This window comes from Azospirillum sp. ST 5-10, assembly GCF_051225715.1.
GTDB lineage: Bacteria > Pseudomonadota > Alphaproteobacteria > Azospirillales > Azospirillaceae > Azospirillum.
The window spans coordinates 110,105-155,366 of record NZ_JBPJSP010000013.1; the positions used below are offsets into that span (position 1 = coordinate 110,105).

The following is a 45,262-nucleotide window of genomic DNA, read 5'->3' on the forward strand; positions in this document are numbered from 1 at the left end:
ACCGGGTGTGGATGGGCGGCGACAGCGCCGGGGTGTCGGGTCTCGACATCACCGTGCGGGCCGACACCAAGGTCTTCCGCAACGGCGACATGCTGATCGGCTTCACCAACTCCTTCCGCATGGGACAGCTGCTCGCCTACAAGCTGACGCCGCCGGCCCACGAGGAGGGGCAGGACGTCTTCCGCTACCTCGTCGTCGACTTCGTCGACGCCGTGCGCGCCTGCCTCAAGGACGGCGGCTACGCCCAGCGCTCCAACGACGTCGAGAGCGGCGGCACCTTCCTGGTGGCGTACGCCGGCCGGCTGTTCTCGGTGCAGAGCGACTATCAGGTCGGCGAGGCGGTGCGCGGCTACCACGCCATCGGCTGCGGCGCCGACTACGCGCTGGGCTCACTCGCCTCGACCGTCGGCCTGCCGGCGGAGGAGCGCGTGCGCAAGGCCCTGGAATGCGCCGAGCTGTTCAGCGGCGGCGTGCGCAGCCCCTTCACCATCCAGTCCCTGGCCGGCCGGCCCCGGCTCGCCCTCACCGAGGCGGCGTGAACCGGCGCCCCGCCGGCGGCCGTCACGCCAGGCTGGGCAGGAGGCCGTTTCCGGCCAAGTCGTGGAAGGCACCGGCGGCGATCAGCGCCTTCGCTGCGGCGATGTCGGGGGCGAGCCGGCGGTCCTGGTCGTAGGCGGGCACGCGGGCGCGCAGCCGCGCCATCGCGTCGCCGAGGAGCGGCGCGGTGGCGAGCGGCGCGCGCAGGTCGATCCCCTGGGCGGCCGCCAGCAGCTCGACGGCGACGATGCCGGCGAGGTTGTCGCCCATGTCGAGCAGGCGCCGCGCCGCATGGGTCGCCATCGACACGTGGTCCTCCTGATTGGCCGAGGTCGGCAGGCTGTCGACGCTGGCGGGATGGGCCAGCTGCTTGTTCTCGCTGGCGAGCGCGGCGGCGGTGACCTGGGCGATCATGAAGCCGCTGTTCAGCCCCGGCTCCTTGATCAGGAAGGCGGGCAGGCCGGAGAGGTGGACGTCCATCAGGAGGGCGGTGCGCCGCTCCGACAGGGACCCGGTCTCGGCCGTCGCCAGCGCCAGCACGTCGGCGGCCATGGCGACCGGTTCGGCGTGGAAGTTGCCGCCGGACAGGATCTCGGCGCCGCCGGACGGGTCGGGGAACACCAGCGGGTTGTCGGAGACGGCGTTGGCCTCGCGCTCCAGCACCGCCGCGGCGAAGCGCAGATGGTCCAGCACGGCGCCCATCACCTGCGGCTGGCAGCGCAGGGAGTAGGGGTCCTGCACCGCGCCGTGGTCGCCGCGGTGGGAGTCGCGGATGCCGCTCCCCGCCAGCAGGCGGCGGAACGCCGCCGCCACGTCGGCCTGGCCGGGCTGGCCGCGCACGGCGTGGATGCGCGCGTCGAACGGGCCGTCGCTGCCCAGCGCCGCGTCGACGCTGAGGGCGCCGGCCACCAGGGCGGCGGCGAAGGCGTCCTCCAGCGCGAACAGCCCGAGCAGGGCCAGCGCCGTCGACACCTGGGTGCCGTTCAGCAGCGCCAGCCCCTCCTTGGCCTCCAGCTCCAGCGGCCGCAGGCCGGCGCGGGCGAGGGCCTCCTCCGCCGGCAGCCGCTCGCCGGCGACGTCGGCCTCGCCCAGCCCGATCAGGACGCCCGACAGATGGGCCAGCGGCGCCAGGTCGCCCGAGGCGCCGACCGAACCCTTGGCCGGCACCGCCGGCAGCACGTCGTGATCGTACAGCGCAGCCAGCGCCTCGATCACCGCCGGGCGCACGCCGGAGTGGCCGCGCGCCAGCGCGTTGACCTTGAGCGCCAGCACCAGCCGGACGGCCGCGGCCGGCAGGTCGGGGCCGGTGCCGGCGCTGTGCGAGAGCACGAGGCGGCGCTGCAGTTCGCGCACTTGGTCGGCGGCGATGCGCTGGCGGGCCAGCAGGCCGAAGCCGGTGTTGATTCCGTAGACCGCGGCGTCCCCCTGGGCCGCCCGGGCGACCGCGCGCGCCGCCGCCTCGATGGCGGCGCGGCACCCGGGATCGAGGCGCAGCGCCGTTCCCGGCCGCGCGAGGCGTCGCAGGTCGGGCAGCGTCAGGGTTCCGGGGGCGAGGAGGAAGGGCGTGCTCATCGGGTCGGGTCTCCGGCAGGGCTGACGCTGTCCGTCCTCACATGAGCACGGCCGGGGTGGGACGCAAATGGGCAAGTTCCGGTGGCAAGCCTGTGACGTCCCAGGAATTTAAGATCTCATTTACCACGACGACGCCCAATCGGCTCATCCGCGTTCGCCGGCCTCGGCGATGCGGCGCCAATTGGAGGAACCTTGATGCCACCCAAGACCCGGCCGTCGGCCAACCCCGGTGATGAGCGTCCCGTCTTCGGCAGCCGCCACTTTGTCCGGATCCTGGTCGCGACGTTCGTCTTCAGTGCGGCCATCAACATTCTCATGCTCGGCGTGCCCCTGTACTCGCTGCAGGTCTTCAGCCGGGCCATCCCCTCGGGGAACGTCGACACGCTGGCGATGCTGACGCTGATCACCGTGCTGGTGCTGTCGATGATCGCGCTGCTGGAGGTGGTCCGCTCGCGCCTGCTGAGCCGCGCCGCCAACGCGCTGGAGATGGCCTGGCGCCGCCGGCTCGGTGCCGACGTGCTGGAAGCCGCCGGCCGCGGCCGGCCGGAGCCGCAGCCGATGGCCGACCTGGCGGAGGTCAAGGGCGCGCTGACCCGCCCGACCTTGACCGCCGTGATGGACCTGCCGTGGACGCCGCTCTACGTCGTCGGCATCTGGCTGATCCATCCCATGCTCGGCGGCGTCATGCTGACCGCCATGGTGATCCTCTGCGCGCTCGGCTGGATCGGCCACCTCGCCGGCAAGGAGCTGGCCGAGGACGCCCGTCCGCCGGCCACCCGCTCGCAGCGCCTGTTCGAGGCCGTCCAGACCCGCGCCGGCACGGTGCGCGCCATGCGCATGGGCCCGGCCGTGCTCGACGCGGTGCTGCGCGACAGCCTGACCACGGCGGCGCTGACCGGCCGCGCCGGCGAGCGCGCCGCCACCGTCGCCGCCGCCACCAAGTGGGTGCGCTATCTGCTGCAGATCGCCGTCACCGGCGTCGGCGCCTGGCTGGTCATCGACAACCACCTGACCTTCGGCGGCATGGTCGCCACCTCGCTGCTGGTCGCCCGCGGCATGGGCCCGGTGGAGCAGACCGCCGGCGCCTGGGGGCAGACCCTGAAGTCGCTGCAGGCGTGGCGCCGCCTGGCGCCGGTGCTCAAGCGCCTGTCGCGCGAGCCGGAGCGGGTCGCCATCCCCGTCGGCCCGGAGCGGCTGACCCTGGAGAACGTCCTCTACGTCTCGCCGCGCGACCAGAAGCCGATCCTGCGCGCCGTGTCGCTGACCGCCGAGGCGGGGGAGACCGTCTGCATCGTCGGCGCCAACCGCTCGGGCAAGTCGGTGCTGGCCCGCCTGCTGGCCGGCGCCCAGGTGCCGTCCGCCGGCACCCTGCGCCTGGGCGGCCTCGCGGTCGCCGCGCTCAACCCCAAGGACCCGCGCACGGCCGTCGGCTTCCTGCCGCAGCAGATCGACCTGCTGCCCGGCACCATCGGCGACAACATCGCCCGCTTCCTCGGCGACGCCGAGCCGGAGGAGGTCGTCGAGGCGGCGCGGCGCGCCGGCATCCACGGCTGGATCGAGGGGCTGGCCCAGGGCTACGACACCCCGGTCGACGACGGCGTGATGCCGCTCGGCGGCGCCGTCGCCCGGCTGATCGGGCTGGCCCGCGCCGGCTTCGGCCAGCCGGCGATGATCGTCCTCGACGAGCCGGCCGCCGGCCTCGACGAGGAGGGTCTGGCCGCGGTGCGCGGCTTCGTCTCCGCCGCCAAGGCGCGCGGCGTCACCACCATCGTCCTCAGTCACCAGCCCGCCTTCGTCGATCTGGCCGACAAGGTCTTCGTGCTGAAGAACGGCATGGCGATGGACGTGACGCCGCGCCGCGCCGAGGCGGCGAACCCGGCGGCCGTCGGCCGTCTCCACCCGGTGGACGGCGGGCGGCGCGTCGTCCCGGCGGCCGGCTGACCCTCTAGACCAGGCAGGAGCTATCCATGACCACGCTGAGCAAGATGCGCGGCCTCGTCCCCGACACCGGTGTCCGCGGCCTGCTGCTGGGCGGCTGTGCGGTGCTGGTGATCGGCTTCGGCGGGATGACCGCCTGGGCCTCCCTGGCGCCGCTGCACAGCGCCGTGGCGGCGGCCGGCTCGCTGGCCCCGGAGACCGGCCGCAAGGTCGTCCGCCACCCCGAGGGCGGCGAGATCGCCGAGGTGCTGGTGCGCGAGGGCGACCGGGTGAAGGCCGGCGACGTCCTGGTTCGTCTCGACTCCACCGAGGCGGCGACCCGCCTGGAGATGCTGGTGGCGAGCTGGCGCGACGCGCTCGCCCTGAAGGCCCGCCTCACCGCCGAATTGCTGGATCACGACCGCATCGAGTGGCCGCAGGAGCTGCGGGACGTCCGCGACGGCGACGCCACCGTGGCGAAGGCGGTTGACAACCAGCAGACCCTGTTCGAGGTGCGCCGCACCCAGCTGCGCACCGAGGAGGAGCTGATCAAGGAGCGCATCGCCACGCTCGCCCAGGAGGCCAAGAGCCTGGAGGAGCAGCGCGCCTACCTCGCCCGCGAGATCGAGCTGAACGCCGACGATCTGGCGATCACCGAGGACCTGCTGAAGCGCGGCAACGCCACCCGCACCAAGCTGGTCGAGCAGCAGAAGGAGCAGGCCCGCCAGAAGGGCCGGGACCACGAGCTGCAGGCCGACATCGCGAGGATCCGCCAGGAGTCGGTCGAGGCCCAGGCCGAGGTGGTGAAGCGCCGCAACGACTTCCGCGAGAAGGTGCTGGTCGACCTGGAGAAGGCGCGCGCCGACGCCGCCCGCCTCGCCGAGCAGATCCGCGACGCCCGCAACCGCCTGGCCAACCGCGACATCAAGGCGCCCGACGCCGGCACCGTGGTGATGCACGCCAACCCGGTGGCCGGCGGCATGGTGGCGGCCAACGAGCCGATCCTCGACGTCGTCCCCGACAGCCGCGACCTGCTGGCCGAGGTGCGGGTGGCGCCCAAGGACATCAAGTCGGTCGCCCTCGACCTGCCGGTCAAGGTCAAGCTGACGTCCTACGACAGCCGCGTCGTCGGCTCGCTCGACGGCACCGTGGAATACGTCTCGGCCGACCGCGTCACCGACCCGGCCCTGCGCCAGGACTACTACCTCGTGCGCATCCGCCTCGACGGCTCCGATCCCCACTCGGTCCACAACCTGACCATCAAGCCCGGCATGCCGGTGGAGGCCAGCATCATCCTCGGCGACCGCACGCCGCTGGACTACATCCTCACGCCGCTGGCGAACTCCTACAACAAGGCGTTCATCCAGGAGTGAGGCCGGGTCTTCAGGGGCGCGGCTGCGGCGGGGGCGCATCGGCGCCCCCGTTCCGCGCTTCCGGACGGCGCGGGTCCGCCGCCTCGGCGAGCAGCCAGTCCCGGAAGGCGGCGATCGCCGGGCGATCCCCGCTCCCCTCGGGATGGACGAACCAATAGCCGCCGGACGTCGCCTCGACGTCGGGAAAGGGCACCGCCAGCCGGCCGGCGGCGATGTCCTCGGCGGCCAGCGCCCGGTCGGCGACCGTCGCTCCCAGCCCCGTCGCCGCCGCCTGGATGGCCGGGTCCATGGCGTCGAACACCGGGCCGTGCCACAGGGCGTCGAACACGGGCAGCCCGGCGGCGGCCAGCCAGAGCTGCCAGTCCTGCCCGTCCGAGCAGCCGTGCAGCAGGGGAACCCGCCGGAGGTCGGCGGGCTGGCGCAGCCGGTCCGCCAGGGCCGGCGCGCAGACGACGGTCAGCCGCTCGGCCAGCACCTCGACCGCGCCGGTTCCCCGGGGACGCTCCCGGCAGAAGGCGATCGCCGCGTCGAACTCCTGCGCATCGAAATCGGGGCCGTGGTTCCAGGCGACGGTGACCCGCACCCGCATCTCCGGGTTGCGGAGCTGGAAGCGCTGCAGCCTCGGCATCAGCCAGCGGATGCCGAAGGAGAACGCCACCTTGATGCGCAGATCCCGCCCGCGCTCGATCATCCGCGCCGCCGTGCCGGCGATCTGGTCGAACGACTCCGACAGCACGGGCAGCAGGGTCGATCCCTCGTCGGTCAGCTCGACACGCCGCGTCAGCCGCCGGAACAGCGGCACGCCGAACCAGTCCTCCAGCGCCTGCACCTGCCGGCTGACCGCCCCCTGGGTGACGCACAGCTCGTCCGCCGCCTTGGAGAAGCTGAGATGCCGCGCCGCCGCCTCGAAGGCGCGCAGGGCGTGGAGCGGGGGAAGGGAGCGCCGCATGCCGTGCCCGTGCCCATGGATGATCCACGGTCATCCATAGCATGAGAAGCAATGGGTTGTCGCCGCCCGGTGTCGCGCCGATGGTATCCGCCGGACAGCCGTCTTCGAGGGGCGGGGTGGGTGATGGTGGGCATGAGCGAGACGCATGGGGGTGCCTGGTGCACGGGCCGCCGGCCGGGGCTGCGGCCGCTGCTGCGCCTGCTGCTGACGTGGTGCGAACGGCGGGCCTTCCGGCGGGACCTGGCGCGGATGGACGCCCATCTCTGGGACGACCTCGGCCTCGACGCGGACGCGGCGCGGAGCGAGATCGCCAAGCCGTTCTGGGAGCCCTGAGCACGACTTTGTGGAAATCGCTGTGGTCGCGGCAGGGATGTCCCGGTTGCGTCGGTCGGTCCGTGCCCCGTTTGCCCCCACCCCGACTCTCCCCCGCTGCGCAGGGGAGGGAAGGGGGCCGCGGCGAAGCCGCGGGACGAGTGGGTGCAAACATGGCGCGGCCAGCGCCACCTTGCTAATCTCGCGTGATCCAGCTTGACGATCGGAGCGAGGCGATGCGGGAGATCGGCGCCTTCGAGGCGAAGAACACGCTCGGTTCACTGCTCGACCGGGTCGAACAGGGTGAGGAGATCGTGATCACGCGGCACGGCAGGGCCGTCGCCCGACTGGTTCCCGCCCGCGGGGGGATCGATCGGGACCAGGCGCACGCCGCTCTCGAGCGCATCCGTGCTCGTGCTGCGCGTGGCGCATCGGGGGGGGTGGCCTGGGGAACGTTGAAGGCCGAGCGGGACGCCGGACGGCCGTGAGCCTTGTTCTCGACTGCTCGGTCACCATGGCGTGGGTGTACGGCGACGAAACCACCGCTGCCGTCCGTGCCGTGTTCGACCGCGTCGGCGACCGCGGCGCTTGGGTGCCGGCGTTGTGGCGACTGGAGGTCGCCAACGTCCTGGAAATGGGTGTCCGGCGCGGTCGACACGACGCGGCGTTCCGTGACGATACCCTGACCGACCTTGCCCTCCTGTCGATCACCGTCGATTCCGAAACCGACCGCCATGCGTGGCATGCCACGATGCGGCTGGCGGAGCGGCATCGGCTGACACTCTATGACGCGGCGTACCTCGAGTTGGCCATGCGCCGCGCTTTGCCTCTGGCGACGCTCGACGACGACCTGTCCGTGGCGGCTGCGGCCGAGGGCGTCGCCCGCCTCGGCGGGGAGCCCGTCGGCCGTTCGTCCTGACGTGATGCTGCATCCGCCACGCCAATTCGGCCGTTGCGCGTTGCAGCGCAGGGGGGCATAAAACCCGGCGCGTTCCTCCCCCGCGCACGGGGTGGGCTTCCGGCAACACCAGCACAAGAACGGCGAAGGGAATGCCCCATGGCTGAGAGCACTTACGACGTCGTCGTCATCGGCGGCGGTCCCGGCGGTTACGTCTGCGCCATCCGCGCCGCCCAGCTCGGGTTCAAGGTGGCGTGCGTGGAGAAGCGCGGCGCGCTCGGCGGCACCTGCCTGAACGTCGGCTGCATCCCGTCGAAGGCGCTGCTCTCGGCCTCGGAGAAGTTCGAGGAGGCCAAGCACGGCCTCGCCCGCTTCGGCGTCAAGGTGGCCGGGGTCGAGCTCGACCTGCCCGGCATGATGAAGCACAAGGACGACGTCGTTAAGTCGAACACCGGCGGCATCGAGTTCCTGTTCAAGAAGCACAAGATCGCCTGGATCAAGGGCGCCGGCCGCCTCGTCGACGCCAAGACCGTCGCCGTCGAGGGCGAGGGGGCGGGCACCCTGACCGCCGCCAAGGCGATCGTCATCGCCACGGGCTCGGAAGTGACGCCGCTGCCGGGCCTGACCATCGACGAGAAGACCATCGTCTCCTCGACCGGCGCGCTGGCCCTGCCCGAGGTGCCGAAGCGGCTCGTCGTCATCGGCGGCGGCGTCATCGGCCTCGAGCTGGGATCGGTGTGGGGCCGCCTCGGCGCCCAGGTCACCGTGGTGGAGTTCCTCGACCGCATCCTGCCGACCATGGACGGCGAGGTGTCGAAGCAGATGCAGCGCATCCTCGCCAAGCAGGGCATGACCTTCAAGCTGGGCGCCAAGGTGACCGCGGCGACGCCCGGCGCTTCGGGCGTCGCCCTGACGGTGGAACCGGCCGCCGGCGGCGCGGCCGAGACGCTGGAGGCCGACGTCGTGCTGGTCGCCATCGGCCGCCGCCCCCACACCGAGGGGCTGGGCCTCGACGCCGCCGGCGTCGAGACGGACAACCGCGGCCGGGTCAAGATCGACGGCCACTTCCGCACCAACGTGCCGGGCGTCTACGCCATCGGCGACGTGGTCGAGGGGCCGATGCTCGCCCACAAGGCCGAGGAGGAGGGCGTGGCGCTCGCCGAGACGCTGGCCGGCCAGCACGGGCACGTGAACTACGACGTCATCCCCGGCGTCGTCTACACCTGGCCGGAGGTGGCGGCGGTCGGCCGCACCGAGGAGGAGCTGAAGGCCGCCGGCGTGCAGTACAAGGCGGGCAAGTTCCCCTTCACCGCCAACGGCCGCGCCCGCGCCATCAACGCCACCGACGGCTTCGTGAAGATCCTGGCGGACGCCCGCACCGACAAGGTCCTCGGTGTCCACCTCGTCGGCCCGAACGTCTCGGAGATGGTGGCGGAGCTGGCGCTCGCCATGGAGTTCGGGGCCGCCGCCGAGGACGTCGCCCGCACCTGCCACGCCCACCCGACGCTCACCGAGGCGGTCAAGGAGGCAGCGCTCGCCGTCGACGGCCGGCCGCTGCACATGTAGGTCCGGCCGCGGGACGTTGTCGCGCCGGCCCCCCACCCGACCTCCCCCCACTGACGCGGGGGGAGGTCGGGTGGGGGGCCGACGCGGCCACCCTCCGGATCCGCAAGGCCCGTGCCTGACCGTTCCCTCTCCCCCGGCGCCCTGACCCTCGTCCTCTGCCTGGCCGAGGCGCTGGGCATGGCCGGCACCATGACGGTGCCGACCCTGCTGCCGGTGTTCCTCGAGGAATGGCGCCTGACGACCGCCGAGGCGGGCTGGCTGACCGGCGTCGCCCATCTCGGCTACGTGCTGGCGGTGCCGGTGCTGCTGGCGCTCACCGACCGCGTCGACAGCCGGCGCATCTACGTCCTGTGCACCGCCCTGACGGTGGCGAGCTGCGCCGGCTTCGCGCTGTTCGTCGAGGGCTTCTGGACGGCGATGCTGTTCCGGGCGCTGGGCGGGGTCGGGCTGGCCGGCACCTACATGCCGGGGCTGCGCATCCTGTCCGACCACATCGCCGGGCCGCGCCAGGCCCGCTGCATGTCCTTCTACACCGCGACCTACGGGGTGGGCGCCGCCCTGTCGGCGCTGATCGCCGGCACGGCGGTGCAGGCCGGCGGCTGGCCGCTCGCCTTCTGGCTCTCCACGGCGGCGGTGGCCGGCGCCCTGGCGCTGGCGCTCGCCCTGGTGCCGGCGACCCCGCCGCCGCCCGAGCAGGGGACGGGCGGGGCGGCCCTGTTCGATTTCCGCCCGGTGCTGCGCAACCCGCCGGCCATGGGCTACATCCTCGCCTATGCCGCCCATTGCTGGGAGCTGTTCGGCTACCGCTCCTGGATCGCCGCCTTCCTCGCCTTCGCCGCCGGCGCGGGAACGGGCGAGGTGCCGGGGACGGTGACGGCCCTGGTCACCGCGGCGCTGCTGCTCGGCGTGCCGTCGTCGATCCTCGGCAACGAGGCGGCGCTGCGCTGGGGGCGCAACCGCTTCCTCACCGTCATCATGCTGGCCTCGGCGGTGCTGGCGGCGCTGCTCGGCTTCGCCGCGGTGCTGCCCTTCTGGATGCTGGCCGTGCTGTCGCTGGTCTATGTGGTGACGGTGACCGCCGACAGCGCCTCGCTGACCGTCGGCATGGTCGGCGCCTCCTCGGCCGGGCGGCGGGGGGCGGCCATGGCCATGCATTCGCTGTTCGGCTTCGGCGCGGCGTTCGTCGCCCCCATCGCCTTCGGCCTGGTGCTGGAGGCGGCGGGCGGGCGCGGCGCGGTGCCGGCCTGGGGGCTGGCCTTCGCCTCGCTCGGCGTCGTCGTGGCGCTGGGGCCGCTGGCGCTCAGGGTGCTGGGGCGGCGCTAGAGCGGGATCACTCCAAATTCAAATGTTTAGAGCAAGATTCACGCCTTTGGCCGGATCGGCCAAAAGCGAACTTGCCTAGACGGTCCCCGGCGACAGCAGCCGGTCGACCAGGTGCCGGCAGTAGGCCGGCGTCACCGGGTCGCTGCCGAACAGGATGCGGAACATCACCGGCGCCACCGTGGCGTCCAGGACGTCGTCGGCGTCGGGGGCCGCCTCGCCGCGGCGGGCGGCCCGTTCGGCCATCACCAGCAGTTGGTCGCGCGTGAACGCGAGGCACCGGCAGGCGCGGGACGCCTCGGGCGCGCTGGCGAGCACGTCGCGGATCATCGCCCGGCCCGGCGCCGAGGACATCTCGTCGGCGTACTGCTCCAGCCAGGCCAGGAGGTCGTCGCGGTAGCTCCCGCGGTCCGGCGGCGGCGCGTCCGGCCGCAGCCGCTCCACGGCGACGTCGCCCAGCAGGTCCTGGAGATCGCCCCAGCGGCGGTAGATCGTCGACGGCGTCACGCCGGCCCGCGCGGCGACCATGGGGATCGTCAGCGCCTCCCGGCCCATCTCGGCCAGCAGGTCCTGCACCGCGGCGTGCACCGCCGCCTGCACGCGGGCACTGCGGCCGCCGGGCCGCGACACCGCTTCCCGTCCGTCCATTCCCATCCTCCTCGCCGCCGCCGCGCACGGCGGCACGCACCATGGCACCCATGATGGCACGGTGCCGCTAAAGCAAAAAATTTGCTTTTAGTGGCGCTGTGCCCTATGTCCCTAACGCACAAGGTTTGCTTTAAGGGATCTGACGACCCATGTCGACGGCAATCGAATCCACCGGTCCCGGGCGGGGCGCGACCATCGTCCAGGCGGCGACCTTGACGACCCTGCTGGCCGCGGCGGCGGCGCCGACCCCGCTCTATGGGCTCTACCAGCAGCAGTGGGGCTTCTCGCCGGTGGTCCTGACCCTGGTGTTCGCGGTCTACGCTTTCAGCCTGCTGGCGGCCCTGCTGACGGTGGGATCGCTGTCCGACCATCTCGGCCGGCGCCCGCTGATCGTCGCCGCCCTGGCGCTGCAGTCGGTGGCGCTGGCGCTGTTCCTCGCCGCCGACGCGGTGCCGACCCTGCTGGCGGCGCGCGTCGTGCAGGGGTTCGCCAACGGCATCGCCACCACCGCCCTGGGCGCCGCCCTGGTCGACGCCAGCCCGACGCGGGGGCCGCTGGTCAACAGCGTGGCGCCGCTGTTCGGCATGGCGGCGGGCATCCTCGGGACCTCGGCGCTGGTGGCGTTCGGGCCGGCGCCGACGCGGCTGGTCTATCTGCTGCTGCTGGCGGCCATGGCGGTCCAGGCGGCGCTGGTCTGGCGGATGCCGGAGACGGCGCCCCTGCGTCCCGGCGCCTGGGCCTCGCTGCGCCCGGTGGTGCGGGTGCCGGCGCAGGCGCGCGGCGCCCTGCTGCGGGTCACGCCGATCAACGTGGCGGTGTGGGGGCTCGGCGGGTTCTTCCTGTCCCTGGTGCCCACGCTGGTGCGGACGGTGACCGGGTCCACCTCGCCGCTCGTCGGCGGCATCGTGGTGTCGACCCTGACCCTGAGCGGTGCCGCGTCGATCCTGTGGTTCCGGCAGGCGCCGGCGCGGGCGCTCCTGGGCCGCGGGCCGGTGGCCCTCGGGCTCGGCGTCGCCAGCCTTCTCGCCGGGGTGCACGCCGGGGAGGCGGTCTTCCTGATCGGTGGCACGGCGGTCGCCGGCGCCGGGTTCGGCGCCAGCTTCCTCGGCTCGCTGCGCACCATCATGCCGCTGGCCTCGCCGGACGAGCGGGCGGGCCTGCTCGCCGCCTTCTACATCGAGAGCTACCTGGCCTTCAGCGTGCCGGCCATCCTGCTCGGGGCGCTGACCCACAGCCTGGGGCTGGTCGCCGCCACCGACGCCTACGGGGCGCTGCTGCTGGCGCTGGTCGTCGTCGGCGCCGTGGCGGTGCGCCGCGCCCCCGCCCGCGTGCCGTGCCCGGCCGCCTGAGCGCCGGGGGAAAGACCGCCGCGGCGCTCAGCCGTCCGTGCGCGCCCGCGGGTGGGCGCTGGCGTAGACGGCGAAGAGCTGCTCGTTCTCGACGTCGGTGTAGCGCTGGGTGGTGGAGAGCGAGGCGTGGCCCAGCAGGTCCTGGATGGCGCGCAGGTCGCCGCCGCCGGCCAGCAGGTGGGTGGCGAAGCTGTGGCGGAGCGCATGCGGGGTGGCGCTGTCGGGCAGGCCGAGCAGGCGGCGCAGGCGCTGCATCTGGCGCTGGGCGACGGCCGGGTTCAGGGGGCCGCCGCGCACGCCGACGAACAGCGGTCCGTCGGGCCCGGGACGGTGCGGGCACGCCTCCAGGTAGGCGCGCACCGCCGCGTTGACCGCCGGCAGGACGGGGACGATCCGTTCCTTGCGGCCCTTGCCGAGGACGCGCAGGGTGTCGCCCAGCGGGGCGGCGGCGCGGGTCAGCGCCAGCGCCTCGGCGATGCGCAGGCCGCAGCCGTAGAGCACCGTGAACAGCGCCCGGTCGCGCGCGCCGACCCACGGCGCCTCGGGCTCGTCGCCGGCGGCGTCGAGCAGGGTGGCGGCGTCGGGCGGGCTCAGGGGACGCGGCATCGGCCGCTTGGCGCGCGGCGTCTTGAGGATGCCGATGATCGGGTTGTGCAGCCGGCCGGAGCGGTCGAGCCAGCGGAACAGGTTGCGCACCGCCGCCATCTCGCGTGCCCGGCTGGCGGCTCCCAGGCCGTCGCCGGCCCGCTTCGCCAGCCAGGCCCGGAAGTCCATGGCCTTGAGGTCGCCCAGCGCGTTCAGCGACGGCGGTGCGCCGTGGTAGCCCGTCAGGAAGGACAGGAACTCGGCCACGTCGTGGAGATAGGCCTCCAGCGTGTGCGGCGACACGCCCTTCTCGCTCTCCAGCCAGCGCCGCCACTGGGCCAGCGCCTCCTGGACGTCGGGCCGGGCGGAGAATCCCAGGACGGCGGCCGGCTCCGTCACGCCGGCAGGTCGAGCCAGGAGCGGATCACCCGCTCCACCACCCGGGCGAGGAAGCCGACCAGCTCGGTCGCCTGGCCGTCGTGGAACATGTCGGGCTCGCGCGAGCCGAAGGCGAGGATGCCTTCCGGCGTCTCGTGCGACACCTGCAGGCGGATCAGCGCCTGCGAGCGCACCAGCCCGGCGGCCGGGCCGAAGATCTCCTCCGCGCCGCGGACGTCGGCGTGCAGCGCCACGTCGCGGGCGCCCAGCCAGCGGTCCACCGTGCCGGGCTCGACCACCCGCACGCCGCTGCGGTGGACGTGGGGCAGGTCCTGCCCGTTCGATTCGACCACCAGGCAGGCGACGTCGAGGTCGAGCAGCACCGCCAGGTCGGTGGTGATGGTCTGGACCAGATGCTCCAGGCTCTGCGCGTCCAGCAGGAACAGCACCGCGGCGTGGATGCGGTTCTGGCTGTTCAGGTTGGCGCGGGTCGTCACCACCAGCTCGCGCTGCTGGTCCTTGAGGCGGCGCACCTCGCCGCGCAGCCGGTCCACCATGAACGCCTGCAGGTCCACCACGCCGCGCCCGCGGTCGAGCGACGGCGGGGTCAGGTGGTGGACCAGGTCGGCGTGCTGGACCAGGAAGTCCGGATGCTCGCGCAGGTAGGCGCTGACGTCCTCGGCGGTGAGGGTGTCCGGCATCTTGCGGGTGGTTCCGGGCTCCGGGGCCATGGGCGTCGCGCTCCTTTCGCGCGGGTTCGAGAGGCGCCGATCAGAGGATCGTCTGACCGGTCTTCTTCCAGTCCTCGACGAACTGGGCGAGACCCTTGTCGGTCAGCGGATGGTTGAACAGCTGCTTCAGCACGGCCGGGGGCGCGGTCACCACGTGGGCGCCGAGACGCGCCGCCTTGACGATGTGCATCGGGTTGCGGATCGAGGCCACCAGCACCTCGGTGCGGAAACGGTCGTAGTTGCGGTAGATCTCGCAGATGTCGGCGATGATCCCCATGCCGTCCTGGCCGACGTCGTCGAGTCGGCCGACGAAGGGCGACACGAAGGTGGCGCCGGCCTTGGCCGCCAGGATCGCCTGCGCCGGCGAGAAGCACAGGGTGACGTTGACCATGTGGCCTTCGCTCGTCAGGATCTTGCAGACCTTGAGGCCGGCCGGGGTCAGGGGCACCTTGACGGCGATGCGCTGCGAGATCTTGGAGATGTGGCGGCCTTCCGCCAGCATGGTCTCGAAATCGGTGGCCGCCACCTCGGCGCTGACCGGGCCGTTGACGACCTCGCAGATTTCGGCGACGAGGTCGAGGAACTTGCGGCCGGACTTGGCGACCAGGGAGGGGTTGGTGGTAACACCGTCGAGCAGGCCGGTGTCGGCGAGGTCGCGGATCTCCGCGATGTCGGCGGTGTCGACGAAGAACTTCATGATGACGAGTCCATGTCCATGCTGTGCGGTGCGTCGCAGTCGGCCGGCTGGCCCGGCCCTGTGGGACGGCGGTCCGGCCGCCATCCGGTCGCAGTCTAGCGTATGACGGCGCGGCTTGCCAGTTCCGCCCCGGCCGGCGCCGGCGGCGGCGCGTCCGGCCCGGTGCGGCGGGTGGCGGTGCTGCTGCCCCTGCCGCTGCGCGAGGCCTACGATTACCGGGTGCCGCCGGGCCTCGAGCTGGCCGCCGGCGACTACGTCGAGGTGCCGCTGGGGCCCCGCCGGATGATCGGCGTGGTGTGGGGGGAGGGCGGCGGGACGGTCGACTCCGGCCGCCTGAAGACGGTGATCCGCCGCTTCGACCTGCCGCCGATGCCCGAGGTGGAGCGCCGCTTCGTCGAGTGGGTCGCCGCCTACACCATGACCCTGCCGGGCATGGTGCTGAAGATGGCGCTGAGCGTCCCGGCCGCCCTGGAGCCGCCGCGCCCGCTCGTCGCCTACCGCCGCGGCGCCGCCGAGCCGCCGGCCGCCTTCAAGATGACCGAGCCGCGCCGCCGCGTGCTGGCGCTGCTGGAGGACGGGCCGCCGCGCCCGGCGGCGGAGCTGGCGCAGGAGGCCGGCTGCGGCGTCACCGTGGTGCGCGGCCTCGCCGAGGCCGGGCTGCTGGAGGCGGAGCTGCTGCCGCCGGCGGGACCGCGGCGGCATCCCGACTGGCAGCGCCCCGGCCCCGCCCTGTCGGGGGCCCAGGCGGAGGCGGCCACCGTCCTGCGCCAGGCGGTGGAGGCGCACCGCTACGCCGCCGTGCTGCTGGACGGGGTCACCGGGTCGGGCAAGACGGAGGTCTATTACGAGGCGATCGCCGCCTGCCTGCAGGCGGGACGCCAGGTGCTGGTGCTGCTGCCGGAGATCGCCCTGTCGGCGCAGTGGCTCGACCGCTTCGCCCGGCGCTTCGGGGCGCCGCCGGCGGAGTGGCATTCCGACCTCACCGGCGCGGCGCGGCGCGACACCTGGCGGGCGGTGGCGCTGGGCGAGGTGCCGGTGGTGGTGGGCGCGCGCTCCGCCCTGTTCCTGCCCTACCGCGACCTCGGCCTGATCGTCGTCGACGAGGAGCACGACAGCGCCTACAAGCAGGAGGACGGCGCCATCTACCACGCCCGCGACATGGCGGTGACGCGGGCCCATCTCGGCCAGATCCCGGTGGCGCTGGTCTCGGCGACGCCGGCCCTGGAGACCAAGGTCAACGCCGACAGCGGCCGCTACGCCCGCATCGTCCTGCCGGCCCGCCACGGCGGCGCCGTGCTGCCCGAGGTGAAGCTGATCGACCTGCGGGCCGACCGCCCGCCGCCGCGCCAGTGGCTGGCGCCGACCCTGCGCCAGGCGCTGACCGACACCCTGGCGGAGGGGGAGCAGGCCATGCTCTTCCTCAACCGGCGGGGCTACGCGCCGCTGACCCTGTGCCGCACCTGCGGGCACCGCCTGCGCTGCCCCAACTGCACGGCCTGGCTGGTCGAGCACCGGCTGGCGCGCAAGCTGCAGTGCCACCATTGCGGCCTGTCGCAGCCGCTGCCGGAAACCTGCCCGGAGTGCGGCGACGCCGGCTCCTTCGCCGCCTGCGGCCCCGGCGTCGAGCGCATCGCCGAGGAGGTGGCCCACCTCTTCCCCGAGGCGCGGGCGGCCATCATGGCCTCCGACACGCTGTTCGGGCCGCGCGCCGTGCAGGAGATGATCGGCCGCATCGCCGCCCACGAGCTGGACATCGTCATCGGCACCCAGGTGATGGCCAAGGGCCACCATTTCCCGATGCTGACCCTGGTGGGCGTGGTCGACGCCGACCTCGGCCTGGCCGGCGGCGACCTGCGGGCGGCCGAGCGCACCTACCAGCTGCTGCACCAGGTGGCGGGGCGCGCCGGGCGCGGCGAGCGGCCGGGCACCGTCTACCTCCAGACCTTCATGCCGGAGCATCCGGTGATGCAGGCGCTGGCCGCCGGCGACCGCGACGGCTTCTACGCGCTGGAGGCGGAGATGCGGCTGGAGGCGGCGATGCCGCCGTTCGGCCGGCTGGCCGCGCTGATCGTGTCCGGCGAGGACGAGAGCGTCGTCGACCGCACCGCCATGGCGCTCGGCCGCGCCGCGCCGCGCAGCGACACGGTGGCCGTGCTGGGGCCGGCGCCGGCGCCGCTCGCCCTGCTGCGCGGCCGCCACCGCCGCCGGCTGCTGCTGAAGACGCCGCGCGGCGTCGCCGTGCAGCCGCTCATCGCCGACTGGCTGGAGCGGGTCGAGGTGCCCAACGCCGTGCGGGTGCAGGTCGACGTGGATCCTTATAGTTTCCTGTAGGGCCGTGCCCTGCGGGGCGGCCGCGCCGAATCGCGGCTCCTCACACCACCCGCAGCGCCCGGTCCGGCACCCGGCGCGGCCGCCAGATCGCCAGGCACTCGCTGGCGGTGGCGCCGCTGCCGATGCCGTACCAGCCGGAGCGGTCGTTGAAGTGCAGGTGGTAGGCGCCCGTGCGGTCGCGCTCGAACCGGAACACCGGCCGCTCGACCCCCGGCAGCAGCACCAGCAGCCGGTCGAAGTCGCGGCCCGATTCCCGGATCACCCCGGCCCAGTGCCCCTGGCGCAGCTTCGGGTCGGCCACCCGGTCGAACTCGGCGAGATCGGCCGGGGTGAGGCGGGCGGAGGTGAAGGCGACGACGGTCATGGGCGCTCGGGATTCCGGGTTGCGCGCGCCGGCAGAAGCACGCCTCCCGAACCTGCGCCGCAATGGTTAATCCCCCCTTAAGCGCGCCCCCTTCGCCGTCCGAAGTTACAGCCCGCCGGCGGCCGCGGGCACCGCCCGCCGGTTGCCGAACCGACCGTCGCGGGCGTCCGGAGGAAAAGCCGAAGGCCTTGCACCGGCAGCGCAATTCGGAAAGGCTGGGGAAAGGCTGCAGGCAAAATGTCCGGAGCCGGTTGCGCCTCCGCTTATCCTGTGATATTGGACCGCTCGCTTTCGCGGCAGGGGCCGCCGCGGCCGGGGTAACCCGCTTCCTAAGGTCCTGAAAATTCACCGTCTACCGAACTCACGTCGAGGGACCAGGTGGCATCCGAAGGCACAGGCGTATCCGAACTCGCAGCCCGCTACTCGACGGCGCTGTTCGAGCTGGCGGATGAAAGCAAGGCGTTGGATCAGGTTGCGAGCGATCTGACCAACCTGAAACAGATCCTGGCCGAGAGCGCCGACCTTCGCCGCCTCGTCCAGAGCCCGGTGATCAGTCGCGCCGACCAGGGCCGTGCCATGGCGGCGGTCCTGGAACGCGCCGGCGTGTCGGACCTGACCAAGCGCTTCGTCGGGCTGGTGGCCAAGAGCCGCCGGCTGTTCGCGCTGTCCGCGATGATCGACGCCTTCCTCGCCGAGCTGGCGCGCCGCCGCGGCGAGACCACCGCCCAGGTGACCGCCGCGCGTCCCCTGTCGGATGCCCAGGTGCAGGCGGTGACCGACGCGCTGCGCAAGACCGTCGGCGCCAAGGTGGCGGTGGACGTCACGGTCGATCCGGCGCTGATCGGCGGCATGATCGTCCGCTTCGGGTCGCGCATGGTCGACACCTCGGTGCGCACGAAGCTCGACAAGTTGCAACTCGCCATGAAGGCCTCAGGGGGAACAGTCTGATGGATATCCGCGCCGCAGAGATCTCTGCGATCCTCAAGCAGCAGATCGCGAATTTCGGGACCGAGGCGGACGTTGCCGAGGTCGGCCAGGTTCTCTCGGTCGGTGACGGCGTGGCCCGCGTCCACGGTCTCGACAACGTGCGCGCCGGCGAGATGGTCGAGTTCCCCGGTGGCCTGAAGGGCATGGCGCTGAACCTCGAGACCGACAACGTCGGCGTCGTGATCTTCGGCGACGACCGCGGCATCAAGGAAGGCGACACCGTCAAGCGCACCGGCGCCATCGTCGACGTCCCCGTCGGCCGCGGCCTGCTGGGCCGCGTGGTCGACGGCCTCGGCAACCCGATCGACGGCAAGGGGCCGCTGGTCGACGTCGAGCGCAAGCGCGTCGAGGTGAAGGCCCCCGGCATCATCCCGCGCAAGTCGGTGCACGAGCCGATGCAGACCGGCCTGAAGGCCATCGACAGCCTGGTCCCCGTGGGTCGCGGCCAGCGCGAGCTGATCATCGGCGACCGCCAGACCGGCAAGACCGCCGTGGTGCTCGACACCTTCATCAACCAGAAGCCGATCAACCAGGGCGACGACGAGAGCAAGAAGCTCTACTGCATCTACGTCGCCGTCGGTCAGAAGCGCTCCACCGTCGCCCAGATCGTCAAGTCCCTGGAAGACGCTGGCGCCATGGAGTACTCGATCGTCGTCGCCGCGACGGCGTCGGAGCCGGCCCCGCTGCAGTTCCTGGCGCCCTACACCGGCTGCACCATGGGCGAGTACTTCCGCGACAACGGCATGCACGCCCTGATCGTCTACGACGATCTGTCCAAGCAAGCCGTCGCCTACCGCCAGATGTCGCTGCTGCTGCGCCGCCCGCCGGGGCGCGAGGCCTACCCCGGCGACGTGTTCTACCTGCACTCGCGCCTGCTCGAGCGCGCGGCGAAGATGAACGACGAGAACGGCGCCGGCTCGCTGACCGCGCTGCCGGTCATCGAGACGCAGGCCGGCGACGTCTCGGCCTACATCCCGACCAACGTGATCTCGATCACCGACGGCCAGATCTTCCTCGAGACGGCGCTGTTCTACAAGGGCATCCGCCCCGCCATCAACGTCGGCCTGTCGGTCAGCCGCGTCGGCTCCGCCGCCCAGATCAAGGCGATGAAGCAGGTCGCCGGCTCGATCAAGCTGGAGCTCGCCCAGTACCGCGAGATGGCCGCCTTCGCGCAGTTCGCCTCGGACCTCGACGCCTCGACCCAGCGCCTGCTGGCCCGCGGCGCCCGCCTGACCGAGCTGCTGAAGCAGGGCCAGTACCAGCCGCTGCCGGTCGAGGAGCAGGTGGTCGCCATCTTCGCCGGCGTGAAGGGCTACCTCGACAAGGTCCGCGTCGAGGACGTCACCCGCTTCGAGAAGAAGCTGCTCGACGAGGTCCGCGCCAAGGGCGCCGACATCCTGTCGACCATCCGCACCGAGAAGCAGATCACCCCGGCGACCGAGGAGCGCCTGAAGGCCTTCCTCGACGGCTTCGCCAAGGTGTTCGTCTGATCGGCAGTCGCCGACGCCCGGGGCCGCGCGCCCCGGCCGTCGGGTGATGGACCTCCTGCGGAAATGAAGGGCCGGCATGCCTAGCCTCAAGGACCTCAAGAACCGGATCGCCAGCGTCAAGTCGACGCAGAAGATCACGTCGGCCATGAAGATGGTGGCCGCCTCCAAGCTGCGCCGCGCCCAGGAGCAGGCCGAGGCGGCCCGGCCCTTCGCCGAGCGCATGGGCCGCATGCTGGCCTCGCTCGCCGGCAACGTGCAGGGCGGCGGCAACGGCCCGAAGATGATGACGGGCACCGGCTCCGACCAGGTGCAGCTCCTTCTCGTCATCACCTCCGACCGCGGCCTGTGCGGCGCCTTCAACGGCTCCATCGTCCGCGAGGCGCGGCGCACCATCCAGCGCCTGCAGGCCGAGGGCAAGACGGTCAAGGTGATGACGGTCGGCCGCAAGGGCCGCGACCAGCTGCGCCGCGACTACGCCTCGCTGATCGTCGAGACCTACGAGGACGTCGGCCGGCGCCGCCTGTCGTTCGCCGACGCCGACGGCATCGCCAAGAAGATCAACGAGATGTACGAGGCCGGCGAGTTCGACGTCTGCACCGTCGTCTACAACAAGTTCAAGTCGGCGATCTCGCAGGTCGTCACCCTGCAGCAGCTCGTGCCCTTCGCCGTCGAGGCCCAGCCGGGCGCCGCGGCCGCCGATGCCGCGGGCGAGGCCAAGGCCATCTACGAGTTCGAGCCGGACGAGGAGCAGATCCTCGCCGAGCTGCTGCCGCGCAACCTGTCGATCCAGGTCTACCGTGCCCTGCTGGAGAGCGCCGCCAGCGAGCAGGGCGCGCGGATGACGGCGATGGACAACGCGACCCGCAACGCCGGCGACATGATCAACCGCCTGACGCTGACCTACAACCGCACCCGCCAGGCGTACATCACCAAGGAGCTGATCGAGATCATCTCCGGCGCCGAGGCGCTCTGACGTACGTACGGCCGACCGACCGGTTCGTTTGACATTTTCGAGTTCCGAGGGAGCTTTACCCCATGGCTAAGAAGACCGAAGCCCCGGCTTCCACCAACGCCGTCGGCCGCATCACCCAGGTTCTGGGCGCCGTCGTCGACGTGCAGTTCGAGGGCGACCTGCCGGCGATCCTCAACGCGCTCCACACCCAGAACGAGGGCAAGGTCCTGGTGCTCGAAGTCGCCCAGCATCTGGGCGAGAACACGGTGCGCACCATCGCCATGGACTCCACCGACGGCCTCGTCCGCGGCCAGGAGGTGACCGACACCGGCGCCCCCATCTCGATCCCGGTCGGTCCGGAGACGCTGGGCCGCATCATCAACGTCATCGGCGAGCCGATCGACGAGCGCGGCCCCATCGGCAACAAGGCGGTCGCGCCGATCCACAAGCCGGCCCCCGAGTTCGTCGACCAGTCGACGGAAGCCCAGGTGCTGGTCACCGGCATCAAGGTCGTCGACCTGCTGGCGCCCTACGCCAAGGGCGGCAAGATCGGCCTGTTCGGCGGTGCGGGCGTCGGCAAGACCGTGCTGATCATGGAGCTCATCAACAACGTCGCCAAGGCGCACGGCGGTTACTCCGTGTTCGCCGGCGTCGGTGAGCGCACCCGCGAGGGCAACGACCTCTACCACGAGATGATCGAGTCGGGCGTCATCAAGCTCGACGGCCCGGGCTCCAAGGTGGCCCTGGTGTACGGCCAGATGAACGAGCCGCCGGGTGCGCGCGCCCGCGTCGCCCTGTCGGGCCTGTCGGTCGCGGAGTACTTCCGCGACGAGGAAGGCCAGGACGTGCTGTTCTTCGTGGACAACATCTTCCGCTTCACCCAGGCGGGCTCCGAGGTGTCGGCGCTGCTCGGCCGCATCCCCTCGGCGGTGGGCTACCAGCCGACCTTGGCCACCGACATGGGTGCCCTGCAGGAGCGCATCACCACCACGAAGAAGGGCTCGATCACCTCGGTGCAGGCCATCTACGTGCCCGCCGACGACCTGACCGACCCGGCCCCGGCCACCTCCTTCGCCCACCTCGACGCGACGACGGTGCTGTCGCGCCAGATCGCCGAGCTCGGCATCTACCCCGCCGTGGACCCGCTCGACTCCACCTCGCGCATCCTCGACCCGCGCGTCGTCGGCGAGGAGCACTACCAGGTGGCCCGCGACGTGCAGCGCGTCCTGCAGACCTACAAGTCGCTGCAGGACATCATCGCGATCCTGGGCATGGACGAGCTGTCGGAGGACGACAAGCTGGTCGTCTCCCGCGCCCGCAAGATCCAGCGCTTCCTGTCGCAGCCGTTCCACGTCGCCGAGGTGTTCACCGGCACCCCGGGCGTGCTGGTGCCGCTGGAGGAGACCATCAAGGGCTTCAAGGGCATCGTCGCCGGCGACTACGACCACCTGCCGGAAGCCGCCTTCTACATGGTCGGCACCATCGACGAGGCCGTCGCCAAGGCCAAGAAGATGGCGAACGAGGCCGCCTGATCCGCCGGCGCGCCCCGGTCCGGGGCGCGCCGCTCGTCAGACGCCCGTGGGCAAGCGTACACGCCGTCCCCCGCCCCGCCCGGGCGGGGGATCGGCTGAAGGGGCAGGACAGCGATGGCCGATAAAGTCGAATTCGAACTGGTTTCCCCGGAGAAGCTGCTGAACGCGCAGCCCGTGGACATGGTGGTGGTGCCCGGCAGCGAGGGCGACTTCGGCGTGCTGGCCGGCCATGCGCCGATGATCTCGATGGTGCGGCCGGGCGTCATCGACATCTACGAGGGCGACCGGGTGATCGACCGCGTGTTCGTCGCCGGCGGCTTCGCCGAGGTGACCGAGACCCGCTGCACCGTGCTGGCCGAGCAGGCCATGCCGGTGGCCGAGATCGACCGCGCCAAGGCGGAGAAGGAGATCGCCGACCTCTCCGAGGACCTCGACGACGCCAAATCCGACGCCGAGCGTGCGGAGGTCGAGGCCCGGCTGGCGATCGCCCGGGCCAAGGTCGACGCGGTGGGAGCCGGCGCGGCGGCGCACTGAACGTTGTTGCAACGCAGCCACGGCGGTCCGGGAGACGGCCACCGCATGGCTGGGGAACGAGCTTCGACGTTGCATCACCGAATCCCGGCCATACATTGAGTGTCGCAGTGCGCGCCCCCATCGTGGGGCGCGCCGTCGATTCCGACAAGGAGTGCGGCAGGGACATGGCGCAGTTGCATTGGAACTACCAGGACCTTCCCTGGGATCGCCTCGACCGCAGCAAGATCGATCCCGACCTCGTGCCGCTGATCAAGGCGGCCGCCCTGGTGGAGTTCAACGCGGACGACTACACCGCCTACCTCTGCAACGTGTTCCACGACGACCCGGAGTTCCAGCAGGTGGCCCGGGAGTGGGCGGTGGAGGAGGTCCAGCACGGCCGGGCCCTGGGCAAATGGGCCGAGCTGGTCGATCCGGAGTTCGATTTCGAGCGGGCGGTGCAGCGTTTCCGCGCCGGCTACCAGGTGCCGATCGACCTCACCAAGTCGGTGCGCGGGTCGCGCAGCGGCGAGCTGATCGCCCGCTGCATGGTGGAGACCGGCACCAGCTCCTACTACGCCGCCATCGGCGATCTTACCGACGAGCCGGTCCTCAAGGAGGTCTGCCGGCACATCGCCGCCGACGAGCTGCGCCACTACAAGATCTTCTACGTGCACGCCAAGCGCTACCTCGACAAGGAGCAGCTTTCGAAGGCGCGCCGCCTCTGGGTGGCGATGTCGCGGATCGGCGAGACGGAAGACGACGAGCTGGCCTACGCCTACTATGCCGCCAACGCGCCGGAGGAGGCGCCGTACGAGCGCAAGGCCTACAACGCCGCCTACAAGCGGCGCGCCTACGGCTGCTACCGGCCCAAGCACCTCGACCGCGGCATCGCCATGATCTTCAAGGCCTGCGGCCTGAAACCGCATTCCATGATGTTCAACGTCGCCACCAAGGCCGCGTGGTGGTTCCTCGACAGCCGCGCCAAGCGCCTGGCCCGCGCGGGGGCGTGAGGCGGGGCCGGCGCCTCCGCGCCGGGCGGCGCCGGCCCCCCCGTCAGCCGGCCCGCAGCCGCTCCAGGACCGGGGCGAATTCCTCCAGGACGGCGCGGTAGACCTCGCGCTTGAAGGGCACGATGAGGGCGACGAGGCGCTCGGGGTCCACCCATTGCCAGGCGTCGAACTCGGGATGCTCGGTGGCGAGGTCGATGTCGGCGTCGCTGCCGGTGAAGCGGGCGACCACCCAGACCTGCTCCTGGCCGCGCCACCGCCCCTTCCAGACCTTGCCCAGGAGGTGGTCCGGCAGGTCGTAGCAGAGGGTTCCCCTGGTCTGCGCGACGATCTCGGCACGGTCGCTGCCGATCTCCTCCTTCAGCTCGCGCAAGGCGGCCTGCGGCACGGTCTCGCCGTCGTCGATGCCGCCCTGGGGCATCTGCCAGGCGTCCCGGGTGTCGAGGCGCCGGGCGACGAAGACCTGGCCCCGGGCGTTCAGCAGCATGATGCCGACGCAGGGCCGGTAGGGCAGCGACTCCCGGTCGATCGTCCGGCCGTCCTTGGTTCTCCTGCCGTCCTTCATCCGCCGAGGCCCTTCTGCATGTTGACGACCGCCGAGACCGGCGCCAGGACGATCCCGCGGTCCTGCAGCCCGGTCGCCCAGAGCTTGATCCGCTCGATGGTGCTGGGGTAGGGGAAGCCGATGCCGATGGCGGCGCCCTGGGCCTTGGCGATGCGCTCCAGCTCCTTGAGCTGGTCGTCGATGGCGCCGCGCGACAGGTCGCGGTCGATCACCCGGTCGATGCGGGCCCGCGGCACGCCCGCCTCGGCGGCGAGCTCGGGGCCCTTGCTGCGCGGCGCGGTGCCGGGGTCGACGTAGAGCAGGCCGCGCGCCTTGAGGGTGTCGACCAGCGGCCGCATGGCGTCGGCGCTGGCGGTGAACTTGCCGCCGCTGCTGCTGGTCACGCCGACGTAGCCGACCGCCTTGGCCAGCGACCACAGCAGGCGCTCCTGGTTGCGGTCGGCCGAGAGGCCGGTCAGCAGGGCGTTGGGACCGGGGTCGTTGCGCGGGAAGCCCTCCGGTTCCATGGGCAGCGACAGCATGACCTCGTGCCCGTCGCCGCGGGCCTTCTCGATCCAGGTGTCCAGGCGTTCCCCGAAGGGGACGAAGGCCAGGGTCACGGCGCCCGGCAGGTTCTGCAGGGCGTTTCCGGTGGTCACCCCGGACAGCCCCATGTCGGACAGGATGAGGGCGATGCGCGGCCGCGGATCGTCGGCGGGAAAGGGGCGGGCGTAGACCTGCCAGGGCCTGCGCCCGTTGCCGGCGATGCGCGGGAGCGGTCCGGCCCGCGTCTCCTCGACGAGGCCGGACGCCGGAGCCGGCGCCATCGTCACCCGGGCGTCCGGCGCGGTGGCCGCAATGGCCGCCGCGGCCGGCGCCGGCGCCGGCGCCACGGGGGCGGCGGCCGCCTCCCGGTGTCCGGACGCGTCGTGTCCGGACGTGTCGGCGCCGGCGGCGTGGGGGGCGGGAGCCGGCGGAGGGGCGGCGTGGTCCGGCGCGGCGTGGGCCGCCGCCGCGGGCGTCGGGGCGGCGGCCGGGGCGGCACCGCCGTCGACGGCGACGGTGATGTGGGGGATGGCCGACCGCCACGCCTCCGCCGCGCCGTCGCCGCGCACGGCGAGCCAGCCGGCGCCGCCCGCCAGGGCCAGCAGCAGGGCGGCGTAGGCCAGCGCCACCGCGGCGGGGCGCCGGCCCGCCGCGGCGCGGGGGCGTGCTCCCCCGCTGCCGCGCCGCGGCCACAGGGACCGCGGCGAGGCCTTGAGACGGCCCAGCAGGGCGGTGGCGTTCAACGGCGCTCTCCGGCTCGGCTCCGGCTCAGTTGGTGGCGGCGCGGGCCTGGAACAGGGCGACGCCGCGCAGGAGGTCGAGGGCGCGGGCGAGCTGGTAGTCGAACGGCGGCTCGGCGTCGTTGTCGTTGGCCGCCTCGCCGGCGGGCGCCGCCGGTGCCGTCTCGGGGGTCGCCGGCGCTGCGGCGCCCGGACCCGGCGCGGGCTTCGGCTCCTCGGCGGCGGGTTCCTGCTTCTTCAGCGTGTCGTTCTCCAGCGAGCGGCGCAGGTCGGCCTCGCGGCGCCGCGCCGCCAGATCCTCCTCCTCGAGCCGCGCCTGGTGCACCTCGATGTCCGGCGTGATGCCGAGCTGCTGGATGGACCGCCCGGACGGCGTGTAGTAGCGCGCCGTGGTCAGGCGCATGGCGCCGTGGCCGGGCAGCGGGATGATGGTCTGCACGGAGCCCTTGCCGAAGCTCTGGGTTCCCAGGACGATGGCCCGGCGGTGGTCCTGAAGGGCGCCGGCGACGATCTCCGAGGCCGAGGCCGAGCCGCCGTTGACCAGCACGACCAGGGGTATCCCCTTGATCATGTCGCCCGCCTTGGCGTTGTAGCGGGTGCCGTCCTCGGCCTGGCGGCCGCGGGTGGAGACGATCTCGCCCTTGTCGAGGAAGGTGTCGGAGACCGAGACCGCCTGGTCGAGCAGGCCGCCCGGGTTGTTGCGCAGGTCGAGCACGAAGCCCTTCAGCTTGTCGCCCAGCTCCTGCTGGAGCGAGCCGATGGCCTTCTCCAGCCCGGCCTGGGTCTGCTCGTTGAAGGAGGTGATGCGGATGTAGCCGATGTCGCCCTCGGGACGGAAGCGCACGGACTGCACCTTGATGACGGCGCGGGTCAGGGTCACCTCGAAGGGCTCGCCGGATTCGCCGCGGCGCACGGTGACCTTGATGTCGGTGCCCACGGGGCCGCGCATCTTGTCGACCGCGTCGTTGAGCGACAGGCCCATGATCGGCTCGCCGTCGAGGTGGGTCAGCAGGTCGCCCGGCTGCAGGCCGGCGCGGAAGGCCGGGGTGTCGTCGATGGGCGAGACGACCTTGATCAGGCCGTTCTCCATGGTCACCTCGATGCCCAGCCCGCCGAACTCGCCGCGGGTCTGCACCTGCATGTCCTGGAAGTTCTTCCGGTTGAGGTAGCTGGAATGCGGGTCGAGCGAGGTGAGCATGCCGCCGATGGCGGCTTCGACGAGCTGCTCGTCGGTCACCTGCTCGACGTATTCGGCGCGCACGCGCTCGAAGACGTCGCCGAAAAGGTTGAGCTGCCGGTAGGTCTCCGACGTGTTCGTGTCGGCGGTGACCGTGGCGACGCCCGCCCCCAGGAACACCAGCGCCGCTGCGGCGGCGGCTCGCTTCATCATCCTCATCTACCCTTGTCCTTTCCCCTCCGGAGCGCCGACGCCGCGCTGCGGATTGATGGGCTGGCCGTGTCTTCGCAGTTCGTAATACAGTTCCGGGGAGCCGTCTGCCGCGCCCGGCGTCAGACCAATCGGCTCCCCGGCCGCCACTTTCTTCCCGACGGCCGTGTCGATCCGGCCGAGTCCGGCAATGAGACTATGATATCCATTGCCGTGTTCGACGATCAAGATTTGCCCATAGCTGCGGAACGTCCCGGCGAACACCACCGTCCCGGCCGAAGGGGCTACCACCGGCGCGCCGGCCCGGGCTTGGATGGTCAGGCCCCGGCTGGGCGCGCCGTAGCGGTCGGCTTGGCCGTAGCGGGTGACCACCCGCCCGCCCGCCGGCTGGCGCAGTCCGCCGCCGAGCGACGGGATCGATGATGGAGGTAGATCGGAAGCGCGCGGCAGGGATGCAACCTCTTTCGGAGCGTCCCTGGCCGCATCGCGCGCCGCGGCTGCGGCGGCGGCCGCCTTCTTCTCCTCGGCCTTCTTCTCCTCGGCCTGCCGCGCTTCGGCCGCCGCGCGTTCGGCCGCCGCGGCCCTGGAGGCCTCGGCGGCCTCGGCCAGCCGGCGTGCCGCCTCGCGCTTCTCGGCGTCGCGGCGTTCCGCCTCCTGCCGCCGCGCCTCGCGGCGCTCGGCGTCCAGCCGCTCCGCCTCGCGGCGGGCGGCCGCTTCGAGGGTGGTGCGGCGCTCGGCCTCGATGCGCTCCATGAGCTGGCGCAGGTCGCCGGCCTGGGCCGCCAGGCCCGCCATGTGGCGGGCGACGCCCTGGCGCTCCTGCTCGGTCTGGCGCGACAGCGCCTCGCGGCGGGCGACGAGCCGGGCGATCTCCGTCTGGCGGGCGTCGAGGGCCGCCCGCGCGGCCTCGGTGCGGCGGCGCTGCTCCACCAGGCGCTCGCGCACCTCGGCGAGGCGCTGCAGCGCGCTCGCCAGCTCGTCGGCGCGCGAGCGCAGCACGGGCACGGTGTCGCGCAGCAGGAGGGCCGAGCGCAGGGTGTCGACCGGGCCGCCGGGGCGGGCGATGGCGACTTCCGGCGGCACCCGCGACAGCCGCTGCAGGGCGGCGAGGAGGCGGGCGATCTGCTCACGCTCCTCGTCGAGGCGGACGGTCCGCTCGCCTTCCTCGGCCTCCAGGGCGCGCAGCGTGTCCTCCAGCTCGACCAGCTCGCCCTCCTGGGCGCGCGCCTGGTCGGCCAGGTCCACGAGCTGGCCGCGCAGGGTCTCCAGCTCCGCCTCCAGGGCCTCGGACTGGCGGTCGAGGACGCGGCGGCGGGCCTCGTCGGCCTCGATCTCCTGCTCCACCCGCCGGAGCGTCTGGTCCGGCCGCTCCTCGGGCGCGGCGGCCGCCGCGCCGTGCAGCGCCAGCAGGGCGGGCAGGACCAGCGCCACCGCGCGGCGGCGGCGGACGGGCCGGATCCTCCGGTCCCGGTCGGGTCGTGGGTGCCTGCGGCCCTCCGTCGCCATGCGGTTGCGGCTGCTCCTATTCGGCCGCGGCGCGGACGGCGGTGCGGTCCAGCAGGCTGGCGCCGGTCATCTCGTCCGGCTGCGGCAGCCCCATCAGGTCGAGCAGGGTGGGGGCGACGTCGGCCAGGCGGCCGCTGCGGATGCGCGCGCCGGCCGGGCCGTTGATGAGCAGCAGCGGCACCTTGTCGAGGGTGTGGGCGGTGTGCGGCCCGTTGGTCTCGGGGTCGCGCATCAGCTCGCAGTTGCCGTGGTCGGCGGTCAGCAGGATGGTGCCGCCCTGGCGGCGCACCGCCGCTTCGAGCCGGCCGACGCTGCGGTCGACGGTCTCCACCGCCGTGATGGCGGCGTCGAGCTTGCCGGTGTGGCCGACCATGTCGGGGTTGGCGTAGTTGATGACCACCAGGTCGTAGGTGCCGCCGTCGACCGCAGCCACCACCTTGTCGGTGACCTCCTCGGCCGACATCTCCGGCTGCAGGTCGTAGGTCGCGACCTTGGGCGAGGGCACGAGGATGCGGTCCTCGCCCGGATACTGCCGCTCCTCGCCACCGTTGAAGAAGAAGGTGACGTGCGGATACTTCTCGGTCTCGGCGATGCGCAACTGCTTCAGCCCGGCCTGGGAAACCACCTCGCCCAGCACCCTGGTCAGGGATTTCGGCGGAAAGATGGTCGACATGCGGGCGGCGAGGTCGGCGGAGTACTCCACCATGCCGACCGTGGCGGCCAGCTTGGGCGGCGTGCCGCGGTCGAAGCCGGTGAAATCGTCGTCGACGAAGGCGGCGAGGATCTCGCGCGCGCGGTCGGCGCGGAAGTTGGCCATCAGGATGGCGTCGCCGTCCTTCATGCCGGCGTAGCCGTCGATGACGGTGGGCAGGATGAACTCGTCGTGGGTGCCGGCGGCGTAGCTCTGGTCGATCGCCGCGATCGGATCGGCGGCGCGCTCGCCTTGGGCATGGGCCAGGGCGGCGTAGGCCTTGCCGACGCGGTCCCAGCGCTTGTCGCGGTCCATGGCGTAGTAGCGCCCGCTCACCGTGGCGACGGTGACCCCGGGCAGGCCGTGGACGTCGGCCATGAACTCGGCCACCTGGTCGCGGGCCGACTGGGGCGGCACGTCGCGCCCGTCGGTGAAGGCGTGGACGTCGACGGCGACGCCCTCGTGCGCCAGCACGGCGGCCAGCGCGGCGATGTGGTCCTGGTGGGAATGGACGCCGCCCGGCGACAGCAGCCCCATGAGGTGGCAGCGCCCGCCGGTGCGGCGGAGCGTCGCGGCCAGCCCGGCGATGACCGCGTTGCGCTCGAACTCGCCGTCGGCGATGGCGTGGTCGATCATCACCAGGTCCTGGCGGACGACCCGGCCGGCGCCCAGGTTCATGTGCCCGACCTCGGAGTTGCCCATCTGACCCTTGGGCAGCCCGACCTCCTCCTCGCTGGCGTCCAGGAAGGCGCGCGGCTCGCTCTCCCAGAGGCGGTCGAAATTGGGCGTGTCGGCCAGCGCGACGGCGTTGTCCTCCCGCTCCTGGCGGTGGCCCCAGCCGTCCATGATGCACAGAACGACGGGACGGGGACGCTGGGCTTCGGTCATCGCGGGTCCTTTCTCCGAGGGAGCACGGGGATCACGGGGGATGGTTGAACGCGTATCGATTGTATTTTTGGCGCGCACGACCCCTGTCCCGCCGGGGCGGGGGGCCGGTCTTGCGATGCAAACTTAGTCGCCGCCCGGCACAGCGTCAATTCGCGCCCGCCGGTTGCGCTGAACCGCGCCGGGATGGCCGAAGACCGATTGGTTCGAGTCCGATCGCTCTTGCCGAGCGGTGGAGTCCAGCGTATGTATATCCATGAGTAGATACGGAGGGCCGGCATGCCGGACGACACTGTGAGGACCGGGAAGATCGCTCGGTGGGGCAACAGCGCAGCGGTGAGGCTTCCCGCCGCCGTGCTTGAGCAGGCGCGTATGGGCACGGACGATGCCGTCGAGGTGGTGGCGCGCGACGGGGAGATCGTCATCCGGCGGCAGCGCCCGCGCGTTACCCTGGACGACCTGCTGACCCGCTTCAACCCGGAGAAACACCGCCACGACCTGATCCTCGACGCTCCTCCCATCGGCAGAGAGACCCTCTGATGGCCTACGCGCCGGATCGTGGCGACATCGTCCTTCTGAATTTGTCGCCACAGGCCGGAAGCGAGATGGCGGGAGAGTACCGCTGCCTTGTGCTGTCCGAGGCGCGTTTCAGCATCGCCACCGGATATGCCGTCGTCAGCCCGATCACCACAAAGATCAAAGGATCTCCGTTCGAAGTCCAGATCCCGCCAGGATTGAAAGCGAAGGGATGCGTGGTCGCGTCGGAAATCCGCACGATCGACTATATGGCCCGCGGAACGCACTTCCTGGAGAAGAGCCCGCGGGACTTGGTCGAGCTGGTGCAGGACGTCGCCTGCGCCATCATCGGCCGTCCCGCTCCCTGACGCCGTCGCCCGTCCGCGCCACTCATGCCCGGTGATAGGGGTGCCCCGCCAGGATCTGCTGGGCGCGGTAGAGCTGCTCGGCCAGCATGCCGCGCACCAGCATGTGCGGCCAGGTCATCGGGCCGAAGGAGAGCAGCAGGTCGGCGCGCCGGCGCACCGCCTCGCCGTGGCCGTCGGCGCCGCCGATTAGGAAGGCGACGTCGCCGGCCGCGCCGTCGCGCCAGCCCTCCAGGCGCCGGGCGAAGGCGGCGCTGTCCAGGGCGGCGCCGCGCTCGTCCAGCGCCACCGCGACGGCGCCGGCGGGGATCGCGGCGAGCAGCAACTCGGCCTCCTGGCGCTTCAGCTCGTCGGGAGGGAGGCGCTTCTTCACCTCGACCTCCCGCAGCGTCAGCGGCCACATCAGCCGGCCGGCGTACTCGTCATAGAGGTCGCGCGCCGGACCGCCCTTGGCCCGCCCGACCGCGGCGAGCCACAGGCGCATGGCACCACTCCCTCGGGTCGCGACGCGTCAGGCCGTCAGGCCCACAGGCGCTGGACGTCCATGGCCGGCGCCGCCGGCGCCTCCAGGCCCCACATCTTCTCGATGTTGTAGAAGCTGCGGACCTCGGGGCGGAACAGGTGGACGATGACGTCGCCGGCGTCGATGAGCACCCAGTCGCACTGCGGCACCCCCTCCACCTCGACGTGGCGGACGCCGAGGTCCCTGATCTTGTCGCGCAGGCGGTCGGCCATGGCGGCGATGTGGCGGGCGTTGCGGCCGGAGGCGACGATCATGTAGTCGGCGATGCTGGTCTTGCCGGCGAGATCGATGACCACCACGTGGTCGGCCTGATCGGCGTCCAAGGACTGCTCGATGAGCGCCTTGAGGTCCCCGGGCTCCGGGAGTGCCTGGGGAACAGGCGTGGGCCGCACGGTCGTGGCGGCCATGTGCAGGTGCGTGTTGATGGTTCCCACCTCTGTCAATCGGGTTCCGATCCGCGGGCCCGCGCCCGCCGGATCGCCGTCGCCGAGGCCGGGTGCAGCGGGTTGCGCAGGAACGCCCAGGCAGGAGGCGCCATGACGGCAAGTTCCCGAACACGCTGTTCGGACACCCGACGACGGGCATAGCGTCGGGCGGCCACACCCCCCAACGCACTAAGAGAATAAGTCGGCCGGCTGAAGACCGCAATGGGCACCATCCGGAAGATTTTCGTCCAGTGCTGCCAGCGGGGAATCTGCCGCAGGTTGTCGGCGCCCATCAGCCAGACGAAGCGGGTGCGGGGGAAGCGCCGCGTCAGCTCGGCCAGGGTGTCGGCGGTGTAGCGCGTGCCGAGATCGCACTCCAGGGCGGTCGGCACGATGCGGGGGTGGCGCGCCGCGGCGCGGGCCGAGGCGAGGCGCTCGGCCAGGGTGCCCATGTCGGCGGCGGACTTGAGCGGGTTCTGCGGGCTGACCAGCCACCACACCTGGTCGAGCCGCAGCCGGCGCAGCGCGTAGACGCTGATGTGGCGGTGCCCGGCGTGGGCCGGGTTGAAGGAGCCGCCGAGCAGGCCGACCCGCAGCCCGGCGTGGAACGGGCCGGACCGCGGGTGCGGCGCGGACCTACGGTCGGGTCTGCCCATCACCGCGGACGACGTACTTGTAGCTGGTGAGCTGCTCCGCCCCGACCGGGCCGCGGGCGTGGAACTTGTCGGTGGAGATGCCGATCTCCGCCCCCATGCCGAACTCGCCGCCGTCGGCGAACTGGGTGGAGGCGTTCCACAGCACGATGCCGCTGTCGACCCGCTGCAGGAAGCGCTCCGCCTCCGCCCCGTCCTCGGTGACGATGGCGTCGGTGTGGTGGGAGCCGTGGCGGTTGACGTGGTCGATGGCGGCGTCCACCCCGTCGACCACGCCGCAGGCGATGATGGCGTCGAGATACTCGGTGTCCCAGTCCTCGGGCGTCACGGGGACGACGCGCGGGTCGGCGGCCTGGGCGGCGGCGTCGCCGCGCACGGCGCAGCCGGCGTCCAGCAGGTCCTTCACCAGCGCCGGCAGATGGGTGGCGGCGACGGCGCGGTCGACCAGCAGGGTCTCCGCGGCGCCGCAGATGGAGGTGCGGCGCATCTTGGCGTTCAGCACCACCCGGCGCGCCTTCTCCAGGTCGGCGCCGGGGGCGACGTAGACGTGGCAGTTGCCGTCGAGGTGCTTGATGACGGGGATGCGGCTCTCCTCGGCGATCCGCTGGATCAGCGACTTGCCGCCGCGCGGCACGATGACGTCGATGTGCTCGCGCATGGTCAGCATGTGCCCCACCGCGGCGCGGTCGGTGGTGGGGACGAGCTGGATGCAGGTCTCGGGCAGGCCGGCGGCGCGCAGCCCGTCGGCCAGGCAGGCGGCGATGGCGTGGGACGAATGGAAGCTCTCCGAGCCGCCGCGCAGCACCGCGGCGTTGCCCGACTTCAGGCACAGGGCGCCGGCGTCGGCGGTGACGTTGGGCCGGCTCTCGTAGATGATGCCGACGACCCCCAGCGGCACCCGCACCCGCTGGATGCGCAGGCCGTTGGGCCGCGTCCACTCGGCCATCACGGTGCCGATCGGGTCGGGCAGGTCGGCGATGTCCTCCAGTCCCTTCGCCATCGCCTCGATGCGGGCGGGGGTCAGGGTCAGGCGTTCGACCAGGGGGGCCGCCAGGCCGCGGCCGCGGGCGGCGGCGATGTCGCGGTCGTTGGCGGCCTGGATCTCGGACGAGCGCGCGCGCAGGGCGGCCGCGGCGGCGCGCAGGGCCGCCACCTTCGCCGGCGCCGGCGTGTTGGCCAGCACCGCGGCGGCGGCGCGCGCGTTGCGGCCGATGGCCAGCATCTGATCGGCGAGGGGGGCGGCGGTTTCCTGGAGCGCAGACACGGGGAAGGGTTCCTTACGTTCGCGAAGCCGGTTGAGGGGCGGACTGTAGCGGATCGCCCGCGCCCGGCAAAGCGCGCGTGTCCCGCGCGCCACGCAGGGCCGGTCCCGTACCCGAGCCCCGGCCCGCCGGCCATGTTTGCCGTTGGTCGGCGAACGATTGCCTGGATAGCGTCCGCTCCCGCAACACCCGACGAACGGGGAGGGAGAGAGATGAGCACCATGAATCGGCACGGCGCGACCGTGCTGGCGGCCGGCGTGGTCCTGGCCGCGATCACCATGTGGGCCCACGCGGCGGCGGCCGGCGCGGCCGACGCGAAGGGCGCCCTGGTGGAGCGCGGGCGGGTGCTGATGAACGGCATCGTCGCCTGCGGCAACTGCCACACGCCGCAGGGGCCGGACGGTCCGGTGGCGGGCATGGAGCTGGCCGGGGCCGGGCCGATGAAGGACGCGGCCTTCACCGTCTACCCGCCCAACCTGACGCCCGATCCCGAGACCGGGCTCGGCCGCTGGACCGACGCCCAGATCGTCGCGGCGATCCGCGACGGCGTGCGCCCCGACGGCTCCCTGATCGGCCCGCCCATGCCGATCCATTTCTACCGGCACATGGCCGACGAGGACGCGGCGGCGCTGGTCGCCTATCTCCGCAGCATCCCGGCGGTGAAGAACGCGGTGCCGAAGTCGGAATACCGGATGCCGCTGCCGGCCTCCTGGGGGCCGCCGGTCGGTGCGGTCCCGGCGGCGGCGCGCGACGACAGGGTCGCCTACGGGGCGTATCTCGCCACCGCGCTCGGCCATTGCATGGACTGCCACACGCCGCGCCTGCCGAACGGCGCCCCCGACATGGAGCGTCTGGGCGTCGGCGGCATGGCGTTCCCCGGGCCCTGGGGGGTCACCGTGTCGGCCAACCTGACGCCGGACCGCGAGCACGGCCTCGGCGGCTGGAGCGACCGGCAGATCAAGGACGCCATCGCCAGGGGCGTGCACCCCGACGGCCGGCGCCTCAACCCGCCGATGGCCTTCGCCTGGTACGCCAACATCCCGGAGGCGGATCTCGACGCCCTGGTCGCCTATCTGCGCAGCCTGAAGCCGCAGCACTGACACGCCGGCCGTCCGCGGACTCCCCGCGGCGGCCGGATCGTGCTAGAACATTCCAGGAACATTGCCGGCGTTCCCGAAGGCCGGCGTCCCTGGAGGTTCGCCATGCCCGCCCGCCCGTCCGCTCCCGTCCCCGCCCCGGCCCGCGGCGCCGCGCTCGGTGCGCTGCGGGCGCGCATCCGGCGGCTGGAAGGGATCGGCGGGGTGGCGGAGGGGCGGGCGCTGCCGCTCGGTCTGGCGGATCTCGACGCGGCGCTGCCCGACGGCGGCCTGCCGCTCGGCTGCCTGCACGAGGTGGCGGCCGCCGACCCCGGGGCCGGCACCGCCTTCGCGGCGGTCCTGCTGGCCCGGCTGGTGGCGGTCGGGCGCGGGCCGGCGGTGTGGATCGTGCGCGGGCGCGACCTGCACGCCCCCGGCCTCGCCGCCTACGGCCTGGGACCGGAGCGGCTGATCGCCGTGCGGGCGCGCCGCGACGCCGAGGCCCTGTGGGCGATGGAGGAGGCGCTGCGCTGCCGCGCCCTGGCCGCCGTGCTGGGCGAGGTGGGAACGGTCGACCTGACCGCCAGCCGCCGCCTGCAGCTCGCCGCCGAGGCCGGCGGGGTGACGGGGCTGCTGCTGCCGCGGGACGCGCGCCCGGGGGCGGCCAGCGCCGCGGTGACCCGCTGGCGCATCGCCGCCGTGCCCAGCGTGTGCCGTCCCGGCGAGCCGGGCGTGGGGGCGCCCTGCTGGCGGGCGGAGCTGCTGCGCTGCCGCGGCGGCCGGCCGGGCGCTTGGTGGTTGGAGTGGCGCGACGGCGCGCTGGTCGCGGCGGAGGCCGCGGCGGGGGCGGCGGTCCCGGACGCGGTCCCGGCCGGGACGGTCCTGCCGCTGGCGCGGCGTGCCTGAGAGTATCGGGCGGGACAATCGGAGGTAGGGTTGTCGGTGACATCGACATTTTTTCGCACTACCTCTCTTGGCGCACGCCTCCCTGGTCGGCTATCCTCCGCCGCGTCCGGACCGAACGTCCCGAGGGAGTGCCCCATGCGTCGAATGCTCACCGCGTTGCTCGTCGTCCTGCTCGCCTGCGGGCCGGCCGCCGTGCACGCCCAGACCGTGACCGAGCCCGTGCCCCAGACGGCTCCTCCGGCGGCGGCCCCGGTGACGCCCGACACGGCGCTTCCCGCGGAGGTCCCGCCGGCGGCCGGGCCCGAGGCCCCCGCCCCGGTGGCGGCCGGCGACTACTACCCGGTGGTCATCGGCCTCGGCGCCATCGCCGGCGTGGTCGGCTTCAACCTGGTGGCGCTGGGCGTCGGGGCGGTGCCGGGCGGGGCGGCCTACGCCGCCGGCATGATGGTGCCGGCCGAGATGTCGGTGGCCATGAGCCGGGTCTACGCCATCACCAGCGCCGTCGCCGGCGCCTGGGTCGCCAACTATCTCTACAGCGCCGAGTGAGGGGAACCGCCATGCGCCGGATGCTCGCCGTCACCCTCGCCGGTTCGCTGGCCCTGGCCCCGGTCGCCGTCCAGGCCCAGGACGCCGCCGCTCCGCCGGCGGTCCCGGCCCCGCCCGCGGCGGTCGCCGACCCCGTCCTGCCGGCTCCCGGGCCGGCTCCCGGGCCGGCCCTCGGATTGCCCGCCCCGGCGTCGCCCGAAGCCGCCGCGGCGGACGATGCCGGCGGCTGGACGGTCAACCGCCAGCTCATGGCGGTGGGCGCCGGCGCCATCGTCGGCATCGTCGCCTTCAACGTGCTGGCCGCTCCGCTGGGCACGGTGCCCCTGGCCGGCGGCGCGCTCGCCGCGGTGCCCTACGACGTGGCGCTCGGCAGCCGGCTCATCGCCACCCTGTCGGGCGGCGCCGGCGCGCTCGCCGCCACCTACGCCTACGACCAGTGGACCGGCCACGAGACCGATTACAAGTACTGGCTGGCGCTGGGTGCCGGCGCGCTCGGCGGCGTCGCGGTCGGCAACGTGCTGAGCGCCGGCATGCTGGGCCGGATGCCCTACTATGTCGGTGCCGGCGCGGATTCGGTGGGGGTTCCCATGGCCTCGGCCGCCTCGCAGGCCTTCAGCCGCATCGCCGTCATCGCCTCCGGCGTGATGGGCGCCTGGGTGGCGGACTGGGCGTACAACGCGCAGTAGGCATCTCCGCCTGCCTTCGATCCGACGGCGGAGTCCACGGGACTCCGCCGGGAGGGACGGTTGGCCGCAGCACCCCTGTGGCCCGGCGCTGGTAAAAAATCGCGAACCGTTCAGGTCGATTCACCGGCCATGTCCGGATGCCGTGCCCGGATGCCAGGCACGGCACCGTCGATGACCGGACGGACGGCTCAGTAGTTGGCGGTCCAGTCCGGGACCGGGCGGGGTTCGTCCGCCTCCTCGGCCGGGGCGCGGTCGTACGGATAATCGATGTACAGCGGGAGTTGCCGGGCGATCTCCGCGGCGCGTTCGGCGCGCCGGCGCTCCAGCTCGCGTGCAGCGACATGGGCGGGAACCATGGCAAGCCTCCTTTGTGGGCTGCGGGCCCGGGCTTCGGGACCAAGCTTCGGGACGGGGCGGCGCCGGTCGTCCGATCCGGCCCCTCTTGTCCTTACCTGTGTGTCTGAACGATATCATGCAAGTTCCGGACCCGCACTTGACACAGGTCATGCGTTCCGCCCCATAGTGCCGCCGACCCGCGTCCTGCCGAGACCGTCATGCCGATCCCTGCCGAAATCTGCGCCAATTGCCTAAAGCCTCAGCATCTGTGTGTCTGCGAGGCCATCGACCCGATCGACAACCGCATCGGCGTCGTCATCCTGGAACACCCGCAGGAGAAGCGCGAGATCCTGGGCACGGCGCAGATCGCCCGCCTGCAGCTCAGGAACGCGGTGGTCAAGGTCGGCCTGTCCTGGCCCGGCCTGAAGCGCATCCTCGGCCGCGAGGTCGACCCGCGGCGCTGGGGCGTGCTCTATCTCGGCACCGCCAAGCAGTCGACGGGCGGTCCGCAGGAGGAGATCGCCGCCGTCGACAAGAACGGCAAGCCGCTGCCCGACAGCGCCGAGATCCTCGCCGGGCTGGAAGGCATCATCCTGCTGGACGGCACCTGGAGCCAAGCCAAGACCCTGTGGTGGCGCAACGCCTGGCTGCTGAAGTGCCGGCGCCTGGTGCTGCACCCGCACTTCCGCTCCCTCTACGGCCAGGCGCGTCGGGAGCCGCGGCGGGAAAGCGTGTCGACCCTGGAGGCGGCGGCCTTCGTGCTGTCGCGCCTCGAAGGCGACCCGGCCCTGTTCGACCGCATGCTCAAGCCGTTCGCGCTGCTCCTCAAGAAGACGCGGGCGCCGCGCCCGCGCCCGCAGCTCCCGCCGGCCCCGGACCGGGCCCCGGACCGGACCGAAGACCCGGCCGCGCCGCCGGACTCAGCCTCCTGACGCCCGGGCGGCCCAGGCGATCAGCAGTTCGTCGCGCGACGTCAGGCCGGGTTCCGGCAGGGCGTGGTTGACCACCGCCTTGGCCGCGCCGCCCGTCACCTCCGGCAGCCGGTTCTCCCACATCGCCTGGTGGAGCGCCGGCAGGGTCTCCCAGGCGCCGAGATGGACCGGCGGCACCCGCACCGCGCCGGACGCGATGATGCGGTTCAGCGCGGCGATCTCGGCGGCGTTGCAGAGGTGGGTGCCGACGATGGCCGCCGTCGGCATCAGGATGCGGCGCTGGCGCATCCACACCTGGGGGGCGTAGAAGCTGTAGCGGCGCCCGTCCATGTCGCCGCAGTAGACGACGCGGCCGGTGTGCGGCTTGACCAGCATGGTCGCCACCGCCAGGGTGTCGCGCCGCGCCCGCTCCACCACCAGGTCCGGCATGCCGCGCGGGTTGTCGGCGGCGCGCAGCAGGCGGCCCACCGCCTGGCCCAGCGGCTTGAAGGTCTCCTCGGTGAAGAGGCGCACCGCCTCCTTGAAGGCCGCCGTCTCGGCCTGCGGGTCGGGCAGGTCGGGCATGGTGTCGGGCCAGCGGAAGTGCGGCACCCGGCGGCGGATCTCGGCCAGCGACACCGCCCCGGCCAGCGCCTCGCCATAGCCCAGCGACAGCACGAAGTCGCGCTCGGCGTCGCTGTCGGTGACGACGCACAGGCGCGCTCCGGCGGCGCGCGCCGCCTCGATGGCGGCCAGCGCCAGATCGTCGCGCAGCCCGACCGCGCCGGCGCCGTAGAAGACCAGCACCGCCTCGCCGGGGGTCAGGCGGGCCCGGCGCAGCATCGCCGCCGGCTCCGCCGCGCCGGGCTTGCCGAGGAAGGTCATGTGGTAGCCCGACGAGGCGCCGAAGAAGGTCAGGCTGCCGCCCTCGGCCAGCGCCTGGAAGGAGCGGGGGAAGCTGGTCTCGCCGGCGTGGCTGACGGCGTGGTCGACCAGGGCGCCGCCGTTGGCCGCGCGCACGGCATCGAGGAACGGCGCGCCGGCGGCGGCCCAGGCCGGCCACGCCGCCGGGTCGGCGGGGACGCGGGTGAAGGCCTGCGCGAAGGCGGTGCGGTCGACCGCGCCGGCGCCGCGTCCGGCCAGCGCCGCGGCGCGGCCGGGCGAGGACACCATGCCGGTGACGGCGAGGCGCCGCGCCAGCGCCAGCTCCACCGTCCAGGCGCCGGTGCCGCCGGCCGCCCCCTCGACCAGCAGCCGGGCGCCGGGCCGGGCGTCCAGCGCGGTGAACAGGGCGCGGTAGGCGGTGCCGGCGGCCAGCATGTAGCTGCCGGCCTGCTCCAGGGTCAGGCCGGGCGGCGGCGGGAAGAGCTGCGGTCCGTCGGCCAGCATGAACTGCTGGTGGCTGCCGTCGGGCGACTGGTAGCCCTGGATGTGGAAGGCGGTGACCATGGGGTCGCGCCCGGCCTCCGGGTCCATCAGGTCGGACACGCCGGAATAGACGGCGACGAGCTCGCCCACCTGCAGCCGGCCCTCCGCCTGCAGCGCCTCGCCGAGCCGCGCCACCAGGGCGATGCCGCCGGAGCCGGTGACGTGGACGTCCTCGTCGTGCTCGTCGAACAGCGAGACGGGGATGCCGGTGATCGCCCAGATGTCGTTGTAGTTGACCTCCGAGGCCAGGACGTAGAGCAGCGCCTGGGTCGGGCCGGGTTCGGGCACGGGGATGACCACCGCGACCTCGGCGGTGGCCGGGTCGCCGTGGGCGGCGGCTCCCGTCTCCAGGTCGCGCACCACGGCCTGGGCGACCTGCCAGCGCGGCAGCGGCGTGGCGCCGGGGACGAAGGGGCTGCCGACCGGCAGCACCGGGCCGCCGGGCCGCGGCCGCGCCGGCAGGGGCGGCGACTTCTTCTCCAGGAAGAGGGCGATGCCCTTGCGGGCGCCGTGCCGGGCGTCCAGCAGGAAGCGCGCGAAGGCGTCGATCTCCGCCGCCGAACCCGCGTCGAACCCGTCGCGCAGGCCGGTCTCCACCAGCCGCGCGACGGTCTCCGCCACCGCCCCGCGGCCGACGGAACGCGCTTGGCGCAGCAGGCGCTGTATTCCCTCCCCTAGCCCCGCTGGGGGAGGGTTAGGGTGGGGGCAAGGTCCGGCCGAGAAACCGTGCCCCCACCCCGACCCTCCCCCGCCGGAGGCGGGGGAGGGGGAAAGGGCGAGCTCCCGCGCCGTCGCCTTGGCCAGGGTCAGGGCGTCGTCGGCGCCGCGGGCGACGCGGTCGACCAGGCCGATCGCCAGCGCCGTCTCGGCGTCCACCGCCCGGCCCGACAGCAGGATCTCCAGCGCCCGTTCCACGCCGCGCTCCGGGTCCTTGCGCAGCAGCAGGCGGGGCAGGCGCTGCGTGCCGCCGTAGCCGGGGGGCAGGAACAGGTTGATCTCCGGCTGGCCGAGGCGCGCGCGCGGGTCGGCGATGCGGAGGTGGCAGGCCATCGCCAGCTCGCAGCCGCCGCCGAGCGCCACGCCGCGGATGGCGGCGATCACCGGCTTGCCGAGAGTCTCCAGCGCCCGGAACACGGCGTGCGCCTTGGCCGGCAGGGCGCGCGCCTCGTCGGCGTCGTGCACGTCGTCGAGGAGCTGGCGGATGTCGGCACCGGCGACGAAGCTGCGCCCGCCGGCCCCGGCGATCACCACGGCGCGCACGTCGTCGCGCCGCGCGAGGTGGTGGACCAGGGTGTCCAGCTCGTCCAGCAGGCGGTCGGACAGCGCGTTGACCGGCGGGTTGTCGATGGTCACCGTCGCCATCCGCACGCCCTCGGCCAGGGTGTCGTACTGCACGGCGAGGAAGCGCTGGCGCTCCAGCAGCCGCTGCTCGTCGGCCCGGCGCTGGCCGCGCTTCCACGCCGCCACCCGGGCCGCCAGCTCGGGCAGGCACTCGGGGTTGCGCAGGGTCGAGGTGTCGCCGAGCGGCTCGTCGCCCATCAGGGCGGTGAGGAAGCGGCGCATGTACTTGCCCGAGCGCGTCTCGGGGAAGGCCGGCACGGCGACGATCTCGGAGGGCACGGCGACGGCGCCCTTCTCCTGGCGCACCAGCTCCTTCAGGCGGCGCTCGTCGTCGCCGGTCAGGGTGCGCCCCTTGGCCGGCAGCACGAAGGCGACCGGGGTCAGGCCCTTCTCGCGGTGGGGGGCGCCGACGACGATGACGTTGCCCACCGGGCTGTCGGGGTTCACCTGCTTGTCCCGCAGGATGGCGCCTTCGATCTCCTCCGTGCCCATGCGGTGGCCCGACACGTTGATGACGTCGTCGGAGCGGCCGTGCAGGCTGAACGACCCGTCGGCGTGGCGGCGGGCGAAGTCGCCCTGCAGGTAGGCCCACACGGGCCGTCCGTCGGCGTCGCGGAAGCGGCCGAAATAGGTCCTGACGAAGCGGTCGAGGTCGCCTTTCCAGTCGGGCCGGCCGACGCCCGCGGCGTCGCCCCAGATGGTGCGGGCGAGGTAGGGGTAGGGGGCCGTGACGACGATCTCGCCCTTCTCCTCGAGAGCGGCCGGGCGGTGGCGCACGCGCCCCTCGGCGTCCGCTTCCCCCTCGGCGATCCAGACGTCGCCCATCACCCAGGGCAGGGGGTAGGTGTGGGCGTCGGCCCGCAGGCGCAGGTCGGGGTTGCCGTAGGGGTGGGTCCAGACGATGCCGCCGTGCTCGGTCGCCCAGTAGGAGTTGATGTACTGCGGCGTCATCAGCGCCATGCCGAAGGCCTGGACGGCGGGGCTGGTGGGCTCGGCGCAGAAGGTGGCGACCCGCAGGCTGGAGCGGTCGTAGCGCTCCACGTCGGCGCGGTTCTCCGGGTGCGTCATCACCGTCTTCAGGAAGGTGACGCCGGCCTTGAAGATGGTCACCCGGTGGCGCTCGACGATGGAGGCGAAGCGGCCGGCGTTGGGGAAGACCGGCGCTCCTTCGGTGACGATCCCGGGGATGCGCGCCGCCAGCGCGGCGGTGATCAGGTAGCTCTGGCCGGTGATCCAGCCGGGGTCGGCGACGACGTACAGGACGTCGCGGCCGGGCAGGGCGTCGAAGGCGACCGCCATGGTGTGGGCGACGCCGGCGACGTAGCCGCCGTGCACGTGCACCACCCCCTTGGGCTTGCCGGTCGAGCCCGAGGTGTAGATGACGAACAGCGGGAACTCGGCGTCCACCGGCCGGCACGGCACCGCCCGCCACAGGGCGGCGCACAGCGCCCGGTCGTCGAGTGCCCGCAGGGCGTCGAGGTCGGCCACCCCGGCGGCGGCGCAGACGGTGCCGGCGGCCGTCTCCAGCAGGTCGTGGGCCCACACGTCGCGGCCCTCGACCCAGGCGATCTCGGCGAGCCCGGCGTGGCGCACCACCACCACCCGCTCCACCCGCGGCGGTGCGGCGGCCAGCGCCTCGGCGACGCTGGCGCGCAGGTCGGCGAGGGCCCGGCTGTCGACGCCGCCACCCGCGTCGAGGGCGCGGCCCAGCGCCCGCATGACGTCGGCGGGGGCGACGGTGATCTCGCCGGCCAGCGCCGCCTCCACCGCCCGGGTCAGGGCGCCGGCGTCGAGGCCGGGCCGCCCCTCCAGCGCCCGGCCGACGATGGCGAGCGCGGCCGGCAGGGCGACGAAGCGGTCGAGCGCCGGGTCGGTGTAGGCCTCCTTGAAGGGCACGGTCTCGGCGTTGCGCGAGGCGCCGTCGGCGGTGATCACCACCCGCGCCCCGGCGTTCTCGATGCGGTCGGACAGCGTCTTGTCGGAGAAGCCGCCGAACACCGGCGTGTAGATGACGCCGAGCCGCTTGGCGCCCTCCGTCCAGACGATCTGGTCGAGGATGTTGGGCATGTTCAGGGCGATGCGGTCGCCCGGCCCGAGGCCGAGGTCGCGCAGCGCCTGCGCCGCCAGCACCGAGCGCAGCAGCAGCTCGCGCCGGGTCAGCGCCGTGTGGTGCACCGGGCCGCCGCGGCCGCCGTTGGCGGCGGCGTCCCAGCGGTCGCCCTCGTACCAGTAGGCGGTCTCGGCGCCGTGACCGGCCGCGACGTGGCGGTCGACCTCGTTGAAGGCGGCGTTGGTGCGCCCACCGGCGAACCAACGGTAGAAGGGGGCGTCGCCGTCGTCGAAGGCGGTCCGCCACGGGCACCAGTCCGCCCGCTCCACCGGCAGGGCCGTGCGCGCGTCCCAGCCGCGCCAGCGGCCGTCGTCGTCGCGCGACAGCCAGGCCGCGCCGTCGAACCAGTGGATCGTCCGCGCCGCGATGGCGCCGTGGAAGGCGCCGGGATCTTCCAGGCAGGCGGCGCGCTGGCTCCGCCAGTCCTCGGCCGTGCGGATCGGGTTGACGGCGACGTCCTGCGGCAACGGCGGAACGGTCACGCCCGCGGCGTGCTCTTCCATCGGCTTCCTCCCCTTCGCGGTCCTTGCGGGTCTCTTGGCCGGCCGGGGCCGGCGGGAGCCACTATAGCGCGTCCGGGGACCGCGCCGGCAGTCCGGCGTGACGCCCGCTCTGGACAGGAGGCGCCGCCGCTCCCATTGTGCCGGCCCGTTTTCGGGAATGGGCCCCACCGTCCGGTTCTGCCAGCATGCCGCTCCATCTGATCAAGCTCGCCGTCGGCGTCGACGATCTCGACCACATCGCCGCCCTGCAGGACCGCCGCGTCGAGGTGCGCGACGGCCGGCGGGTGGTGCCGGTCACCACCCGGCAATTCCCGAAGCGCGCCGAGGAGATCCTCGACGGCGGCTCCCTCTACTGGGTGATCCGCGGCAGCGTGGCCGTCCGCCAGCGCGTGCTCGCCGTCGACACCGCCCGCGACGTCGACGGCCGGGGATTCTGCATCCTCCTGCTCGATCCCGAACGCACGCCGACCGTGCCGACGGCGCAGCGGCCGTTCCAGGGCTGGCGCTATCTCGAGGCCGCCAAGGCTCCCGCCGATCTCGCGGCGGCCGGCGGCGCCGGCGATGCGCTGCCGCCCCATCTCGTCGCCGAGCTCCGCGAACTCGGGCTGCTCTAGGAACCTTCGCCGCTGCGCCCGGTTGTCCGGCGTCGTACCGCGAGACCGAGAGAGGCGATTCCGATGGCACGCTCCGCTTCGAACGAGGACGCCGCCGAGAAGCTGTGGCACCTGATCAAGGACATGCGCGTGGCGATGATGACCACGGTCGAGGAGGACGGGACCCTGCAGTCCCGCCCCATGGCCGTGCTGTCGCACGCCGGCTTCGACGACGCCACCCTGTGGTTCTTCACCCGCGCCGGCTCCGACAAGACCCACGCCCTGGCCGGGCATCGGCAGGTCAACCTGGCCTATGCCGACACCGGCGACGAGACCTACGTCTCCGTCGCCGGGACCGCCACCCTGGTCCGCGACCGCCAGCGCATCGAGGCACTGTGGCGGGAGCCGATGGCGACCTGGTTCCCCAAGGGGGTGGAGGATCCCGAGATCGCCCTGATCCGGGTCGACGTCAGCAGCGCCGAGTACTGGGACGCGCCGTCGGGCGCCATGGTCTACGCCTACGGCTACGCCAAGGCCAAGCTGACGGGCCAGCCGCCGAAGCCGGGCGACAACGCGACGGTGCGCTTCCAGTGAGCGCGCCCGGCGAGCGAGCGGGGGCCGGCCGACAGTCCCGCCAAAAAAGAAGCCGAGGGTGAAAAAAGCGCTTGCGTCGGGTTCGGGAGGGGACCTATAACCCCCTCCACCGACGCGGTGGCCGGTTGGCCGGCGGGTCGGGCGGGGTGACGAGCCCCACGGGTTCGGAGGATACGGCGGC

General features: G+C 73.0%; 43 protein-coding genes (1 of these 43 only partly in view). 25 read left to right on the top strand and 18 right to left on the bottom strand.

What is annotated here, in order from left to right; translation table 11 throughout:
* Positions 1–539 carry the 3' portion of a hypothetical protein gene (locus ACSBPG_RS16295; RefSeq protein ID WP_435538241.1) on the top strand. The gene continues 31 nt to the left of window position 1, outside the view, so the window shows 539 of its 570 coding nt (coding positions 32–570); its start codon lies off the left edge, out of view; its stop codon occupies positions 537–539.
* 22 nt (positions 540–561) lie between these two features.
* On the opposite strand, the gene hutH is transcribed toward ACSBPG_RS16295, so the two are convergent.
* Positions 562–2,109, bottom strand: a complete 1,548-nt coding sequence (hutH, locus tag ACSBPG_RS16300; protein ID WP_435538242.1) for a histidine ammonia-lyase — start codon at positions 2,107–2,109, stop codon at positions 562–564.
* A 195-nt stretch (positions 2,110–2,304) separates the two neighbouring features.
* On the opposite strand from hutH, the gene ACSBPG_RS16305 reads away from it, so the two are divergent.
* Together ACSBPG_RS16305 and ACSBPG_RS16310 are read left to right on the top strand one after the other, a co-directional pair.
* Complete coding sequence (locus ACSBPG_RS16305; RefSeq protein WP_435538243.1) at positions 2,305–4,050, top strand: type I secretion system permease/ATPase; 1,746 nt, start codon at positions 2,305–2,307, stop codon at positions 4,048–4,050.
* 26 nt (positions 4,051–4,076) lie between these two features.
* Positions 4,077–5,399 carry an HlyD family type I secretion periplasmic adaptor subunit gene (locus tag ACSBPG_RS16310; RefSeq protein ID WP_435538244.1) on the top strand — a complete coding sequence of 441 codons (1,323 nt, stop codon included), beginning with the start codon at positions 4,077–4,079 and terminating at the stop codon, positions 5,397–5,399.
* 10 nt (positions 5,400–5,409) lie between these two features.
* Here ACSBPG_RS16310 and gcvA read toward each other — a convergent pair whose 3' ends face one another.
* Positions 5,410–6,348 (bottom strand): transcriptional regulator GcvA, encoded by a 939-nt coding sequence (gene gcvA, locus ACSBPG_RS16315; protein WP_435538245.1) that lies wholly within the window; start codon positions 6,346–6,348, stop codon positions 5,410–5,412.
* Between the two features lie 132 nt (positions 6,349–6,480).
* Here gcvA and ACSBPG_RS16320 point away from each other — a divergent pair, with 132 nt between their 5' ends.
* The 5 genes from ACSBPG_RS16320 (at position 6,481) to ACSBPG_RS16340 (ending at position 10,447) form a co-directional block, all read left to right on the top strand.
* The gene (locus tag ACSBPG_RS16320) at positions 6,481–6,681 is read left to right on the top strand and encodes a DUF1127 domain-containing protein (RefSeq protein WP_435538246.1); all 201 of its coding nucleotides are present in this window, start codon (positions 6,481–6,483) and stop codon (positions 6,679–6,681) included.
* A 215-nt stretch (positions 6,682–6,896) separates the two neighbouring features.
* Entirely contained in the window at positions 6,897–7,148 is a 252-nt protein-coding gene (locus ACSBPG_RS16325) for a type II toxin-antitoxin system Phd/YefM family antitoxin (RefSeq protein ID WP_435538247.1), read from the top strand.
* The gene (locus tag ACSBPG_RS16330) at positions 7,145–7,579 is read left to right on the top strand and encodes a type II toxin-antitoxin system VapC family toxin (protein WP_435538248.1); all 435 of its coding nucleotides are present in this window, start codon (positions 7,145–7,147) and stop codon (positions 7,577–7,579) included. The genes ACSBPG_RS16325 and ACSBPG_RS16330 overlap by 4 nt, the downstream gene beginning before the upstream one ends.
* Positions 7,580–7,717: 138 nt before the next feature.
* Positions 7,718–9,124 carry a dihydrolipoyl dehydrogenase gene (lpdA, locus tag ACSBPG_RS16335; RefSeq protein ID WP_435538249.1) on the top strand — a complete coding sequence of 469 codons (1,407 nt, stop codon included), beginning with the start codon at positions 7,718–7,720 and terminating at the stop codon, positions 9,122–9,124.
* A 111-nt stretch (positions 9,125–9,235) separates the two neighbouring features.
* Complete coding sequence (locus ACSBPG_RS16340) at positions 9,236–10,447, top strand: MFS transporter (protein ID WP_435538250.1); 1,212 nt, start codon at positions 9,236–9,238, stop codon at positions 10,445–10,447.
* 75 nt (positions 10,448–10,522) lie between these two features.
* Here ACSBPG_RS16340 and ACSBPG_RS16345 read toward each other — a convergent pair whose 3' ends face one another.
* Positions 10,523–11,092 carry a TetR/AcrR family transcriptional regulator gene (locus ACSBPG_RS16345; protein ID WP_435538251.1) on the bottom strand — a complete coding sequence of 190 codons (570 nt, stop codon included), beginning with the start codon at positions 11,090–11,092 and terminating at the stop codon, positions 10,523–10,525.
* A gap of 149 nt (positions 11,093–11,241) precedes the next feature.
* Here ACSBPG_RS16345 and ACSBPG_RS16350 point away from each other — a divergent pair, with 149 nt between their 5' ends.
* Positions 11,242–12,441 (top strand): MFS transporter, encoded by a 1,200-nt coding sequence (locus ACSBPG_RS16350; protein WP_435538252.1) that lies wholly within the window; start codon positions 11,242–11,244, stop codon positions 12,439–12,441.
* A 27-nt stretch (positions 12,442–12,468) separates the two neighbouring features.
* Here ACSBPG_RS16350 and ACSBPG_RS16355 read toward each other — a convergent pair whose 3' ends face one another.
* The 3 genes from ACSBPG_RS16355 to fsa are packed head-to-tail and all read right to left on the bottom strand — an operon-like array spanning position 12,469 to position 14,832.
* Positions 12,469–13,425, bottom strand: a complete 957-nt coding sequence (locus ACSBPG_RS16355) for a tyrosine recombinase XerC (protein ID WP_435538253.1) — start codon at positions 13,423–13,425, stop codon at positions 12,469–12,471.
* On the bottom strand, positions 13,422–14,135 hold the full coding sequence (locus tag ACSBPG_RS16360; protein WP_435538254.1) for a DUF484 family protein: 714 nt from the start codon (positions 14,133–14,135) through the stop codon (positions 13,422–13,424). The genes ACSBPG_RS16355 and ACSBPG_RS16360 overlap by 4 nt, the downstream gene beginning before the upstream one ends.
* A 40-nt stretch (positions 14,136–14,175) precedes the next feature.
* Positions 14,176–14,832: a fructose-6-phosphate aldolase gene (gene fsa, locus ACSBPG_RS16365; RefSeq protein ID WP_435538255.1), complete on the bottom strand. Its 657-nt coding sequence runs from the start codon at positions 14,830–14,832 to the stop codon at positions 14,176–14,178.
* Positions 14,833–14,934: 102 nt separating this feature from the next.
* On the opposite strand from fsa, the gene ACSBPG_RS16370 reads away from it, so the two are divergent.
* On the top strand, positions 14,935–17,163 hold the full coding sequence (locus ACSBPG_RS16370; RefSeq protein WP_435538256.1) for a primosomal protein N': 2,229 nt from the start codon (positions 14,935–14,937) through the stop codon (positions 17,161–17,163).
* 40 nt (positions 17,164–17,203) lie between these two features.
* Here the strand turns inward: ACSBPG_RS16370 and ACSBPG_RS16375 are convergent, their stop codons facing one another.
* Positions 17,204–17,527: a hypothetical protein gene (locus ACSBPG_RS16375; protein WP_435538257.1), complete on the bottom strand. Its 324-nt coding sequence runs from the start codon at positions 17,525–17,527 to the stop codon at positions 17,204–17,206.
* 378 nt (positions 17,528–17,905) lie between these two features.
* Here ACSBPG_RS16375 and ACSBPG_RS16380 point away from each other — a divergent pair, with 378 nt between their 5' ends.
* The 6 genes from ACSBPG_RS16380 (at position 17,906) to ACSBPG_RS16405 (ending at position 24,011) form a co-directional block, all read left to right on the top strand.
* Positions 17,906–18,475, top strand: a complete 570-nt coding sequence (locus ACSBPG_RS16380) for a F0F1 ATP synthase subunit delta (protein ID WP_435538258.1) — start codon at positions 17,906–17,908, stop codon at positions 18,473–18,475.
* The gene (gene atpA, locus ACSBPG_RS16385) at positions 18,475–20,004 is read left to right on the top strand and encodes a F0F1 ATP synthase subunit alpha (protein WP_435538259.1); all 1,530 of its coding nucleotides are present in this window, start codon (positions 18,475–18,477) and stop codon (positions 20,002–20,004) included. The genes ACSBPG_RS16380 and atpA overlap by 1 nt, the downstream gene beginning before the upstream one ends.
* Positions 20,005–20,080: 76 nt before the next feature.
* Positions 20,081–20,977, top strand: a complete 897-nt coding sequence (locus tag ACSBPG_RS16390) for a F0F1 ATP synthase subunit gamma (protein ID WP_435538260.1) — start codon at positions 20,081–20,083, stop codon at positions 20,975–20,977.
* A 62-nt stretch (positions 20,978–21,039) separates the two neighbouring features.
* Complete coding sequence (atpD, locus tag ACSBPG_RS16395; protein WP_435538261.1) at positions 21,040–22,488, top strand: F0F1 ATP synthase subunit beta; 1,449 nt, start codon at positions 21,040–21,042, stop codon at positions 22,486–22,488.
* 114 nt (positions 22,489–22,602) lie between these two features.
* Positions 22,603–23,022 carry a F0F1 ATP synthase subunit epsilon gene (locus ACSBPG_RS16400; RefSeq protein ID WP_435538262.1) on the top strand — a complete coding sequence of 140 codons (420 nt, stop codon included), beginning with the start codon at positions 22,603–22,605 and terminating at the stop codon, positions 23,020–23,022.
* 164 nt (positions 23,023–23,186) lie between these two features.
* Positions 23,187–24,011 carry an acyl-ACP desaturase gene (locus ACSBPG_RS16405; RefSeq protein WP_435538263.1) on the top strand — a complete coding sequence of 275 codons (825 nt, stop codon included), beginning with the start codon at positions 23,187–23,189 and terminating at the stop codon, positions 24,009–24,011.
* A gap of 43 nt (positions 24,012–24,054) precedes the next feature.
* Here ACSBPG_RS16405 and ACSBPG_RS16410 read toward each other — a convergent pair whose 3' ends face one another.
* From ACSBPG_RS16410 to gpmI, 5 genes are all read right to left on the bottom strand, one after another.
* Positions 24,055–24,573, bottom strand: a complete 519-nt coding sequence (locus tag ACSBPG_RS16410; protein ID WP_435538264.1) for an RNA pyrophosphohydrolase — start codon at positions 24,571–24,573, stop codon at positions 24,055–24,057.
* Positions 24,570–25,841: a divergent polysaccharide deacetylase family protein gene (locus ACSBPG_RS16415; RefSeq protein WP_435538265.1), complete on the bottom strand. Its 1,272-nt coding sequence runs from the start codon at positions 25,839–25,841 to the stop codon at positions 24,570–24,572. The genes ACSBPG_RS16410 and ACSBPG_RS16415 overlap by 4 nt, the downstream gene beginning before the upstream one ends.
* 25 nt (positions 25,842–25,866) lie before the next feature.
* Complete coding sequence (locus ACSBPG_RS16420) at positions 25,867–27,234, bottom strand: S41 family peptidase (protein WP_435538266.1); 1,368 nt, start codon at positions 27,232–27,234, stop codon at positions 25,867–25,869.
* Entirely contained in the window at positions 27,235–28,656 is a 1,422-nt protein-coding gene (locus ACSBPG_RS16425; protein ID WP_435538267.1) for a murein hydrolase activator EnvC family protein, read from the bottom strand. It lies immediately after the preceding gene.
* Positions 28,657–28,747: 91 nt separating this feature from the next.
* Complete coding sequence (gpmI, locus tag ACSBPG_RS16430; protein WP_435538268.1) at positions 28,748–30,310, bottom strand: 2,3-bisphosphoglycerate-independent phosphoglycerate mutase; 1,563 nt, start codon at positions 30,308–30,310, stop codon at positions 28,748–28,750.
* 276 nt (positions 30,311–30,586) lie between these two features.
* Here gpmI and ACSBPG_RS16435 point away from each other — a divergent pair, with 276 nt between their 5' ends.
* Both ACSBPG_RS16435 and ACSBPG_RS16440 read left to right on the top strand, forming a co-directional pair.
* Positions 30,587–30,847 (top strand): AbrB/MazE/SpoVT family DNA-binding domain-containing protein, encoded by a 261-nt coding sequence (locus ACSBPG_RS16435; protein ID WP_435538269.1) that lies wholly within the window; start codon positions 30,587–30,589, stop codon positions 30,845–30,847.
* Positions 30,847–31,191 (top strand): type II toxin-antitoxin system PemK/MazF family toxin, encoded by a 345-nt coding sequence (locus tag ACSBPG_RS16440; RefSeq protein WP_435538270.1) that lies wholly within the window; start codon positions 30,847–30,849, stop codon positions 31,189–31,191. Before ACSBPG_RS16435 ends, ACSBPG_RS16440 begins: the two co-directional genes overlap by 1 nt.
* Before the next feature lie 22 nt (positions 31,192–31,213).
* Here ACSBPG_RS16440 and rlmH read toward each other — a convergent pair whose 3' ends face one another.
* From rlmH to ACSBPG_RS16460, 4 genes are read right to left on the bottom strand one after another with little or no spacing between them, the layout of a single operon-like run.
* Positions 31,214–31,672: a 23S rRNA (pseudouridine(1915)-N(3))-methyltransferase RlmH gene (gene rlmH, locus ACSBPG_RS16445; RefSeq protein ID WP_435538271.1), complete on the bottom strand. Its 459-nt coding sequence runs from the start codon at positions 31,670–31,672 to the stop codon at positions 31,214–31,216.
* A gap of 35 nt (positions 31,673–31,707) precedes the next feature.
* Positions 31,708–32,118 carry a ribosome silencing factor gene (rsfS, locus tag ACSBPG_RS16450; RefSeq protein WP_435538284.1) on the bottom strand — a complete coding sequence of 137 codons (411 nt, stop codon included), beginning with the start codon at positions 32,116–32,118 and terminating at the stop codon, positions 31,708–31,710.
* A 32-nt stretch (positions 32,119–32,150) separates the two neighbouring features.
* Positions 32,151–32,792 carry a nicotinate-nucleotide adenylyltransferase gene (locus tag ACSBPG_RS16455; protein ID WP_435538272.1) on the bottom strand — a complete coding sequence of 214 codons (642 nt, stop codon included), beginning with the start codon at positions 32,790–32,792 and terminating at the stop codon, positions 32,151–32,153.
* The gene (locus ACSBPG_RS16460) at positions 32,773–34,053 is read right to left on the bottom strand and encodes a glutamate-5-semialdehyde dehydrogenase (protein ID WP_435538273.1); all 1,281 of its coding nucleotides are present in this window, start codon (positions 34,051–34,053) and stop codon (positions 32,773–32,775) included. The genes ACSBPG_RS16455 and ACSBPG_RS16460 overlap by 20 nt, the downstream gene beginning before the upstream one ends.
* A gap of 210 nt (positions 34,054–34,263) precedes the next feature.
* Here ACSBPG_RS16460 and ACSBPG_RS16465 point away from each other — a divergent pair, with 210 nt between their 5' ends.
* The 4 genes from ACSBPG_RS16465 to ACSBPG_RS16480 all read left to right on the top strand — a co-directional run bounded on the left by ACSBPG_RS16465 (position 34,264) and on the right by ACSBPG_RS16480 (position 37,265).
* The gene (locus ACSBPG_RS16465) at positions 34,264–35,151 is read left to right on the top strand and encodes a c-type cytochrome (protein WP_435538274.1); all 888 of its coding nucleotides are present in this window, start codon (positions 34,264–34,266) and stop codon (positions 35,149–35,151) included.
* A 102-nt stretch (positions 35,152–35,253) separates the two neighbouring features.
* Entirely contained in the window at positions 35,254–36,033 is a 780-nt protein-coding gene (locus ACSBPG_RS16470; RefSeq protein ID WP_435538275.1) for an ImuA family protein, read from the top strand.
* Positions 36,034–36,168: 135 nt separating this feature from the next.
* Entirely contained in the window at positions 36,169–36,579 is a 411-nt protein-coding gene (locus tag ACSBPG_RS16475; RefSeq protein ID WP_435538276.1) for a hypothetical protein, read from the top strand.
* 11 nt (positions 36,580–36,590) lie between these two features.
* Positions 36,591–37,265, top strand: coding sequence for a hypothetical protein (locus ACSBPG_RS16480; protein WP_435538277.1), 675 nt, complete (start codon positions 36,591–36,593; stop codon positions 37,263–37,265).
* Positions 37,266–37,453: 188 nt separating this feature from the next.
* Here the strand turns inward: ACSBPG_RS16480 and ACSBPG_RS16485 are convergent, their stop codons facing one another.
* Positions 37,454–37,621 carry a hypothetical protein gene (locus ACSBPG_RS16485; RefSeq protein ID WP_435538278.1) on the bottom strand — a complete coding sequence of 56 codons (168 nt, stop codon included), beginning with the start codon at positions 37,619–37,621 and terminating at the stop codon, positions 37,454–37,456.
* A 198-nt stretch (positions 37,622–37,819) separates the two neighbouring features.
* On the opposite strand from ACSBPG_RS16485, the gene ACSBPG_RS16490 reads away from it, so the two are divergent.
* Positions 37,820–38,533 (top strand): tRNA-uridine aminocarboxypropyltransferase, encoded by a 714-nt coding sequence (locus ACSBPG_RS16490; RefSeq protein ID WP_435538279.1) that lies wholly within the window; start codon positions 37,820–37,822, stop codon positions 38,531–38,533.
* Here ACSBPG_RS16490 and ACSBPG_RS16495 read toward each other — a convergent pair.
* Positions 38,522–43,894, bottom strand: coding sequence for an AMP-binding protein (locus ACSBPG_RS16495; RefSeq protein ID WP_435538280.1), 5,373 nt, complete (start codon positions 43,892–43,894; stop codon positions 38,522–38,524). The two genes, ACSBPG_RS16490 and ACSBPG_RS16495, sit on opposite strands and share 12 nt — an antisense overlap.
* A 185-nt stretch (positions 43,895–44,079) precedes the next feature.
* Between ACSBPG_RS16495 and ACSBPG_RS16500 the strand changes: the two genes are divergently transcribed.
* Positions 44,080–44,508 carry a DUF1489 family protein gene (locus ACSBPG_RS16500; protein WP_435538281.1) on the top strand — a complete coding sequence of 143 codons (429 nt, stop codon included), beginning with the start codon at positions 44,080–44,082 and terminating at the stop codon, positions 44,506–44,508.
* A 63-nt stretch (positions 44,509–44,571) separates the two neighbouring features.
* Positions 44,572–45,081 (top strand): pyridoxamine 5'-phosphate oxidase family protein, encoded by a 510-nt coding sequence (locus tag ACSBPG_RS16505; protein ID WP_435538282.1) that lies wholly within the window; start codon positions 44,572–44,574, stop codon positions 45,079–45,081.
* The last annotated feature ends 181 nt before the right edge of the window (positions 45,082–45,262 follow it).

What these genes read in the sequence shown, in the direction of transcription:
- ACSBPG_RS16475 (WP_435538276.1), top strand. Translation starts at nt 36,169, where the DNA reads ATGCGTCGAATGCTCACCGCGTTGCTCGTCGTCCTGCTCGCCTGCGGG.
- ACSBPG_RS16455 (WP_435538272.1), bottom strand. Translation starts at nt 32,792, where the DNA reads ATGGGCAGACCCGACCGTAGGTCCGCGCCGCACCCGCGGTCCGGCCCG.
- ACSBPG_RS16325 (WP_435538247.1), top strand. Translation starts at nt 6,897, where the DNA reads ATGCGGGAGATCGGCGCCTTCGAGGCGAAGAACACGCTCGGTTCACTG.
- ACSBPG_RS16470 (WP_435538275.1), top strand. Translation starts at nt 35,254, where the DNA reads ATGCCCGCCCGCCCGTCCGCTCCCGTCCCCGCCCCGGCCCGCGGCGCC.
- ACSBPG_RS16375 (WP_435538257.1), bottom strand. Translation starts at nt 17,527, where the DNA reads ATGACCGTCGTCGCCTTCACCTCCGCCCGCCTCACCCCGGCCGATCTC.
- rlmH (WP_435538271.1), bottom strand. Translation starts at nt 31,672, where the DNA reads ATGCGCCTGTGGCTCGCCGCGGTCGGGCGGGCCAAGGGCGGTCCGGCG.
- ACSBPG_RS16400 (WP_435538262.1), top strand. Translation starts at nt 22,603, where the DNA reads ATGGCCGATAAAGTCGAATTCGAACTGGTTTCCCCGGAGAAGCTGCTG.
- ACSBPG_RS16370 (WP_435538256.1), top strand. Translation starts at nt 14,935, where the DNA reads ATGACGGCGCGGCTTGCCAGTTCCGCCCCGGCCGGCGCCGGCGGCGGC.
- ACSBPG_RS16350 (WP_435538252.1), top strand. Translation starts at nt 11,242, where the DNA reads ATGTCGACGGCAATCGAATCCACCGGTCCCGGGCGGGGCGCGACCATC.
- ACSBPG_RS16345 (WP_435538251.1), bottom strand. Translation starts at nt 11,092, where the DNA reads ATGGACGGACGGGAAGCGGTGTCGCGGCCCGGCGGCCGCAGTGCCCGC.
- gpmI (WP_435538268.1), bottom strand. Translation starts at nt 30,310, where the DNA reads ATGACCGAAGCCCAGCGTCCCCGTCCCGTCGTTCTGTGCATCATGGAC.
- ACSBPG_RS16390 (WP_435538260.1), top strand. Translation starts at nt 20,081, where the DNA reads ATGCCTAGCCTCAAGGACCTCAAGAACCGGATCGCCAGCGTCAAGTCG.
- ACSBPG_RS16480 (WP_435538277.1), top strand. Translation starts at nt 36,591, where the DNA reads ATGCGCCGGATGCTCGCCGTCACCCTCGCCGGTTCGCTGGCCCTGGCC.
- ACSBPG_RS16405 (WP_435538263.1), top strand. Translation starts at nt 23,187, where the DNA reads ATGGCGCAGTTGCATTGGAACTACCAGGACCTTCCCTGGGATCGCCTC.
- ACSBPG_RS16420 (WP_435538266.1), bottom strand. Translation starts at nt 27,234, where the DNA reads ATGAGGATGATGAAGCGAGCCGCCGCCGCAGCGGCGCTGGTGTTCCTG.
- ACSBPG_RS16435 (WP_435538269.1), top strand. Translation starts at nt 30,587, where the DNA reads ATGCCGGACGACACTGTGAGGACCGGGAAGATCGCTCGGTGGGGCAAC.
- fsa (WP_435538255.1), bottom strand. Translation starts at nt 14,832, where the DNA reads ATGAAGTTCTTCGTCGACACCGCCGACATCGCGGAGATCCGCGACCTC.
- ACSBPG_RS16310 (WP_435538244.1), top strand. Translation starts at nt 4,077, where the DNA reads ATGACCACGCTGAGCAAGATGCGCGGCCTCGTCCCCGACACCGGTGTC.
- ACSBPG_RS16305 (WP_435538243.1), top strand. Translation starts at nt 2,305, where the DNA reads ATGCCACCCAAGACCCGGCCGTCGGCCAACCCCGGTGATGAGCGTCCC.
- rsfS (WP_435538284.1), bottom strand. Translation starts at nt 32,118, where the DNA reads ATGGCCGCCACGACCGTGCGGCCCACGCCTGTTCCCCAGGCACTCCCG.
- ACSBPG_RS16410 (WP_435538264.1), bottom strand. Translation starts at nt 24,573, where the DNA reads ATGAAGGACGGCAGGAGAACCAAGGACGGCCGGACGATCGACCGGGAG.
- ACSBPG_RS16500 (WP_435538281.1), top strand. Translation starts at nt 44,080, where the DNA reads ATGCCGCTCCATCTGATCAAGCTCGCCGTCGGCGTCGACGATCTCGAC.
- lpdA (WP_435538249.1), top strand. Translation starts at nt 7,718, where the DNA reads ATGGCTGAGAGCACTTACGACGTCGTCGTCATCGGCGGCGGTCCCGGC.
- ACSBPG_RS16320 (WP_435538246.1), top strand. Translation starts at nt 6,481, where the DNA reads ATGAGCGAGACGCATGGGGGTGCCTGGTGCACGGGCCGCCGGCCGGGG.
- ACSBPG_RS16440 (WP_435538270.1), top strand. Translation starts at nt 30,847, where the DNA reads ATGGCCTACGCGCCGGATCGTGGCGACATCGTCCTTCTGAATTTGTCG.
- ACSBPG_RS16360 (WP_435538254.1), bottom strand. Translation starts at nt 14,135, where the DNA reads ATGGCCCCGGAGCCCGGAACCACCCGCAAGATGCCGGACACCCTCACC.
- ACSBPG_RS16485 (WP_435538278.1), bottom strand. Translation starts at nt 37,621, where the DNA reads ATGGTTCCCGCCCATGTCGCTGCACGCGAGCTGGAGCGCCGGCGCGCC.
- ACSBPG_RS16490 (WP_435538279.1), top strand. Translation starts at nt 37,820, where the DNA reads ATGCCGATCCCTGCCGAAATCTGCGCCAATTGCCTAAAGCCTCAGCAT.
- atpD (WP_435538261.1), top strand. Translation starts at nt 21,040, where the DNA reads ATGGCTAAGAAGACCGAAGCCCCGGCTTCCACCAACGCCGTCGGCCGC.
- atpA (WP_435538259.1), top strand. Translation starts at nt 18,475, where the DNA reads ATGGATATCCGCGCCGCAGAGATCTCTGCGATCCTCAAGCAGCAGATC.
- gcvA (WP_435538245.1), bottom strand. Translation starts at nt 6,348, where the DNA reads ATGCGGCGCTCCCTTCCCCCGCTCCACGCCCTGCGCGCCTTCGAGGCG.
- hutH (WP_435538242.1), bottom strand. Translation starts at nt 2,109, where the DNA reads ATGAGCACGCCCTTCCTCCTCGCCCCCGGAACCCTGACGCTGCCCGAC.
- ACSBPG_RS16505 (WP_435538282.1), top strand. Translation starts at nt 44,572, where the DNA reads ATGGCACGCTCCGCTTCGAACGAGGACGCCGCCGAGAAGCTGTGGCAC.
- ACSBPG_RS16465 (WP_435538274.1), top strand. Translation starts at nt 34,264, where the DNA reads ATGAGCACCATGAATCGGCACGGCGCGACCGTGCTGGCGGCCGGCGTG.
- ACSBPG_RS16495 (WP_435538280.1), bottom strand. Translation starts at nt 43,894, where the DNA reads ATGGAAGAGCACGCCGCGGGCGTGACCGTTCCGCCGTTGCCGCAGGAC.